This is a genomic window from Phycicoccus sp., from assembly GCF_035325325.1.
Lineage (GTDB): Bacteria > Actinomycetota > Actinomycetes > Actinomycetales > Dermatophilaceae > Phycicoccus.
Genome location: NZ_DAOLAC010000036.1, coordinates 1 through 42,332 on the forward strand (window position 1 = coordinate 1; position 42,332 = coordinate 42,332).

50 protein-coding genes, 1 tRNA gene and 1 pseudogene are annotated in these 42,332 nt (G+C 72.1%); 19 read left to right on the top strand and 33 right to left on the bottom strand.

Features of this window, described 5'->3' with window-relative positions; translation table 11 throughout:
* The 4 genes from PKA89_RS16750 to PKA89_RS16765 form a co-directional block, all read left to right on the top strand.
* Positions 1–469 (top strand): sugar ABC transporter permease (locus tag PKA89_RS16750; RefSeq protein WP_324421373.1); only part of this gene is annotated, 469 nt, incomplete at its 5' end.
* Entirely contained in the window at positions 466–1,290 is an 825-nt protein-coding gene (locus PKA89_RS16755) for a carbohydrate ABC transporter permease (RefSeq protein WP_324421376.1), read from the top strand. The genes PKA89_RS16750 and PKA89_RS16755, both read left to right, overlap by 4 nt.
* Positions 1,287–2,276 (top strand): Gfo/Idh/MocA family oxidoreductase, encoded by a 990-nt coding sequence (locus PKA89_RS16760; RefSeq protein ID WP_324421378.1) that lies wholly within the window; start codon positions 1,287–1,289, stop codon positions 2,274–2,276. Before PKA89_RS16755 ends, PKA89_RS16760 begins: the two co-directional genes overlap by 4 nt.
* On the top strand, positions 2,273–3,295 hold the full coding sequence (locus PKA89_RS16765; protein ID WP_324421380.1) for a Gfo/Idh/MocA family oxidoreductase: 1,023 nt from the start codon (positions 2,273–2,275) through the stop codon (positions 3,293–3,295). Before PKA89_RS16760 ends, PKA89_RS16765 begins: the two co-directional genes overlap by 4 nt.
* Positions 3,296–3,311: 16 nt before the next feature.
* Here the strand turns inward: PKA89_RS16765 and PKA89_RS16770 are convergent, their stop codons facing one another.
* The 4 genes from PKA89_RS16770 to PKA89_RS16785 form a co-directional block, all read right to left on the bottom strand.
* On the bottom strand, positions 3,312–4,184 hold the full coding sequence (locus PKA89_RS16770) for an amino acid ABC transporter permease (protein WP_324421382.1): 873 nt from the start codon (positions 4,182–4,184) through the stop codon (positions 3,312–3,314).
* Positions 4,181–4,846: an amino acid ABC transporter permease gene (locus PKA89_RS16775; RefSeq protein ID WP_324421384.1), complete on the bottom strand. Its 666-nt coding sequence runs from the start codon at positions 4,844–4,846 to the stop codon at positions 4,181–4,183. The genes PKA89_RS16770 and PKA89_RS16775 overlap by 4 nt, the downstream gene beginning before the upstream one ends.
* A gap of 87 nt (positions 4,847–4,933) precedes the next feature.
* Complete coding sequence (locus PKA89_RS16780; RefSeq protein ID WP_324421386.1) at positions 4,934–5,773, bottom strand: glutamate ABC transporter substrate-binding protein; 840 nt, start codon at positions 5,771–5,773, stop codon at positions 4,934–4,936.
* 68 nt (positions 5,774–5,841) lie between these two features.
* Positions 5,842–6,570 (bottom strand): amino acid ABC transporter ATP-binding protein, encoded by a 729-nt coding sequence (locus PKA89_RS16785; RefSeq protein ID WP_324421444.1) that lies wholly within the window; start codon positions 6,568–6,570, stop codon positions 5,842–5,844.
* Positions 6,571–6,834: 264 nt separating this feature from the next.
* Between PKA89_RS16785 and PKA89_RS16790 the strand changes: the two genes are divergently transcribed.
* The gene (locus tag PKA89_RS16790) at positions 6,835–8,241 is read left to right on the top strand and encodes an FAD-dependent oxidoreductase (protein WP_324421388.1); all 1,407 of its coding nucleotides are present in this window, start codon (positions 6,835–6,837) and stop codon (positions 8,239–8,241) included.
* Positions 8,242–8,267: 26 nt separating this feature from the next.
* Here the strand turns inward: PKA89_RS16790 and PKA89_RS16795 are convergent, their stop codons facing one another.
* Positions 8,268–8,633 carry a hypothetical protein gene (locus tag PKA89_RS16795; protein ID WP_324421390.1) on the bottom strand — a complete coding sequence of 122 codons (366 nt, stop codon included), beginning with the start codon at positions 8,631–8,633 and terminating at the stop codon, positions 8,268–8,270.
* Positions 8,634–8,881: 248 nt separating this feature from the next.
* Here PKA89_RS16795 and PKA89_RS16800 point away from each other — a divergent pair, with 248 nt between their 5' ends.
* Together PKA89_RS16800 and PKA89_RS16805 are read left to right on the top strand one after the other, a co-directional pair.
* A complete protein-coding gene (locus PKA89_RS16800; protein WP_324421392.1) occupies positions 8,882–10,945 on the top strand; it encodes a transglycosylase domain-containing protein in 2,064 nt (687 codons plus the stop codon).
* A 38-nt stretch (positions 10,946–10,983) separates the two neighbouring features.
* Positions 10,984–11,406: a hypothetical protein gene (locus PKA89_RS16805; RefSeq protein ID WP_324421393.1), complete on the top strand. Its 423-nt coding sequence runs from the start codon at positions 10,984–10,986 to the stop codon at positions 11,404–11,406.
* A 27-nt stretch (positions 11,407–11,433) separates the two neighbouring features.
* Here PKA89_RS16805 and PKA89_RS16810 read toward each other — a convergent pair whose 3' ends face one another.
* The 4 genes from PKA89_RS16810 to PKA89_RS16825 all read right to left on the bottom strand — a co-directional run bounded on the left by PKA89_RS16810 (position 11,434) and on the right by PKA89_RS16825 (position 15,496).
* The gene (locus tag PKA89_RS16810; RefSeq protein ID WP_324421446.1) at positions 11,434–12,222 is read right to left on the bottom strand and encodes a sigma-70 family RNA polymerase sigma factor; all 789 of its coding nucleotides are present in this window, start codon (positions 12,220–12,222) and stop codon (positions 11,434–11,436) included.
* 149 nt (positions 12,223–12,371) lie between these two features.
* The gene (locus tag PKA89_RS16815) at positions 12,372–13,286 is read right to left on the bottom strand and encodes an ABC transporter permease (protein WP_324421394.1); all 915 of its coding nucleotides are present in this window, start codon (positions 13,284–13,286) and stop codon (positions 12,372–12,374) included.
* A gap of 367 nt (positions 13,287–13,653) precedes the next feature.
* A complete protein-coding gene (locus PKA89_RS16820) occupies positions 13,654–14,415 on the bottom strand; it encodes an ATP-binding cassette domain-containing protein (RefSeq protein ID WP_324421395.1) in 762 nt (253 codons plus the stop codon).
* A 1-nt stretch (position 14,416) separates the two neighbouring features.
* Positions 14,417–15,496: a substrate-binding domain-containing protein gene (locus PKA89_RS16825; RefSeq protein ID WP_324421396.1), complete on the bottom strand. Its 1,080-nt coding sequence runs from the start codon at positions 15,494–15,496 to the stop codon at positions 14,417–14,419.
* 838 nt (positions 15,497–16,334) lie between these two features.
* On the opposite strand from PKA89_RS16825, the gene PKA89_RS16830 reads away from it, so the two are divergent.
* The 3 genes from PKA89_RS16830 (at position 16,335) to PKA89_RS16840 (ending at position 17,752) form a co-directional block, all read left to right on the top strand.
* Positions 16,335–16,826: a hypothetical protein gene (locus PKA89_RS16830; RefSeq protein ID WP_324421397.1), complete on the top strand. Its 492-nt coding sequence runs from the start codon at positions 16,335–16,337 to the stop codon at positions 16,824–16,826.
* A 90-nt stretch (positions 16,827–16,916) separates the two neighbouring features.
* The gene (locus tag PKA89_RS16835) at positions 16,917–17,252 is read left to right on the top strand and encodes a hypothetical protein (RefSeq protein ID WP_324421398.1); all 336 of its coding nucleotides are present in this window, start codon (positions 16,917–16,919) and stop codon (positions 17,250–17,252) included.
* Entirely contained in the window at positions 17,249–17,752 is a 504-nt protein-coding gene (locus tag PKA89_RS16840; protein ID WP_324421399.1) for a hypothetical protein, read from the top strand. The genes PKA89_RS16835 and PKA89_RS16840 overlap by 4 nt, the downstream gene beginning before the upstream one ends.
* Here the strand turns inward: PKA89_RS16840 and PKA89_RS16845 are convergent.
* The 7 genes from PKA89_RS16845 to PKA89_RS16875 form a co-directional block, all read right to left on the bottom strand.
* Positions 17,706–18,335 carry an HIRAN domain-containing protein gene (locus PKA89_RS16845; protein ID WP_324421400.1) on the bottom strand — a complete coding sequence of 210 codons (630 nt, stop codon included), beginning with the start codon at positions 18,333–18,335 and terminating at the stop codon, positions 17,706–17,708. The two genes, PKA89_RS16840 and PKA89_RS16845, sit on opposite strands and share 47 nt — an antisense overlap.
* Positions 18,336–18,368: 33 nt before the next feature.
* Positions 18,369–19,061 carry a hypothetical protein gene (locus PKA89_RS16850; protein ID WP_324421401.1) on the bottom strand — a complete coding sequence of 231 codons (693 nt, stop codon included), beginning with the start codon at positions 19,059–19,061 and terminating at the stop codon, positions 18,369–18,371.
* A gap of 61 nt (positions 19,062–19,122) precedes the next feature.
* Positions 19,123–21,981, bottom strand: coding sequence for a phage tail tape measure protein (locus PKA89_RS16855; RefSeq protein ID WP_324421402.1), 2,859 nt, complete (start codon positions 21,979–21,981; stop codon positions 19,123–19,125).
* Complete coding sequence (locus PKA89_RS16860; protein ID WP_324421403.1) at positions 21,978–22,229, bottom strand: hypothetical protein; 252 nt, start codon at positions 22,227–22,229, stop codon at positions 21,978–21,980. Before PKA89_RS16860 ends, PKA89_RS16855 begins: the two co-directional genes overlap by 4 nt.
* A gap of 165 nt (positions 22,230–22,394) precedes the next feature.
* Positions 22,395–23,318, bottom strand: coding sequence for a hypothetical protein (locus PKA89_RS16865; protein WP_324421404.1), 924 nt, complete (start codon positions 23,316–23,318; stop codon positions 22,395–22,397).
* Complete coding sequence (locus tag PKA89_RS16870) at positions 23,315–23,956, bottom strand: hypothetical protein (RefSeq protein WP_324421405.1); 642 nt, start codon at positions 23,954–23,956, stop codon at positions 23,315–23,317. Before PKA89_RS16870 ends, PKA89_RS16865 begins: the two co-directional genes overlap by 4 nt.
* Positions 23,953–24,420: a hypothetical protein gene (locus tag PKA89_RS16875; protein WP_324421406.1), complete on the bottom strand. Its 468-nt coding sequence runs from the start codon at positions 24,418–24,420 to the stop codon at positions 23,953–23,955. The genes PKA89_RS16870 and PKA89_RS16875 overlap by 4 nt, the downstream gene beginning before the upstream one ends.
* 68 nt (positions 24,421–24,488) lie before the next feature.
* Here PKA89_RS16875 and PKA89_RS16880 point away from each other — a divergent pair, with 68 nt between their 5' ends.
* Positions 24,489–24,680: a hypothetical protein gene (locus tag PKA89_RS16880; RefSeq protein WP_324421407.1), complete on the top strand. Its 192-nt coding sequence runs from the start codon at positions 24,489–24,491 to the stop codon at positions 24,678–24,680.
* Positions 24,681–24,776: 96 nt separating this feature from the next.
* Complete coding sequence (locus PKA89_RS16885) at positions 24,777–25,142, top strand: hypothetical protein (protein WP_324421408.1); 366 nt, start codon at positions 24,777–24,779, stop codon at positions 25,140–25,142.
* A 260-nt stretch (positions 25,143–25,402) separates the two neighbouring features.
* Here the strand turns inward: PKA89_RS16885 and PKA89_RS16890 are convergent, their stop codons facing one another.
* Positions 25,403–25,708, bottom strand: coding sequence for a hypothetical protein (locus PKA89_RS16890; RefSeq protein ID WP_324421409.1), 306 nt, complete (start codon positions 25,706–25,708; stop codon positions 25,403–25,405).
* A 54-nt stretch (positions 25,709–25,762) separates the two neighbouring features.
* On the opposite strand from PKA89_RS16890, the gene PKA89_RS16895 reads away from it, so the two are divergent.
* The gene (locus tag PKA89_RS16895) at positions 25,763–26,032 is read left to right on the top strand and encodes a hypothetical protein (RefSeq protein ID WP_324421410.1); all 270 of its coding nucleotides are present in this window, start codon (positions 25,763–25,765) and stop codon (positions 26,030–26,032) included.
* 118 nt (positions 26,033–26,150) lie between these two features.
* Here PKA89_RS16895 and PKA89_RS16900 read toward each other — a convergent pair whose 3' ends face one another.
* Entirely contained in the window at positions 26,151–26,624 is a 474-nt protein-coding gene (locus tag PKA89_RS16900) for a hypothetical protein (protein WP_324421411.1), read from the bottom strand.
* Positions 26,625–26,788: 164 nt separating this feature from the next.
* Complete coding sequence (locus tag PKA89_RS16905; RefSeq protein WP_324421412.1) at positions 26,789–28,219, bottom strand: AAA family ATPase; 1,431 nt, start codon at positions 28,217–28,219, stop codon at positions 26,789–26,791.
* 326 nt (positions 28,220–28,545) lie between these two features.
* On the opposite strand from PKA89_RS16905, the gene PKA89_RS16910 reads away from it, so the two are divergent.
* Entirely contained in the window at positions 28,546–28,836 is a 291-nt protein-coding gene (locus PKA89_RS16910; protein WP_324421413.1) for a hypothetical protein, read from the top strand.
* A gap of 14 nt (positions 28,837–28,850) precedes the next feature.
* Here PKA89_RS16910 and PKA89_RS16915 read toward each other — a convergent pair whose 3' ends face one another.
* The 4 genes from PKA89_RS16915 to PKA89_RS16930 all read right to left on the bottom strand — a co-directional run bounded on the left by PKA89_RS16915 (position 28,851) and on the right by PKA89_RS16930 (position 30,240).
* Positions 28,851–29,234 (bottom strand): hypothetical protein, encoded by a 384-nt coding sequence (locus PKA89_RS16915; protein ID WP_324421414.1) that lies wholly within the window; start codon positions 29,232–29,234, stop codon positions 28,851–28,853.
* Positions 29,231–29,449 carry a hypothetical protein gene (locus tag PKA89_RS16920; RefSeq protein WP_324421415.1) on the bottom strand — a complete coding sequence of 73 codons (219 nt, stop codon included), beginning with the start codon at positions 29,447–29,449 and terminating at the stop codon, positions 29,231–29,233. Before PKA89_RS16920 ends, PKA89_RS16915 begins: the two co-directional genes overlap by 4 nt.
* Positions 29,446–29,769, bottom strand: coding sequence for a hypothetical protein (locus tag PKA89_RS16925; protein ID WP_324421416.1), 324 nt, complete (start codon positions 29,767–29,769; stop codon positions 29,446–29,448). The genes PKA89_RS16920 and PKA89_RS16925 overlap by 4 nt, the downstream gene beginning before the upstream one ends.
* Before the next feature lie 279 nt (positions 29,770–30,048).
* Positions 30,049–30,240, bottom strand: coding sequence for a helix-turn-helix domain-containing protein (locus PKA89_RS16930; protein WP_324421417.1), 192 nt, complete (start codon positions 30,238–30,240; stop codon positions 30,049–30,051).
* 107 nt (positions 30,241–30,347) lie between these two features.
* Between PKA89_RS16930 and PKA89_RS16935 the strand changes: the two genes are divergently transcribed.
* The 3 genes from PKA89_RS16935 to PKA89_RS16945 are packed head-to-tail and all read left to right on the top strand — an operon-like array spanning position 30,348 to position 32,523.
* Positions 30,348–30,863 (top strand): helix-turn-helix transcriptional regulator, encoded by a 516-nt coding sequence (locus PKA89_RS16935; RefSeq protein WP_324421418.1) that lies wholly within the window; start codon positions 30,348–30,350, stop codon positions 30,861–30,863.
* Complete coding sequence (locus tag PKA89_RS16940) at positions 30,860–32,002, top strand: site-specific integrase (RefSeq protein ID WP_324421420.1); 1,143 nt, start codon at positions 30,860–30,862, stop codon at positions 32,000–32,002. Before PKA89_RS16935 ends, PKA89_RS16940 begins: the two co-directional genes overlap by 4 nt.
* Positions 31,999–32,523, top strand: coding sequence for a hypothetical protein (locus PKA89_RS16945; protein ID WP_324421422.1), 525 nt, complete (start codon positions 31,999–32,001; stop codon positions 32,521–32,523). Before PKA89_RS16940 ends, PKA89_RS16945 begins: the two co-directional genes overlap by 4 nt.
* Positions 32,524–32,615: 92 nt before the next feature.
* On the opposite strand, the gene PKA89_RS16950 is transcribed toward PKA89_RS16945, so the two are convergent.
* Positions 32,616–32,689 (bottom strand) — tRNA-Ile (locus PKA89_RS16950).
* A gap of 133 nt (positions 32,690–32,822) precedes the next feature.
* On the opposite strand from PKA89_RS16950, the gene PKA89_RS16955 reads away from it, so the two are divergent.
* Together PKA89_RS16955 and PKA89_RS16960 are read left to right on the top strand one after the other, a co-directional pair.
* Positions 32,823–33,329 (top strand): hypothetical protein, encoded by a 507-nt coding sequence (locus PKA89_RS16955; RefSeq protein WP_324421424.1) that lies wholly within the window; start codon positions 32,823–32,825, stop codon positions 33,327–33,329.
* Between the two features lie 182 nt (positions 33,330–33,511).
* Complete coding sequence (locus PKA89_RS16960; RefSeq protein WP_324421426.1) at positions 33,512–34,027, top strand: DUF3145 domain-containing protein; 516 nt, start codon at positions 33,512–33,514, stop codon at positions 34,025–34,027.
* A 51-nt stretch (positions 34,028–34,078) separates the two neighbouring features.
* Here the strand turns inward: PKA89_RS16960 and PKA89_RS16965 are convergent, their stop codons facing one another.
* The 9 genes and pseudogenes from PKA89_RS16965 to PKA89_RS17005 form a co-directional block, all read right to left on the bottom strand.
* The gene (locus tag PKA89_RS16965) at positions 34,079–34,678 is read right to left on the bottom strand and encodes a hypothetical protein (protein WP_324421427.1); all 600 of its coding nucleotides are present in this window, start codon (positions 34,676–34,678) and stop codon (positions 34,079–34,081) included.
* Between the two features lie 51 nt (positions 34,679–34,729).
* The gene (gene fabF / locus PKA89_RS16970; protein ID WP_324421429.1) at positions 34,730–35,971 is read right to left on the bottom strand and encodes a beta-ketoacyl-ACP synthase II; all 1,242 of its coding nucleotides are present in this window, start codon (positions 35,969–35,971) and stop codon (positions 34,730–34,732) included.
* Positions 35,972–36,042: 71 nt separating this feature from the next.
* Positions 36,043–36,288, bottom strand: coding sequence for an acyl carrier protein (locus PKA89_RS16975; RefSeq protein ID WP_166120800.1), 246 nt, complete (start codon positions 36,286–36,288; stop codon positions 36,043–36,045).
* 68 nt (positions 36,289–36,356) lie between these two features.
* Entirely contained in the window at positions 36,357–37,373 is a 1,017-nt protein-coding gene (locus PKA89_RS16980) for a beta-ketoacyl-ACP synthase III (protein WP_324421434.1), read from the bottom strand.
* Positions 37,370–38,284 carry an ACP S-malonyltransferase gene (locus PKA89_RS16985; protein WP_324421436.1) on the bottom strand — a complete coding sequence of 305 codons (915 nt, stop codon included), beginning with the start codon at positions 38,282–38,284 and terminating at the stop codon, positions 37,370–37,372. Before PKA89_RS16985 ends, PKA89_RS16980 begins: the two co-directional genes overlap by 4 nt.
* A 96-nt stretch (positions 38,285–38,380) precedes the next feature.
* The gene (locus PKA89_RS16990; protein WP_324421438.1) at positions 38,381–39,559 is read right to left on the bottom strand and encodes a helix-turn-helix domain-containing protein; all 1,179 of its coding nucleotides are present in this window, start codon (positions 39,557–39,559) and stop codon (positions 38,381–38,383) included.
* 45 nt (positions 39,560–39,604) lie between these two features.
* The gene (argG, locus tag PKA89_RS16995) at positions 39,605–41,032 is read right to left on the bottom strand and encodes an argininosuccinate synthase (protein WP_324421440.1); all 1,428 of its coding nucleotides are present in this window, start codon (positions 41,030–41,032) and stop codon (positions 39,605–39,607) included.
* 65 nt (positions 41,033–41,097) lie between these two features.
* Positions 41,098–41,397 carry a thiamine-binding protein gene (locus PKA89_RS17000; protein ID WP_324421442.1) on the bottom strand — a complete coding sequence of 100 codons (300 nt, stop codon included), beginning with the start codon at positions 41,395–41,397 and terminating at the stop codon, positions 41,098–41,100.
* 19 nt (positions 41,398–41,416) lie between these two features.
* Positions 41,417–42,332: pseudogene (locus PKA89_RS17005) on the bottom strand (pyruvate dehydrogenase (acetyl-transferring), homodimeric type); the annotation flags it as partial.

The following is a 42,332-nucleotide window of genomic DNA, read 5'->3' on the forward strand; positions in this document are numbered from 1 at the left end:
GATCCTGCGAGCCGTGGGGCTCGGCGGGGTCACCCAGGCGTGGCTCGGCAGCTTCACCCTCGCGCTGCCGGCGGTCGGGCTCATCGGGTCGTGGGCCCTCACCGGGCTCTGCCTCGTGCTCTTCCTCAGCGGGATGCAGAAGATCGACGGCACCCTGTACGAGGCGGCCCGCCTCGACGGCGCGGGTGCGGTGCGCGAGTTCTTCGCGGTCACCCTCCCGGCGCTGCGCGGCGAGGTCGCCGTCGCGCTCACCATCACCGTCGTCGCGGCCCTGGCCAGCTTCGACATCGTCTTCGTGACCACGAACGGGTCGCCGGGCGACACGACGACCGTGCCGGGCCTGCTCGTCTACCGGCTCGCGTTCACCAACGGCCAGGTGGGCCTCGCTTCCGCCCTCGCCGTGACGCTCACCGTGCTGATCGTCGGCGCGGTCGGTGTCATCCAGCGCCTCATGCGGGAGCCGGAGTGAGCGGCGGCCGGCGGGTCGAGGCGACGACCACCTACGCGATCCTCGCGGTGATGTCGGTCGTCACCCTGCTGCCGTTCGTCAGCATCGTCCTCGCCTCGCTCAACCCGCCGGGCACCCTCGTGTCGGGGATGGCGGTCCCGACCCACCTCAGCCTCGAGAGCTTCCGGGAGGCGTGGACGACGGCCTCCTTCGGGCGCCTGCTGTGGTCGAGCACGAAGATCTGCCTCGCCGTCGTCCCGATCTCGGTCGTCTGCGCGACCCTCGCCGGCTACGCGCTCGGCACCCTGCGGGTCCCCGGCGCCGGCTGGATCTTCGGGGGTTTCCTCCTCGGGCTCACCCTCCCGGTCGAGCTCATCGTCATCCCGCTCTACTTCGACCTGCGCGCGGTGGGGCTGACCAACTCGGCGTGGGGCGTCATCCTCGCCGAGGCCGGGCTCTTCATGCCGTTCGGGATCTTCTGGATGCGCACCCACTTCCGCTCGATGCCGCGCGAGCTCGTCGAGGCGGCCCAGATCGACGGCGCGAGCTCGTTCGCCGTGCTGCGCCGCGTGCTGCTGCCCGTCTCGGTGCCGGCGCTGTCGACGATGGCCGTGCTCTTCTTCATGTGGTCGTGGAACCAGTTCCTCCTCGTGCTCATCCTCATCCAGGACCCGTCCGCCCGCACCGCCCCGGCGGGTCTCGGGTTCTTCGTCGGCCAGTACTCCAGCGACGTCCCGGTGCTCGCCGCCGGCACCCTCGTCGTCATCCTCCCGATCCTGGTGGTGTACCTCGTGTTCCAGCGCAAGTTCATCAGCGGCATGCTGCAGGGGGCGGTCAAGTGACGCCCGAGCCCTGGCCGCGTCCGACGGTCGGCGTCGTCGGCGCCGGGGGCATCGCCGCGCCGCACCTCGAGGCGTGGCGGCACCTGGGCGCCCGGTTGCTCGTCCACTCGCAGGACGGCGCGGAGGCGGCGGCGGCGCGCGTCGGTGCCGAGGTCGTGCCCTCCCTCGACGCACTGCTCGAGGCGTGCGACCTCGTCGACGTCTGTACCCCAACCCACACCCACCAGGACATCGTCCTGCGCGCCGCGGCGGCCGGGCGGGACGTCGTCTGCGAGAAGCCGCTCAGCCACCGGTACGAGGAGGCGGTGGCGATGATCGACGCGTGCGAGGCGGCCGGCGTGCAGCTGCACCCCGGCCAGGTGGTGCGCTACTTCCCGGAGTACGCGACGGCCCGCGAGCTCGTGGCGTCCGGCCGGATCGGGGCGCCCGCGGTCCTCCGGCTGACCCGTCGCGGTGCCCGCCCCGAGCGGTCGTGGTTCGCCGACGACGCGCGCTCGGGCGGCATCCTCGTCGACCAGATGATCCACGACTTCGACTTCGCCCGGTGGGTGGCCGGCGAGGTGGTCCAGGTCTTCGCCGCCGTCGCCGGTGCCGAGCCCGGCCCGACCGTCGCGACCGCCGTCCTCACCCACGCCGATGGTGCTCTCACCCACGTCCTCGGCGGCTGGGGCCATCCGCACGAGCGGTTCCGGACGACGTTCTCCGTCGCCGGGGCGACCGGCTTGCTGCGGCACGCGAGCGAGGGGACCGAGGGCCTGCGGCTCGACCTCCCCGAGGCCGGTGCGGGCGGCGAGCTGCTCCCGGGGGGCAGCGGGGCGAGCGTGCCGTTCGTCGCCGAGCTCGCCGAGTTCGCCGCCGCCCGGGCGGGCGGTCCGGCGCCCCGGGTGAGTGCCGCCGACAGCCTCGCCGCGCTGGAGATCGCGCTCGCCGCCCGCCGCTCGGCCGAGGTCGGTGAGCCGGTGCGGCTCGCGGGGGTCCCGGCATGAGGCCGCTGCGGGTCGGGCTGGCCTCCTTCGCCCACGTCCACGCCGCCGGGTACGCGCGGCTGCTGGCGGCCCGCCCCGACGTCGAGCTCGTGGCCGCCGACCCCGACGGCCGCACGCCGGGCGAGGACCAGGCGCGGGGGGCCGAGCTCGCGGCCGCCCTCGGGGTCCGGCACGTCGACGGCTACGACGAGCTCTTCGCCGAGGGGCTCGACGCGGTCGTCGTGTGCACCGAGAACGCGCGGCACCGGCCGGTCGTCGAGCAGGCTGCCGCCGCGGGCGTGCACGTGCTCTGCGAGAAGCCGCTCGCGACGACCCTCGAGGACGCCGTGGCGATGCAGGAGGCGTGCGAGCGGGCCGGCGTCCACCTCGTGACGGCCTACCCGGTGCGCTTCCACCCGGGCTTCCGCGAGCTGCGCGAGCGGGTCCGGCGCGGCGACGTCGGTCGCGTGCTCGCCGTCACCGGCACGAACAACGGTCAGGCGCCGATCGCGTCCCGGCGCTGGTTCGTCGACGCGGAGCTGGCCGGCGGTGGAGCCCTCATGGACCACACCGTCCACCTCGCCGACCTCCTCGACGACCTGTTCGACGACCGGCCGGACAGCGTCTACGCCCAGGTCAACCGGGTCGTCCACGCCGACGAGGTCGACGTCGAGACCGGTGGGCTGGTGGCCCTCACCTACCCCGACGGCCTCGTCGCCACCATCGACTGCAGCTGGAGCGCGCCGGCCAGCTACCCCGGCTGGGGCGGGCTGACCCTGGCCGTCGAGGGGGAGCGCGGCAGCATCGCGCTCGACGCCTTCTCCGAGCGGGTCGAGGTGTACGACGACCGGGTCGGCGGGCTGCGCTGGGAGCCGGTCGGGGTCGACCTCGACGCCCTGATGCTCGAGGACTTCCTCGCCACGGTCCGGGACGAGGGCGCCCCCCGGCGCGACGGCGGCGTCGGCCGGCGCACGTTGGAGGGCGTCCGCGCGGCCTATGCGTCGGCCGCGACCGGCCGGGCCGTCCCGCTGGGGGACTGACCCGCCCGCCTCGGCGTCAGCCCTCGGCGGCGGCGGTGACGGGCAGCGGCGCCGCCCCGCCGCCCCCGCGCTGACGACGCTTGACCCGGCCCTCGACGAAGCCGGCGACCTTGGTCAGGGTGTAGTTGATGAGGATGTAGACCAGGGCGACGACGAGGTAGGCCTGCACGGTGTTGGCGTACCCGGAGCCGAGGGTCTTGGCCGCCGTGAGCAGCTCGGGGTAGAGGACGATCGTGCCGAGCGCGGTGTCCTTGAGGATGACGACGAGCTGGCCGATGAGGGCCGGCAGCATCGCCCGCAACGCCTGGGGCAGCTGGATCGAGCGCATGGTCTGACCGGGGGAGAGCCCGATCGACAGGCCCGCCTCCGCCTGACCCGCGGGCAGCGAGTGCACCCCGGAGCGGACGAGCTCGGCGATGACCGAGCCGTTGTAGAGGGTGAGGCCGAGGACGACGGCGGCGAGGGGGGCGTACTGGTTCGGCAGCCAGGTCGCGGTGGCGAACCAGCCGAAGAAGAAGAACACCATCATGAGCAGCACCGGCACCGAGCGGAAGAACTCGACGACGACGCCGCTCACCCACCGCACCCACGTGAGGTGCGAGAGCCGGCCCATCCCGAAGACGAGGCCGTAGGCACCGGCGAGGACCATCGAGATCAGGGCCGCCTTGATCGTCTCCCAGAGGCCGGGCAGGAGGTAGTCGCTCCACACCGCGGAGTCGGTGACGAACGGGCTCCACTGGTAGCCCTGCAGCTGGTTGCGCTCGGACATCTTGCTGTAGACGAGCCAGAGCCCACCGAGCAGGAGGAGGACACCGACACCGGTGAGGACGTTGTGCCGCAACCGGGCCCGTGGTCCCGGGGCGTCGAAGAGGACGTTCTCGGTGCTCATCGCTTCACCGCCAGCCGCCGGGACAGGCTCGTGATGCCGACGCCGAGGGGGAGGGTGAGGATGACGAAGCCGAGCGCGAAGATGAAGAAGGTCGGCAGGCTCGCCCCCTCGTTCTCGGTGATCTGGGCGAGGAGCCCGGCCGACTCGGCGGTGCCGAGGATGACCGCGGCGACCGTCGTGTTCTTGATGAGCGCGATGAGCGTCGACCCGAGGGGGGCCACCGCTCCACGGAAGGCCTGGGGCAGCAGCACCTCCCGCAGTGACTGCCCGAAGGTGAGCCCGATGGAGCGGGCGGCCTCCGCCTGGCCCGCGGGGATGGTGTTGACGCCGCTGCGCAGGGCCTCGCACACGAACGCGGCGTGGTAGACGGCGAGCATCACCACCGCCCACCAGTACGCGTTGCGGCTCGCCTCCTGGGAGAACGGGATCTGGAGGATGTAGGTGATGCCGAGGATGCTGAAGAGCATGAGCAGGGTGAGCGGCGTGTTGCGCACGGTGTTCACGTAGAACGACCCGAGGAACCGCAGGACGCCGACGGGTGAGACCCGGAAGACGGCGAGGACGGTGCCGAGGACGAGCGCACCGACGGCGGAGAGCACCGACAGCTGGATCGTCACCCAGAAGGCACCGAGGATGTCGTAGTTGCTGAGGATGTCGCCCATCGGGGCACCTTTCGGCCGGGGCGGGGCCCGTCCCCGGTGATGCCGCCCACCCGAGGGGCGGACGGCATCACCGGGTCCGGGGCGCGGTCAGGAGCAGGCGTCCGGGGTGGGCGGGTTGCCCGCCGGCGGCTTGTAGCCGGCCGGCCCGAGGTTCGCGTCGACGATCTTCTGCCACTCGCCGTCGTCGATCATCTTCTTGATCGCGTCGGTCACCTTCTGGCAGAGGGCCGTGTCGCCCTTCTTGAGGCCTATGCCGTAGCGCTCCTCGGAGAACGGCTGGCCGACGACCTTGAGCTTGCCCTTGTACTGGTCCTGGGCGGCGTAGCCGGCGAGGATCGTGTCGTCGGTGGTCAGGGCGTCGACGCCGTTGGAGACCAGCGCGGCGACGCACTCGGAGTAGGTGCCGAACTCCTGGAGGTTGACCCCGGGCACCTTGTCCTTGACCTTCTGCGCGGACGTCGACCCGGTGACCGAGCACAGCTTCTTGCCGTCGAGGGTGTCCGGGCCGGTGATCGAGGAGTCGTCGGCCCGGACGAGCAGGTCCTGGCCGGCGACGAAGTACGGCCCGGCGAAGGAGACCTTCTCCTTGCGCGAGTCGGTGATCGAGTACGTCGCGACGACGAGGTCGACCTGGCCGGTGGAGATGAGGGTCTCGCGCTGGGCGCTGGGCGCCTGGACCCACTGGATGTCGCCCGCCTCGTGCCCGAGCTGCTTGGCGACGTACGTCGCGACGTCGACGTCCATCCCGGTGTAGTCGTTGCCCTTCTTGAGGCCGAGACCGGGCTGGTCGAACTTGATGCCGATCTTGATGCCGTTGCTGCCGCCGCCGCTCCCGCTGCCGCCGCCGTCGTCGCTGCTGCCACAGGCGCCGAGTCCGAGCGCGAGCGCCGCCGTGGCCGCGACCGCACCCCATCGTCGTGTCGTCATGTGCTGGTTCCTCCCTGTCGTGCCGGAGCCCTCGTGACCGGGCGCCGGCGTGGTGGGTCCCTCGTGGGTCAGTGGGTGAGGATCTTCCCGAGGAAGTCCTTGGCGCGGTCGCTCCGCGGGTTCGTGAAGAACTCCTCGGGCGTGCCCTCCTCGACGACCTGGCCGTCCGAGAGGAACACGACGCGGTTGGCCGCCTTGCGGGCGAAGCCCATCTCGTGGGTGACGACGATCATCGTCATCCCGCTCTTCGCGAGCTCGACCATGACGTCGAGCACCTCGTTGATCATCTCCGGGTCGAGCGCCGAGGTCGGCTCGTCGAAGAGCATCACCTTGGGGTCCATCGCGAGCGAGCGGGCGATGGCGACGCGCTGCTGCTGGCCGCCGGAGAGCTGCGCCGGGTACTTCTCGGCCTGGTGAGCCACCCCGACCCGCTCGAGGAGCTCGAGGGCGCGCTTCTCGGCCTCGGCCTTCTTCATGCCGCGGACCTTGATCGGCCCGAGGGTGACGTTCTCGAGGATCGTCTTGTGCGCGAAGAGGTTGAAGGACTGGAAGACCATCCCGACGTCGGCGCGCAGCGCGGCGAGCTCCTTGCCCTCCATGGGCAGCTCCTTGCCGTCGATGGTGATCGAGCCGGTCTCGAAGGTCTCGAGCCGGTTGATCGTGCGGCACAGGGTCGACTTCCCCGAGCCGGAGGGCCCGATGAGGATGACGACCTCACCCCGGCCGACCGAGAGGTTGATGTCCTTGAGCACGTGGAGGTCACCGAAGTGCTTGTTGACGTCGGTCATCACGACCAGGGGCTCGCTCATGCATCAGCAACCTAGCGACACAGGTGGCTCTCAGGGAAACGACGGCCCGGGAATCGCACCGGATCGTGACCGAACGGCAACCTCGGCGAGGTCGGCGACGCGGCGCGTGGCCATCCCCGTCGGCCGGCAGCCACGGATCGCGGCGGCAGGAGGACTGGTGACCTTCGGATTCAGGGGGCTTGGGGGAGTGTGGCCGCGAGAACCGTGGACGGACCCTCGCGCCGAAGGACCGGCCTGCGGCAGGATGCGGTCATGCCCGTGTCCCCGTCCGCCGTCCGCGCCTCGCTCGCCGACGCCGTCCCCGACGTCTACTGGACCGACCGGCCCGACCTGCGCCCGGCCGCTCGGCCGCCGCTCACCGGGCACGGCCACCGCGCCGACCTCGTCGTCGTCGGTGGCGGGTTCACCGGGCTGTGGGCCGCCGTGCAGGCCAAGGAGGACGACCCGTCCTGCGACGTCGTCCTCGTCGAGCGCGGGCGGCTCGGCATCGCCGCGTCCGGGCGCAACGGCGGGTTCGTCTCGCCCTCGCTGACCCACGGGTTGGCCCAGGGCGTCGCGTGCTGGCCGGACGAGGTCGAGACCCTCGAGCGGCTGGGGGCCGAGAACATGGCCGGCCTCGCCGCGGCGGTCGAGCGGTACGGCATCGACTGCGACCTGCACGTCCCCGGTGAGATGACCCTCGCGCTCGACGAGCGGCAGGTCGGCACGGTCCGCGAGGCGTACGCGCTGCACCGCGCCCACGGTGTGCCGGTCGAGCTCCTTTCGGGCGAGGAGGCGCGCGCCCGGGTCGACTCCCCGAGCTACCTCGCCGGGATGCACGACCCGACCGTCGGCCTCGTCGACCCCGCCCGGCTGGTCTGGGGCCTCGCCGCGGCCGCCGAGCGGCTCGGGGTGCGGGTGCACGAGGACACCGCCGTCACCTCGCTCGACGCCGACGGCGACGGGGTGCGGGTCGCGACGGAGTGGGGGAGCGTGCACGGCCGGCGGGTCGTCGTCGGCACCGGAGCGTTCCGCGGAGTGCTCAAGCGGCTCGCGCTCTACACGCTGCCGGTCTACGACCACGTCCTCATGACCGAGCCGCTGACCGCCGCGCAGCTCGCGGCGGTCGGCTGGGAGGGCCGCGAGGGGCTGACCGACGCCGGCAACCAGTTCCACTACTACCGGCGCACCCTCGACGACCGGGTCCTCTTCGGGGGCTACGACGCGAACTACCACTTCCCCGGCCGCATCGACCCGCGCCTGGAGCAGTCGGCCTCGCACGACCTGCTCGCCGAGCACTTCCTCGGCATCTTCCCGCAGCTCGAGGGCGTCCGGTTCACCCACCGCTGGGCGGGCGTCATCGACACGACGTCGCGCTTCACGCCCGTCTTCGGCACGGCGCTCGGTGGCCGGCTGGCCTACGCCGTCGGCTACACCGGGCTGGGGGTGGCCTCGACCCGCTTCGGGGCCCGGGTCGCGCTCGACCTCGTCCACGGTCACGACACCGAGGCCACCCGGCTCGGGATGGTCCGTCGCAAGCCGCTCCCGTTCCCGCCCGAGCCGTTGCGGGGGGTCGGCGTGCGGCTGACCCGGGCGAGCCTGGCCGCCGAGGACCGCACCGGCCGCCGCAACCTGTGGCTGCGCGCCATGGACGCCGTCGGCATCGGCTTCGACAGCTGACCTTCGGAGCGCCCGGCCCGCACGGCTCACGTGTAGAAGGTCGTGTCCTTCGACGTCGTCCGGAACGAGAGGTTCATCCAGTACAGGCGGTCCTCGGGGATGGAGAGGTTGCCGGTGCAGTTCGTCGACTTCTTGAAGCCCGCGTCGTTCGCGGTGGCGAAGGTGCCGCCACCCGAGGGGCCGATGCGGGCCGTGGCCATGACGCCCTTGACGTAGCTGCGCACGCAGAGGGTGTCGGTGAGGTCGTCGTACCAGGCCTTGGCGACGACGGTGCCGCTGCCGTTGCGGATCCTCAGGGTCGCGTCGTTGGCGGCGGCGGGGGCTGCCGTGGCGACGGCGATGCCGAGTCCGGCGAGGGTGGCGGCGACGGTCGTGGTCCGAGTGGGTCTCATCCGTCCACCCTGCGGGCCTCGGCTGCGCGGGCGCTGCGATCCCGCTGTGTCGGAGGGGTCGGTGTCGAGTCGGACGCAGGCGATGAGGTCACGACAGCGCCTGTCTCGGTCACAGGTGCCTCACATCCCGTGTCGAGCCGCCGTGCAGCGAGGGGGAGTTCGCTCGGGTCAGAAACGCACGACGGGCGCTCCGGTGTCCTCCGGCACCACGTTCCGTCCCGCCGAGCCGCCCGGAGGACGGAGGACCGATGCGCATCGCCCGAGGGCTCGCCGCACTGCTGGTCGGGTCGATGGCGGTGGGCGTCCTGGCAGCCGCCGCGCTCGCGCCCGGTGCGCTCGCCGCCTCCGTGGCCACCGAGGGGGCCGTCGGTGGCTTCGAAGGGATGCCCGCCACCCTGCCCGCCGACGGGCTCGTCGGCCCGTCGCGCATCCTCGACGCATCGGGGCACCTCATCGCGACCCCCTACTCCGAGGACCGGGTCGTGGTGCCCCTCGACCGGATCGCGCCCATCATGCGCCGAGCCCAGGTGGCCATCGAGGACAGCCGGTTCTACGACCACGGGGCGCTCGACCTGCGCTCCCTCGGGCGGGCACTCGTGGCGACGGCCGACGGCACCATCGAGGGCGCCTCGACGATCACCATGCAGTACGTCAAGCTCGTGCTCGAGTCGGGCGCTCGGGCCGAGGGCGACCCCGCGGCCGAACGGGCCGCCGTCACCCAGCAGGGCATGGCTGGGGTCGCCCGCAAGGTCGACGAGCTGCGGTACGCGATCCGGCTGGAGCGCACCGAGACCAAGGACCAGATCCTCGCCGGCTACCTCAACCTCGCCTACTACGGCGACCACGCGTACGGCGTGCAGGCGGCCGCGGAACGGTACTTCTCGGTGCCGGCGAGCCGCCTCGACTACGTCCAGGCCGCGCTGCTCGCCGGGGGCGTCCGGGCTCCGTCGGCCACCGACCCGCTGGTCCACCCGCAGGCGGCACGCGAACGTCGAGACGTCGTCCTCGAGCGGATGGCGCAGCTCGGCGTCATCACCCCGGAGCAGGCGCGTCGTGGTGAGGCCGTGAGCATCGCCTCGATGCTCCACCCGAGCCGACCGCAGGGCACCTGCGCCGGCTCGCCCGAGCCGTACGAGTGCACCTACGCCCTCGCGTGGCTCGAGCAGGACCCGGCGCTGGGCGGGTCGCCGGCCGCCCGCCTGGCCGCGGTCGACCGCGGCGGCCTGACCATCAGGACCACCTTCCGGCCGGGGCTCTCGGCGTCGGTCCGGTCCGTGCTCGACTCCCGCGTCCCGGTGGGTGACCCGTCAGGGGTGGGCTCGGCGGCGGCAGTGGTGGAGCCTGGGACCGGTCACGTGCTCGCGATCGGGCAGACCAGCCGCTTCTCCGGACCCGGTGCCACCCAGGTGGACTGGGCCGTCGACCGGGCCGACGGCGGGGCGACCTACGGCTTCCAGAGCGGCTCGACCGCGAAGCTCTTCGTCCTCGCCCCGGCGTTCGCCCCGGGAGTCCCCGAGACCGCCACGGTGGACGCCCCCGCCGCCGGGCCGTCGTTCGCCGCGACCGTCACGCCGGCCGAGAACACCGACTCCTGCCGCGGGTGGCCGGACTGGCGGGTCTACAACGACGAGGTGTGGCGCGGCGGCCCGATCTCGCTGTGGCAGGCCACCGCCCAGTCGGTCAACACCGCGTTCGCCGCCCTGACGACGAGGGTGGGACTGTGCCACGTCCTCTCGACGATGCGGGCGCTCGGCGTCCACCAGGGCGACGGCACACCGGTCCCTCCCTACCCGACGGTCGCCCTCGGCGCCGCCAGCGTCTCACCCGTCACGCTGGCCGCCGCGTACGCCGCGGTGGCGTCCGGCGGCACGTGGTGCCGGCCGGTGCCGGTGACCTCGGTGGTCGACGCGACGGGGCGGGCGATCCCCGTTCCCGGTGCCGACTGCCACCGCGCCCTGCGCCCCGCGGTCGCCGCCCAGGTCGCGGACGTGCTCCAGGCGCCGCTGGTCGACCCGCGGGGAACGGCCAGCGGGCTGGGACTGCCCGGCCGGCCTGCGGCGGGCAAGACCGGGACGACCGACAGCCACGCGCAGACGTGGTTCGTCGGCTTCACCCCCCAGCTCTCCACGGCGGTGTGGGTGGGAACGCCGGCCCGGCCCTTCGGCATGACGGACGTGACGATCGGCGGCCGCTTCTACCCCGGCGTCTACGGCTCGAGCATCGCCGCCCCGGACTGGCACGACATCATGACGGCCGCCTCGTCCGGGATGCCGGTGGAGCCGCTGCCGACCGCGGGCGGGGCCCGACGATGACCGGCCGTACCGGCCGTCCGGACAGGGAGGTGAGGAGGATGCGCTCCGTCACGACGAGGACCGCACGGTTCACCACGGTGGTGCTTCTGGGCGCCGGCGGGCTCAGCGCCTGCGGGCTCGCGAACGAGGGCACGGTGTCGGCCGGACGCACCGGCACGGCCGACGCGCAGGTGGTCGTCGACGTGACGACGTCCCCGTCGACCTGCCAGGTCTCGACGGGCTCCTTCGCGCTGCAGCGTGGTGCGGTCGCCTTCGTGGTCCGCAACACGGGCCGGGCCGATGCCTCCTTCTCGTTCCTCGCCGACGGCAACGACTCGATCGGCGAGGTGCCCTCGCTCGCTCCGGGCAGCACTCGCACCCTGCTCGTCGAGGACGTCGTCCCCGGGCCGTACACGGTCGCCTGCAGCACGGACCGCGGGACCGTGCGCCACGACCTCCAGGTCACCGGGGTGGCCGGCTGACCCCGGGTCGTCCCACCGGGGCGGGGGTCAGGCGACCCGCTGCCCCAGGCCCTCGCGCAGCTCGGTGAGCATCCGCCGCAGCATCCTCGAGACCTGCACCTGGCCCATCCCGGTCGCGGCCGCGATCTCGCGCTGGGTGAGCTCCTCGACGAACCGCAGCTCGAGGACCCGCCGCTCGAGGGTGGTCCGCCGGCGGACGAGCTCGACGAGGACCAGGTGCGTCTCGAGGTCGGTGTAGTCGTCACCCTCGACCGGGACCGCGTCGCCGATGGTGCCACCGTCGTGGGCCGGGGACTCGAGGGACACCGGGTGCAGGCCGCTCGAGCAGGAGCGAGCAGCACGGACCTCGTCGATCCCGCAGCCGAGGGCTCGGGCCAGGTCGCCGAGGCTCACGGTGCCGGCGAGGCGCTGCTGGAGGGCCGGCTCGACGGTCCACAGCCGGATCCGCCGCTCCTGCACCGGTCGTGGCGGACGCACCACCCAGGCCTGGTCGCGGTAGTAGTGCAGCAGCTCACCGGTGATGGTCGGGACGGCGAAGGCGACGAACCCGTGCCCACGTCCGACGCGGTAGCGGTCGACGGCCGCGACGAGCGCGGTCCGGGCCACTTGCTGCAGGTCCTCCTCGTCGAGCCCCCCCCGCCAGTACCGGTGCGCGACGGCGTCGGCCACGCCGAGCATCCGCTCGACGATCTCGGCGCGCAGCCGTCGTCGTTCGGACTCCTCCGTGCTGCGGCCGAGCTCCGCGAACAGGCGCTCGACCTGCTCGTCGTTCGAGGTGGTCAACGGTGGTCCGGGGTTGTGTCGGGTCGTCTGCATGGCCACCTGTCGTGTCGTCGGAAGCGGTTGTGGTGCAACAGGATCGGTTGGTATAGACACGTTCTGGATCCTGTGGCCAACGCTAACGAGGCACGCTGGGAGGGCTCTGGACGTTGCCCGCGAACTTCACGCGAGCGGGCTGTGCGCGGTCAGTCCGTTCGGCCCCGCCGGGCGACGGCGTCGATCGTCACGGCCACGAGGAGCACGACCGCCGTGACGACGTACTTCGCGGCGGCGCTGAAGCCGAGCAGGCCCATCCCGTTGTCGATGGCCGCGATGACGAGGCCGCCGAGCACGCCGTGCAGCATCTTCCCGCGACCGCCGAAGAGGCTCGTCCCACCGATGACGGCCCCCGCGACGGCGTAGAGGACGAGCGTGCCCCCGTCGAGGGACGTCGAGATGGAACGCAGCCGGGAGGCGTAGACGACCCCGGCGATCCCGGCCGTGAGGGAGCAGAGGAGGAAGGAGAGCGTGCGGATGCGCGCGAGGCCGATGCCCGCGCGGCGGGCCGCCTCGGCGTTGCCCCCGACCGCGTAGACGTAGAGGCCGAAACGACGCCGCCCGAGCAGCCAGGACCACAGGACGAGCACGGCGAGGACGACGAGGACGACGACGGGCAGGCCGAACACCGGGGCGAGGATGCCGCGGTCCGCGTTGGCGACGAGGACGAGCGCGACGGCCCCGACGAGGGCGCCGCCGATCTTCGCCGCAGTGAGGACGGCCGGGGGAGCGGCCACGCCGGAGGACCGGCGGCGGGCGTCCCGACGCCAGGTGAGGACCCCGTAGACGACGACGCCGGCGAGCGCGACGACCCAGCCCGCGAGCCGTGGGAGGGTGCTGCTGGAGATGCCGTTGACCACGTCGTCCTGGACGAGGATGGAGCCTCCGTTGCCGAGGACGAAGAGCATGACGCCGTTCCAGAACAGCAGCCCGGCGAGCGTGACGACGAACGAGGGCAACCCGATCCGGGTGATGAGGGTGCCCTGGAGGGCACCGATCGCGGCCGTGGCGGCGAGCGCGGCGAGGACGGCTGCCCACCACGGCCAGCCGACCTGTGGCTGCACCAGGGGGCGACGACGACGGCGCCGACCCCGGCGACGAAGCCGACTGACAGGTCGATCTCGCCGAGCAGGAGGACGAAGACCTCGGCCATCGAGAGGAGCGCGTAGACGGCGGCCTGGACGAGGAGGTTGACGAGGTTGCCGGTCGTGAGGAAGTGGCGGTCGAGGCTCTCGAAGATCACCGAGACGAGCAGCAACCCGCCGACGACGGGCAGGACGCCGGTCTCGCCGCCCTTGATCCGTCGCCACCCCAGGGCGACGTACTCGCGGGCCGTCACTGCCTCGGTGGGCCCCGCCAGGACCGTGGCGGTGGGTCCGTCCGGCGGGGTCGGGGTGGCGGCTCGCCGTCCGGTCGCGGTGTCGTGGTCGGTCATCGGGCCACCTCCCGGTCGCTCTGCCCGGTGGTCATGAGGTCGACCACGATGCGCTGGTCGATCTCACCGATCGGGCGCACGTCGACCATGCGGCCCTGGCGCATCACGGCCACCCGGTCGGCCACCTGGAACACGTCGGTCATGTTGTGCGAGATGAGCAGGACGGCGTGGCCTCGGTCGACGAGGGTGCGCACGAGGTCGAGGACCATCCGGGTCTGGGCCACTCCCAGGGCGGCTGTCGGCTCGTCCATGATGACGAGCTTCGACTCCCAGAGAACGGCCTTCGCGATCGCGACCGACTGCCGCTGGCCACCGGACAGGGACGCCACGTGCTGGCGGACCGAGCGCACGGTGGTCACCGCCAGGTCGCGCAGGGTGTCGGTGGCGGCCTGCTCCATCGACAGGTCGTCCAGCTGCCTGCGGCGGAGCCGCTCGCGACCCAGGAACATGTTCTGGACGATGTCGAGGTTGTCGCAGAGGGCGAGGTCCTGGTACACGGTCTGGATGCCGAGGGCGGCCGCGGCGGCGGGGCCGTCGAGCCGGACCGGGCTCCCCTCCCAGATGATCTCGCCGGCGTCCGGGGCGTAGATGCCGGCGATGCACTTGATGAGGGTCGACTTGCCGGCGCCGTTGTCCCCGGCGAGTGCGGTGACCGCACCGCCGGGGACGTCGAGGTCGACGCCCGCGAGCGCCTCCACCGCACCGAAGGTCTTGGTCACCCCGCGCAGCCGGAGGAGCGGCTCGTCGGACGTGCTCACGTCAGCCGATCCCGGCCGCGGTGCAGGCGGCCTTGACCGCCCCGGCGCAGAGCTTGGCCACCGTGACGGTGCCGTCCTTGACGACGGTGTCCTTCATGTTCGCGGGGGTGACCCAGATCGGGGTCGTGTACACGGACTTCACCTCCTGCGAGGTCTTGCTGTCCTTGGTCGTCGAGTTGACGAGCGACGACGGCGGGGTCGCCCCGGCCCGCAGGTAGATCGCCAGGGCGGCGGCCGCCTGCGCCTCGAGGTAGATCGGCTTGTAGACGGTGCCGCACTGGTAGCCGGTCAGCACGTTCTGCAGGCCGGGAAGGGACGCGTCCTGGCCGGTCGTCGGGAAGGTCTTCGGCTTGACGCCGTTGCCCTTGAGGATGGAGATGACCGCGTTGGCGTTGTCGTCGTTCGGGGTGATCGCGGCATTGATGCCGGGGTGGGCCGTCAGCTGCTGCTGGAAGGTCGTCGCGGCCTGCTGGGGGACCCAGGTGCCCGCGGGCTCCCCGGCCTTGGTCCACGCTCCGGAGCTGAACTTGGAGCTGAGCACCCCGTTGTAGCCCTGGGCGAAGAGGGTCGCGTTGTTGTCGGTCGGGTCGCCGTCCATGACGAGGACGTTCGGCTTCGCGACCTTCCAGTCCTGGACGCACTGGACGAGGCCCTGGCCCATGAGCTGGCCGACCTTGACGTTGTCGAAGCTCACGTAGTACCGGTCGTTGGGACCGCCGGTGACGAGCCGGTCGTAGTCGATGACGGCGAGACCGGCGGCCTTGGCCTTGGCCTCGATCGCCGCGCCGCTGCCGGGGTCGAGCGGGTCGACGAGCAGGACGGAGGCACCGGCGTTGATGTCGGCCTCGGCCTGGGTCTGCATCGTCGAGGCGCTGCCGTTGGCGTTGTCGATCTTGAACTGCGCCGAGGTGAGACCGGCCGCCTCGAAGGCCTTCTTGAGGTAGGGGGCGTCGTACTGGACGTAGCGCGTCGACGTCGTGGTGTCGGGCAGGAGGACGCCGACCATCCCCTTGCCCTGCTTCGCGAGGCCGGCGAGCTCCTTCATCATCGAGAAGTCGGCCGTGAAGGCGGAGGCGTCCACCTGTGGCACGGCAGCGGAGGTCGACGTGCTGGGGGACGAACCGGATCCGGTCGCGGCGGAGCCGCACCCGGCGAGGACCGTTCCCGCCGTCGCCGCCACTGCCACGATCGTCACTGCTCGACGCGTCGTCACCATGATGTGTGTCCTTCCCTGGGCTCGAGGCCCGTGCGCCGCGTGCGCCGGGCCTGCTCCGCCACTACCCCAGGGGGCATGGTTGAGACAGGGTGGTCCCGGTCGCGCAGGGCGCGGTTCGACCCTGCTGGTCGAGGCAGCCGCGGGGGCACACGACGAGGCTTCGTGGTCGTTGATCCAGGAGTTGCGTGGGGTCCGTTGCGGGTCATCTCCGGGACGTGGGCGCCGACCTCGATGCGGACGGACCCGTACCTGCGCTCCCGCAGGCGACGTCATCCACGGTTCGAGTGGGGCGTGTCGGGCTTGAACCGACGACCGACGGATTATGAGTCGCTACTCACGCATCCTGACCTGTCGCGCCCGGTATCGATTCGTGCTCAGGAGAGGCCTTCCCGACGTTGGTCGTCCTGGCCTGTTGGGGACCACCCTGCGGGGTGGCGTAGCAGACCGTTAGCAGAAGGAGCGTCATGACGAAGCCCAAGGAGCCACCCCGCTACGAGACCCCGGAGGAGTGGGCGCAACGCGTGCTCGCCGAGCAACGGCCCGCCGCCCCAGCAACTCGTCGACCACATCCGGCGGCTCCGTCGCGAGACCGCCCGGAAGACCGCTGAGGGTACCGAGACCCACAGCTGAATAGCGGCCCCGGCAGGTGCGCCAACACCTTCCGGGGCCTTGGACCGATCACCTGAGATAGAGGAGAACGACCGTGAGGAACAGCATGACGCATGGCACCGAGGCGCCGTTCCGTGTGGGCGACAAGGTGAGCGTTCGGACGGCGAAGACCGCCTGGACGGTGGAGTGGATCAGCCCTTCTGGCGAGTGGCTGAGAGCCAAGTCGCCCGCAGGCATGACGCGCAGCTGGGACTGCGCGCAGCTGCGGCTGGTCGAGCGCGGAGAGGCCGAGTGGACGCACGAGCCCGATGGGAGAGTCACCACGCCGGACGGCAAGGTCATTCGCAGGAGCGACCAGAACTTTGCCGTGGTCACCGAGTGGAGCACGCCCGTGCTCGGCTTCTGGTCCGGGGAGCCTTCCTCGGTGACCGTCGAGCTGGCACGGGACCACGAGATGCAGCGGTTCCTGTTCATCGCTCTGGCCGGTGGCGTCGGCGACGACGACAGGGACCGCAGGGTGGCGCTGGGCAAGCGGGCCGTGCTCGAGCTCGCGGCAACGCTGGCCCTGCTAGCCAACGCGATGTGACTTAGCCGCAGTCCTGCTCGATGTCGACGAGCCGACGGTGCGAACGCGCCTTCGATACCGTGTCGGCACCGAGGGGAAGGAGGCGGCGAGGTGACCGAGGAAGAGCCGAGCATCACCAAGATCGCCACCGAGGCGCTCTATGAAGCCCACTACCGGGAGGACTGGTCCGTCCGACTCGCTGACCTGCGGGACACGGTTCCCGTCGTCCTCGAGGGGATCTTCCTCGCCTGGTTCATCTTCATCGTGGGCGGCGTCGTCCTGGTCGCGTTCTGGGTACTCGGCGCCGGGCTCACAGGGAGCGGATTCCTGATCGGCGCTCTCATGGTCGCCCTTCTCGCGACCGGGTACGTCAGCGCCACCCGGCACCGTCAGGTGCGTCAGCTCACCGAGGCGCTCGAGGCGATCGAGCGCGCCGACAGAGCGTGAGCGACGAAGAGCGGTTCGTTCACTTCGCTGCCACCGCGGCAGTGTCGGCGATCGACCGCTACGTAAACGCCGAAGATGAGGACCGCCTCGATGACGCGGCCGCGGCCGTGTCCGAGGTGCTCTTCTGGTGGGGGATCCTTGCCGAGGCGCCCCCCGCCGACGAGAGCTCAGGTGAGCATGAAGCGGCGCTTCGGTTCGCGCGGAACTGTGCCGCCCATCGTCGCCTGACCACCCGCACTCACGAGGGGCTCCACTGGCCTCGGCAGTGGCCCCTCCGGTGGAACAAGCGGTTGGTCTGGGCCCCCACTACGACAGTCGAGGAGGGGGCGCGGGACCTCCACGCGCCTCGCGTACAGGCTCAACGCGCCGCCTACGAAGCGCATCTCGCGGGAATGGAGGTGCTGTCGGAGTTACTCCGGCTGCGGGAGCACGTCGCAGCCTCCCTGGCCTCTTCTAGCGGCCGTGCACCGGCCGCGGAAGGCCCCGAGGTCGAGGACTGAGCAGGTGCGCCAGGACGGCAGGTGTCGCCGCAACCACCGCGACGGACTCGGTCGGCGTCCCCGGGCCCTCGCCTCTCACGCTGACGGCGTCGAGCTGAAGGCCGGCATCCAGGAGCTTCGCGAGGCGCTTCGCGTGACCCTTGCTGATATAGCCGAGGGTCTCGCCGGCCGGGCTGCGAACCGCCACGGCGTTGGGGTCGTGCTTGTTCTCGGGCTCGCGGACCAGCTGCACTGGGCGGCCGGGGCGCAGGTCTGCGCGGCGGCAGGCGGCGCGGTGGTAGCTCTCTCCGCGCACGTTGTAGGAGTAGACGCCGGCGCGGAAGAGCCGGCGATCGGTCGGACCAACGAGGAGACCGGTCGAGTCCTCGCAGAGTCGAAGGTTCCGCGCGCCGCCGCTGTCGCGGTAGTCGATCAGATGCAGGGGAGGGAAGCCGTCAGGGCCGGGCAGGAAGCGGTCGGGGTCACCGTCGCTGGGGACGTACCAGCTGGGCTGCCGAGATGCTGAGGGGTGCGCCTGCGTGCTCGTCACGGCCGCGACACCCGTCCGGGCATCCCTCTTCTTGAACCTGTCGAGCCACCCCATCGCTCGACGGTAGCCGACCGCCGCCGTTGCGGCTCAGAAGTAGGTCTCGATGATCACGCGGCCCCCTGCGCCGGCCCCGCCCGCGCCTCCCGCGGTCGCGGCGAACGCGCCGGAGCCGCCGCCGCCGTAGCCGGTGGCGTTTGCCCCCGGCGCCTGGGAGGTGCTGACGGCCCCGGGCGGGGACCACGCCGACGACCCGCCCGCGTTCGCGAGGGTGGAGGTGCCGCCGAGGATCCGCCCGGCCGCGCCGCTGCCACCGTTGGCGATGATCGTGCCGCCGGAGCCGGTACCACCTGCGCCGCCCGCGGCTGCCGCCGAGCCGGTCGTCGACGCCCCGCTCCACGACCCGCCCGTGCCGCCGCCGGCCGAGAGCGTCGAGAACGCCGACGCCCCACCGGAGCCGCCCGGGGCGGTGCTGTTGCCGCCCGCGCCGCCCGCGCCGACGGTGACCGTCTCGCTGGACCCGAGGTCTGACGCGGCGAAGATGTGCTCCACGTAGGCACCGCCGCCTCCGCCGCCGCCGGCTGCTTGGCCGGACCCGCTCGAGGCCGAACCACCGCCAGCTCCGCCGCCGACCAGGCGCACTCGGACCCACTTCGCGCCCGCGGGCTTGGTCCAGGTGCCGCTGCTCGTGAACGACTGCACGTCGGGCGGGTCGGACCACGCGAAGGCGTTGTTCAGGCCGGCCCTGCTCGGGGCGGATCCAGATGAGAGGCCACCAGACATCATGTCTCCTTGGTGAGAGAGGTTGTGTTGCAGGAATTGGCTGGCTGGGGGGTGACGGGCATCAGCGGGACCCCCTTCCAGAAGCGATCGCGCGGGCCTGGCCGCTGATACCGGATGCGGTGCCGGAGTGCGCGCCGGCCCGGACCGCGTCGGCGATGGCCACGCCGTTGGAGCGGACCGCGGCGGCGATGGCTGCGACGTCGTCCGGGTGCAGGCGCGTCAGTGGGGCAGGGCCGGCGTAGTGGGAGGCGCCGAAGGAGCGTGCGCCCGACCCGACCTCGCCGCCGCCCGCGAATCGGGGAACGCTTCCGGCCCGGACGGCGGCCCGGAGGGCGTACATCTCGGACTGGCCGCCGAGCTTGGCGACCTCGGCCGCGGTCCAGACGTGCTCGCCGTTGGAGAGCATCGCGGGGATGGAGTCGGACGTGCCGGTGCCGGGCCCGACGATGGCCCCGCCCGTGGCACGTCCGTCGCCGAACTGGCCGGCGTTGACCTTGGTGTTGCCGACCTGGACGGTGCCGACCGTGAGCGTGACGTGCTTGTCCCGGATGTTGTGCAGGTAGTCCTGCGCCTGCTGCAGCCCCGACAGGCCGACCGTCTTGAACGTCGCGACCGTTTGCTTCGACGGCGGGATGGCCAGCACCTGCTCCACGTAGAGCCGTGCCGCCTCCTCGGTCAGGCCCATCCGGCGCGCCGTCTGGTACAGCTCCTCACGCGAGGTCCGCAGCTGGCTGTCGAGCTCCTGCTGGCCGGCTCCGGCCGCCTGCATGGCACCCAGCTGCGCGTTGAGGGCGCTGGCCACGTCGTCCAGGGCGGCCTCGTTCCGCAGACCAGCCTCGGTGTTGGTGTCGAAGCCAGTCTTGTTGTCGTTGAGGGCCTTCCCGTTCTCCTTGAGCGCCTCGGAGATGGCGGCGATGGACTCCTTCACCTTGCGGTTCGCGGCGCGCACGTCGAGCTGCGGCTGGTTGAGGTCGTTGAGGGTCTTGATGAAGTCCTCGGTGGACTGCTTCGCCTGGTCGGTCTCGGTGGTGACCTCGGACATCGAGCTGGCCAGGTCGCTGCCGCTGCCCGCGGCGAGCGTCTGGCCGTTGTTGATCGCGGCCAGCGCCTCCTGGTACTGGGGGAACTTCGCCTTCAGCTCATCGACCGAGATGCCCTGAGCCTCAGCGGCCTTGGCAAACTGGGCGAAGAGTGCCGCGGCCTGATCGGTGTTGCCACCCGAGGCGAGCTGCCCCAGCGCACCATCGAGCTCCTCGAGCCGGCGGGAGGCGTACTCGGTGCTGGACTCGACGTCGACCATGCCGAGCGTGACCGTGGTTAGCAGGGTGTCCATGCCGCTGTTGATGTCGTCGACACGGGTGGGATTGAACGCCCGACTCAGGATCTCCCCGGTGGAGTCCAGCTCGCCCGAAACCAGTGCCGAGCTGTCGGCCGCTTGCTTCAGCATGTCGTCGAAGGCCGACACCGCGTCGGTGGACGCCAGGAGGTCCTTAGTCAGCTGCTCGACGCCGAAGTCTCCGGCCTTGCTGCTGTTGAGCGCGGCCCCCGCGGCGGCCACCGCGGCCAGCGCCACGACTGCCTTGCCGAGGAGCTTGCCGGACTTCTCCGACGACACCCCGAGGGCTTCGATCGTCCGGCGGGCGGCCTGCACCCCTCGGACGGTCTTGATGGCGGCCCCGCTGAAGAGCAGGATGCCCGTCGTCACCGTCGCGATCCTGACGACGGTGGACTGCGTGCTCGGGGACAGGTCGTTGAAGCTGTTCGCGAGGTCGCCGGCCGCCTCCGCGGCAGACGCCACGGTCGGGGCAAGCGCCCCGCCCATCGTGATGGCCGCGTCGTTCGCCTTGTTCTTCGCGATCTCGATGCGGGAGGCCGCGGTCTGGTACCGCTTCTCGGCCTCGGTCGTCAGGGCGTTGTTCTGCTCCCACGCCTGGTTGCCCAGCTGCAGGGAGTTGGAGAGCAGGTCGCCGGCGCCGGCCATCTTCAGCAGCGCGGCGGAGGTCCGGACGTCGGACTGGCCGAGCTCGTCGAGCGTGGTGAAGACGTCGCCGCCGGACTCCTTGATCCGGTTCAGGCCGTTGGTGAAGAGCACCATCGCCTGGGCCGGCGACTCGGTGAACTTCTTCGCGAACTCGTCGGCGCTGACCCCGGCCACGGAGGCGAAGCCCGTGAGGTCCTTCCCGCCCTGCTTGACGGCCTTGCTCATGTCGATGAGGACCTTCGACACGGCCGTGCCGCCGGCCTCGGCCTCGATGCCCACCGACGCCAGGGCATTGGAGATGGCCAGCAGCTCGGGCTCGGTCAGACCGACGATCTTGCCCGCGCCGGCGATGCGGGAGGCCATCTGGACGATGTCCCGCTCGGTCGAGGCGCCGTTGTTGCCGAGCGCGACGAGGGTCGACCCGAACTTTCGGACGCCCGCGGCGCCCTCGCGCTCGAGCAGGCCGGTGACGTTGCCGATCTGCGCGATCGCGGTGGCGGCCTCGTCGGACGAGAGGTTCGTCGACTCCGAGAGGTCGACCATCGTCTTGGTGAAGCCGAGGATGTCCTTCTGCTTCACCCCGAGCTGGCCGGCCGCCTCCGCGACGCCTGCGATCTCCTCGGCCGACGCCGGCAGCTGCTTGGACAGGCCCCGCAGGCCCTGCTCGAGCTGCGCCATCTGCTCGGGCGTGCCGTCGACGGTCTTGGTGACGCCCGTCCAGGCGGTCTCCCAGTCGATGGCGGCCTTGGTGACCAGGCCGAGCCCTGCGGCGCCGACGAGCCCGGCGCGGGTAAGAGTGGTGCCGACCTTGTCGAGCTCTTGCCCCGCCTTGACGACCTTCTTCGCGGAGGTCTCGACGTCGTCGCCGAGGCCCTTCATGTCGCGTCGGGCCTGCGCGATCGCGACCTCTACCCTGACGCGCACGGAACGGTCGCTCACAGCGCCCGCCGCCCCTCGCCGCGAAGGAGGTTGTCCGACGCGGCCATCTTGACCACGTCGGCGAGCCCCCTCAGGACCTCGCGCGCCTCGACCGGCGTGTCAGCGTCGTCAGCAAGGGCGTCGTCGAGCCACCGCGAGACGGCGGCCGCGTCGCTCGCTGGGAGCTGCGCGGCCGCCGCGCCGAGGCGGACGAGCGCTCGCCGAGACAGGAACGGCAGCCGCTCGAAGCGCTTCGTCTCGTCAGCCACGGCCCCTCCCGGTGGTGTGAGGGGTGGCGGTGGGCGCAGGACCGTCGTCGGCACCCGCCGCGGCGGGCAAGGAGTGCGCCGGAGGAAGCGCCACCTCGGGACCTTCGCTCCGGCGGGACCTCGTTGCCCCGCCGGTGGCGTTGACGCCCGTACCGCCACCCCGGCTCATCCGACTGACACCCCCGCCTTGGCCGCGTCGGCGACCAACCGGGAGCGGATCTGCCGCAGCCCACCTGGGGTGTTCGTGACCGCGTGGTAGTCCTTGGCCATGGCGGCGGAGCGTTCGGTGCGGTCCTGGCTGCGCAGGCGCCGCTCGAGGTCAGCGGCGCGCTCGTCGGCCGCCTCGATCTCGGCGTCCAGCGCCTCGAGCTCGGCCTGCCAGTCCCGCTGCGCCGGCGGTGCGAGCCACAGCCCCTCGATCAGGACCACCCCGTCACGAACCACCGACGGCAGGTCGTCCCACTCGATGGCGCGCAGGGCATCGACGGGTGAGACCTCAGCCTTCAGCTCCTGGATCGACCGGTCTCCGGCGACGACGTCGGCCAACCCGAGCGCGAGGTCACGTCGCGCCTTGGACCCGGCCACGGCGTCGACGAGGGACCACCGGGGCGGTGTCTCGAACTCCACCCTCTGGACCTGACCTGTGTCGAACCTCTCCCGGGCCGCGACGTCAGGGCTGACCAGGTTCACCTCGCACTTGGTGTGCTGCTGCAGCTGCTTCACGAAACGGTCCGTCTTCGCGTCGAAGTCGGCCAGCGCCTTCTCCGCCTCCGCGATCTGCGGCCCCACGAGGTCCGCCTCAGCGCGCAGCGCCGCCACCTCCACCCGGCGAGCGCGAGAGCGAGCCTCCGTGGCGGCCCGGTCCTGCAGCTCCACCGACGCCCGCAGCTGGCTCAGGCGCGCCGCGAGCCGCTCCCCAGCGTCAGGGTCGTCCGTGTCGAGCAGGTCCGCGCCGGCGGTCGCCTCGAGCTGCCCGGCCTCCAGCCGGTGCGCGTCCCGCGTGGCCTCCGCGCGCACCGCGCGCTCCCGCATCGCCTCGAGCTCGCTCACGAGCTGAGCGAGCTCGATCGTCCCGCCCGCCGCGGTCATCGCCCCGCCTCCCGGATCGTGCGGCGCTTGGACTCGGCAAGCGCCTGCCGGGCCTCGCGCGCCCGCTGCGCTTCGCCGCGAGCCTGCGCGTCGAGGGCCTCCACGATCTGGTCCGTGGACCAGCCGTTCCGGGCCGCCGACTCCAGGCGCACCTTCACGGCCGCCTCCGCGTAGATCTCCGAGGCCCTCGGGGATGACTTGGGCCACGCGGCCCGGTGCGCCTCCACCAGCCGGCTGCGGGCCTCCTCAACCCGGCTGGCTCCTGCCTCGCCCCCGGCCTCCTCGACAGCCGCCGGCGCGACCGTGGCATGTCCGTGACTCGCCAGGACCTCCAGGCCACGCTCAGTCACGAGCGAAGCCACCCGACCGGCCTGCACCTGCGAGTCGAAGGTCGGGGCGACCGCCCGCTCCGGCGCCCACCCCATGGCCAGGTTCTCCATGACGTACCGGGCGCCGCTCTCGGAGTAGCCGGCCGCAACCAGGTCGGCCTCCAGCGACGGCGCCGCCGGCTCGCTGGCTCGCGAACCGAATGCCTCGGCGACCACGCGATCCAGCTCCGGCTGGTCCGTTGCCGACCGGCCGCGGCCGAACGCCATCGCGACGGCGTCCTCGGCGTCCCGAGCCCATTCCCCGCTCACGATGCGCTCCGGATCCGGCGCCGACGCTCCGCCTCCGTGAGGACCGACCCGCGATCCACCCACAGGGTCCTCCCCACCCGGCGACCGCGCAGCGGGCCAGCCTTCACCATCTGACCCACACGCTGGGCCGTCAATCCGAGCATCGCGCCCGCCTCCTTCGAGGAGATCTCGTCCGAACCCGCCGAGCGTCCCTCCTCAACAGGCGCTTTCGCTTGACCGCTTTCGATAGCGAAAGCGGCATCCAGAACCGAAGGCGCACCGGTGGCGTCCTCCCAGGCCCGCGCCGCCCTCTTCAGCTGCGCCTGCCCCATCACCAGCTGGTCCGCCAGGTCCGGCCGCCCCTGCCCCCGCCACAGCAGCTCCGCCTCGCGCAGCCGCCGCAGAAGGTCCGGCGCCTGCGCCAGGACCACCCGCGCCGCGAACGGCGGCACCGACGCCTGCGGCAGCTCGTGCCAGCCCGTCACGACGTGCCCCGGTGTCGGTGGTCTCTGGTGGACTCCGAACCACCAGCCCAACCAGGAAGGGGGCCCCCGTGGCCACCAACATCGCAGCCCGCATCCGCGGCGTCCTCGGCAGTCCGGCCAGCGGCCTGGTCTCCGTCCCCGAGATCGAGCGTGACAGCACGCCCGACGCCATCCGCAAGCTCCAGATCCAGATCTTCGAGCTGAGCGACGAGCTGGTGCGGGTGCACCAGAAGCTCGACAGCCTCCAGCGCGGACGCTGAGGCGGGCTCATGGACGCCGTCCCCCCAGACCTCTGGACGACCCGAGACAAGCCCGTCTTGACGGTTGCCGTCAGGCTCAAGGACGCATTCGCGCCCATGGTCACCCCCGCCGACATCAGCGAGGAGCTCGGCCTCCCGCTTGAGGAGGTGCAGCGCGCGTTCCTGTCGCTTCGACGCCAGGGCCTCGTTCGGCTCGACGGGCTCACCCACGAGGACCCCGCCGGCGTGATCATGGACGTTTCCGGTGACGCCTACCTCCGCGTCGGGCTCTATCCCGATGGCGACGACGCCGTCAGCCGGCTCGTCAAGGCCCTCACGCAGGCCGCCGACCACGTCGACGACCCCGAGGAGAAGAGCCGCCTGCGCCGGCTCGCCGACAACGCCGGCACCGTCTCCCGCGACGTCCTCGCCGCCGTGCTCGCCACCGTCATCAGCGGGGGCATCGGCACCATCGGCAACTGACGCTCGCCTCTGGCCGCGGCCAGGCGGCGGCGTCCCGCCCCACACCCCTGCCCGCTCATCGGCGGCCACCGCGTACGCCAGGCACTCCTGCAGCACCGGACACCACTCCTGGCATCGGGCCACCGCCTCATCGACCGTCGCCGTGTCCCACCAGAGCTCCGCCGGCGCCTCCCGGCACGGCACCCGACCGCCGGAGCCCTCGACGGCGACCTGCAGGGCGCGCCACGCGCTCTCCGCCGGACCCGACAGCTCGAGGCCGCTCACGCCGCACCATCCCCGCCGGGCGGCTCGGGCACGCGGAACCCAGGCCGATCGCGCCGGATCGGCCGGAGCACTGACGGCTCGTCCGGCTCGCCGTCGAGCGCTGACGCCTCCAGCTGCAACCACGCACCCAGCACCTGGCCGGCGAAGAACCTGCCCTGGTCGCCGCCGTGGTCCCGCAGCCACTTCGCATGCGCGGCCGCCGACGCCTTCGTGACCGTCCGGCCACTCGCCATCTCGGTCAGTAGCCACCGCGCCGGATACGGCGGGATCACCGCGTAGCGCTGCTCCCCGGGCTGCCTCACGTGCCGACTCCGCTCGGTTCGCCGCGAACGAGCTGGCGGGGCAGGATGCCACGGGTGAGTGACTTTGAGACGTGGTCCAAGGCCGAGAGCGTGGACGATCTGCTGAGCATGCCCAACGGGCTTCCCACTGGGCGCTGGGATTCCAGCCGGGGGATCCAGGCACAGACGGCCGCCATCGTGGTGGCCACGCGCCAGCTCGAGGAGACGGTCCGGAAGATCGATGCCGCCTCAAGGGGGATGGCGCGTGCCTCAATCATGCTGGCCATCGCTGCCGTCGTCCTGGCAGGGGCCCAGGTGGCGATCCCGCTGTGGCGCGCGATGTAGCAGCCCGTTAGCAGCGAGCGCCTGACCTGCGGCGATGAGGGGTCAAACGGATGAGTGATCCGACGGCTTGGGCGGTTTGTGCGGTGGCCAACATGCGCGCGTGCGCCCCAGTGAAACGTCACGACACGACCTCCCCGCGCACCGCGGCGGAGCCGATCGCGCGTAGCTCCTCCGGCACCACCGTCGGCACCAGCGCTCGTTGAGCCTCCGACAGGTCCAGCCGGGCGAACACTCGGCGCAGCACCTCGGCCACCAGGGCGCCCTGCTGCTCGGACATCCGGACGCGCCGCTCCTCGAAGCCTGACTTCGCCAGGGCATCGAGCATCCGCGCCGTGCGGTCCAGGGCGCGCTCGTACAGCGCGACCTCGGCCCGCAGCTGCTCCGTGCCCGCACCCGACGCCTTGTAGCGGATCTGGCCGGCCAGGTCGTTGACCCGCGCCCCCAGCGCCTCCTTGAACGCGATTGACTCGTCAGCGAGCCGGGCCAACGCTTCGAGCGGATCGCGCACCCCCTCGAAGGAGGTGAACGCCAGGAGACCGCGCACCTCCTCCTCGACCTCGGCCGCCTCCCGCCGACGCTTCGCCGCGGCCACGACCTGCGGCGCGCGACCGCCGTGGACCGGGCAGACCGTCCCGCCACGGATCGCGGCGCGCCGGCAGCGCTCGCCGGTGGCCTTGGCCCGGGCGTGGCACTGGACGCCCGTCGCACCATGAGGTGCCATGCGGCCGGCGGGCTCCGTGGGGTGAGTCGCGCCAGTCACGAGGCCTCCTGGGTGTTCTGCTCGCAGGTGTTGCAGGCGTCGGGTCGGGGGTTGTCGGGGTGCAGTGGGCACCCTGACTTGCTCGCGTCCACGGGTCCTGTCCACGCCACCCCGGTCTTATAGACCGGGGGCGGGGTGTGGACTGGTGTGGAATCCGGGCGTGGAATGCCGTGGACTGCCGTGGAATCGTGCTCAGGCTCTGCGTGGACAGGTGTGGAAGGGGGGGTGTGGAATGCCGTGGAATCGGGGGTCGGATTCCACGGCGATTCCACGGGGGTGCCAGGCAGGTAGAGGTACTGCGTGGCGCCCTGCTTGCGGGGGACGAGCTGGCCGCTCTCGAGGAGCCGGCCGCGGCTCTTGTAGGCCGTCGACTTGGGCAGTCCGGTGACCTCGATGAGCTGCGTGATGCTCGCGCCGGTCTGCGCGAAGGTCTCGCGCATGGCCGTCATCAGCTGGTCGTCGCTGTCGTAGTTCTCGACGGCGAGGAAGCCGGCGCCCTGGCCGGTGCGGGAGTACTTCGAGACCACGAGGGAGTCGAGGACGGGGCTCATGGTGAGCTCGATGCGTTCGCTGTCGGGCCCGTCCTTCATCTTGGCGTTGACCAGGTCGAGGGCGAGGGGCGGGCCGTCGGTGGGGCGCTTCGCGTGCCAGACGATGTCGGCGTCGTCCTCGATACCGGAGAAGCCGCGGGTGTCGGCGTCGTCCTTCGCCGTGTGCGCCAGGGCCAGGACGGTGCCGCCGTCGGCGGCCTCGCGGATGCGCGAGAGGTTGTCGATGACGGTGCCCATCTCGGGGCCGTTGCCGTCGGCTCGGCCGGAGACGCGGCGGAGGGTGTCGACGACGATGAGGCCGTAGCGGCCGTCCTGGACGCGGTGGAGGAGCTCGTCGAGGGCCGGGCCGCCGATGTGGAGGTCGAGCGCAGCGGTGCGCACGGTCCACTGGCCGCGAGGGATGGCGGTCTTCCACGCGGCCTGCCAGGCCTGCTTGCGGGCGTGCAGGCCGTAGGCGCCTTCGCCGGCGATGTAGAGGGTGCGGGCCTGCTGGACCTGGCGGCCCTGCCAGGGCTTGCCGGTCGCGATGCAGAGCGACCAGTCGAGCGCGACGAAGCTCTTGAAGACGCCGTCGCGGCCGCGAAGGACCGCGTAGGAGTGCCGGTTGAGGACGCGGTCGATGAGCGGGTCCGGGACGGGGAGCCGGTCGAGCTCGTCGGCGTCGAGGTAGAGGTCCGCGTAGTCGGTCGGAGGGTGGCGCTCGAGCTCGAAGAGCCGGCGTGCGTCCTCCCGGATGCGGAGGCGCTCGATCTCGTCTCCGACACGCCGTCGGTAGGCGAGCGCCTCCTCGTACTCGTCGTCGAGCGCATCGTCGTCCGGCCACGGGGGCGCGGGCTCGAGGTCGTCGGGGGCGGGACCCTGAGGGTGGGCGGTCATGCGGGCCGACCTCCAGGGGTGCGAAGGCCGGCGATGCGGGCAGCGGTCCGGGCGCGACCTTCTCGCCGGCGAGCGAGCTCGTCGTCACTGAGTGCGGGGACCTCGGCCAAGCGGCGCACGATGCGGCCGGCGGCGGCCAACCGGCGCTCCTGCTCGATGAGTGCGCGTTCGGCCACGCGGCCGTGCATCACGCCGAGGTCGTAGCCGGCGCTCCAGGCGAAGCTGATGCCCTCGAGGTGCTCGAGAGCATCGGTGTGGGGGCGGGTGGTGTCGGTGGGTCCTGCGACAGTCGAGGTCTCCAGTCCTCCGACCGAAGGGAGCCCTTCGTGGCCCTCAACGTCTTCCTCCACCTCAACGGCGTCGACTACCGGCTGCTCTGGACCGTGGAGCACGAGTCCGACCCGCAGGTCGCCTCCCTGACACGTCAGCTCGTGGGTGCGGGGGGCTCGCTTCAGCGAGTCGATGTCGAGGTCGATGGCCGGCGGCTGTCCCTGCTCGTGCACCCGGACCGGCTCTGGGCGGCCGGGGTCTCCGTGGCGCCGGAGACGGCCCCCGTCGCCGAGCCCCTCATCGCCAGGGGCCACGGCACCGGAGAGGGTGCGACCGGCGGCTTCTGACCGTCCACCTGCAGTCACGAGGGGATCTCCCGTCGGTAGCACCCGGGGCAGAGGCCGAAGGCGACGACGACGCCCTGCTCGAGGATGGCGACGGAGCGCGTGTCGCGGTCACACGTCGCGCAGCGGTCGCACGTCAGGTCGCTGGCCGCGGCGGTCTTCAGGATCTCGGGCGCACACGACCGGCACACCATCACCTCGGGCATCCAGAGGGCGACGACGAGGAGGGTGTCGGGCGTGGGGGCGAAGACCTCGCGGCAGCCGAGCATCTGCCCGGCGGCCCATCGGGTGTGCAGGTCGACGAGCCGGCCACGGAGCCAGAAAGATGGCTCGTGGTTGGGGATGGCGGTCACGCCTGGGTTGTCGGCGAGGACGGCCATGAAGCGGAGTGCGTTGCTCACGAGGTCTTCGCCACCGCCTCGAGCGGGACGTACTCGAACCGGGTCCAATAGGTCACCCTGACGCTGTGTCGGGCGCTACGGGCGTGGCTCGCGGCGGTGCCGGTGCTGCTGAAGCGGCGACCGCACTCGCAGAGGCCGTCCACGTCGCGCTCGGTGACGTAGCGACGGACGTTGCCGGCGCGCAGGTCGCTCGGCTGGTCGGGGGAGAGGCTCACCGGTGTGCCTCCGCGGCCGTGCGGTTCCCGCGCCAGGTGCGCAGTGCTCCGCCGTTGCGACTGGCCGTGCGGGACACGATGAACCCGACCGGGCGGATGATCCCCTGGGCGCGGGCCTTGGCGAAGAGTGCGCCCCAGTGGCTGGGGTGCGCCGGCTCCGGGATCGAGTAGGGGTCGGCCCGGAGGTCGTCGGCCGAGAAGATCGCACCGCCGGCTGCGAGGGTCTCGATGGCGCGGAGTGCCCCATCGGTCCAGAAGGGGTCCAGGTGTGTGTCGTCGAGGTGTTCGCGCTCAGACGGCGCGCAGGGCAGGATCGTCACGTCGGGGCTCCTTCACAGCCTCGTCGGTGGTGGCGGTCGGCTCGGGTGTGGCGCCCGGGCCGTCGCTCATGTCAGTGGTGGGGGCTCCGACGAGCTCGAGGAGCCGTGGGACGGGCACGACGAGCCTGCGTCCGAGTCGGAGGGTGGGAATCTCGCCGCGGGCGGCGGCCGCGTAGGCGGCGTCGCGGCCCAGAGATAGAGCACGACCAGCTACCGGGACCGAGACGGTTAGGCGACCGCGGAGGTCGCTCAGGGTGATGTCCGCCGGACCAGACAGGCTCATGCCGCGGGCCGCCCGTCCGCTGCCCGCCTCTGAAGCAGCCAGGTCTGCACGTCGGCCTCGGCGAAGACGACCCGCTTGCCGAGGCGGAACCCCTTCGGCCCCGTGCCGTTCTTCCGCCAGTACCTGACCGTGTGGACCGAGACTCGCGCGAGCGTCGCGACCTCTTCGGTCGTGAGGAGCTTGTCCACCTGTCACCTCGATCTCTCGGCTGTTGATGCATCAATGGTGGCTACAGATCGTTGACTTTGGTAGTCACATAGGTACATACTCATTTCATCTTGAGAACGGAGTGGGCATGCCGAGGACCACGCACCAGCGCGTCTCTCTCGTTGAGCAGCACGTGGCGCGACGAGTGCGAGAAGAGCGCGAGCGGCGAGACTGGACCTACGAGCGCCTGTCCACGCGCATGGGAGAGCAGGGGTGCCTGGTTCACCCTTCGGCGATCTACCGCATCGAGAAGGGCAACCCGCCACGTCGGATCACAGTCGACGAGTTGGTCGCACTCGCCTCAGCCTTCGACATCTCGGTGGCAAGCCTGCTCGGGGTGCGCGCGGAGGGCTGGCGGCCCGAGATGGGGATGAAGCTTGTCGAGCTGGAGCGTCTGTTCCGTCGGCACATGGAGATCGTCGAAGAGCGGTCGAGGATCCTAGACGGACTCAGGGAGCTCGTCCTGGCCGACCAGGTGGCGCGCGACGCTTTCCGGGAGGTCGTTGACGAGGACTGGGACGACTGGCCCGAGTTCTTGGACTGGTCGGGGGTCTCCCGACTGACCGGGTCAACGACCCGACGTAGGAAGGGCGGCTCACGATGAGCGGCATGAAGGACGGCATCATCCAGCGCGGGGCGACGTGGTCCTACGTCGTGCGCGAGCGTGACCCGCAGACCGGGAAGAGCAGACCACGCTGGGTCGGCGGGTTCCCCACGCGCAAGGCGGCCCGGGAGGCCCGCGACGCCGCGCGACACGCCACCCACCGAGGCACCTACGTGGCGCCGCGGAACCTCACGGTCGGGGAGTACCTCGACGAGTGGATCCGCTCGCACGAGGTCGAGCTCAAGCCGTCGACGGCGAAGAGCTACCGGGACAACATCGAGCGCTACCTCCGGCCGCGGCTCGGGCACGAACGCCTCCAGGCGCTCTCGCCCTCCCGGCTATCCGTGGTCTTCCGCGAGCTGTACGAGGCCGGCGGCCACGGCGGGAAGCCGCTCTCGCCGCGGACCGTGGAGTTCGCCCGCGCCGTGCTGCGCCGGGCCCTGCAGGACGCCGTGCTCGACCGTCACCTCGAGGTCAACCCCGTCGTCGGGACGAAGCGGCCGCGCACGGTGAAGCCGAAGCACACGACGTGGACGGGAGCGCAGCTCCGCACCTTCCTCGAGCAGCTCGACGACGACCGCTGGAGCCCGCTCTGGGAGCTGGCGGCCGGCACGGGGATGCGCCGCGGAGAGCTCCTCGCTCTCCGCTGGGGGGACGTTGACCTCGAGGGCGGGCTCGCCCGCGTCGAGCGCTCAGTGACCCAGGTCAGCCAGGACCGCATCTACGGCACCCCGAAGAACCACGAGCGCCGCGAGGTGACCCTCGACGCGCACCTCGTCGCGTCGCTCCGCGCCTGGCGCAAGGTCCAGCTGGCCGAGCGACTCGCGTGGGGCGAGGCCTACCGCGGTGACGAGGACCTCGTCTTCACCTGGGAGGACGGGCGGCCGGTGCTGCCGGACTACGTCACCCGCCTGTTCGCGAAGGCGAGCTCCGGCCTCGAGGTGCCACGCCTGAAGCTCCACGAGCTCCGGCACACTCACGCCACGCTCCTCCTTCGAGCCGGCGTCCCCGTGCACGTCGTGGCCAAGCGGCTGGGGCACAAGGACCCGTCGGTGACGCTCAACGTCTACGCCGACGCCATCCCGGACGACGACGGCCGCGCCGTCGACACCTTCACGAAGGCGGTGTGGGGCGCATGACCGAAGCCCTGGACCCGGCCCGTGTCGACGCCGCCCTGGCCGAGATCATCGACGCCGTCGACCAACGGCGGCCGTACGACCTCTCGTGGGCCACGGATGCTGAGGCCAGGGCGGCGTGGTCGCTGTACGTGGTCGACGCCGACCTGGCGACCGATGAGGCACGCCGCGCAGCCGAATGGCTTGCGCCCGGAGGCGACGACTTCGAGAGCCTCATCCGGGACCTGGCCGCCACGGACCTCCTCCATCGCGCCGCGGTGGCACGTGGCGAGGTCTCGGTGGTGGAGGCGAAGGTCTACGAGGCACGCATGGTCGAGGTGCTTCAGCACCTGGACCGGCTCCAGGGGGTCGGCCCGGACGCCACCTACTCGCAGTTCCGCAGAGCTTTCGAGCAGGGCCTCGGCTGTCGGGCCTTGTTCGAGATCCGCAACCGGATGAGCCCCAAGGACCCGCTACGGGAGGCGGCCAACGAGGACCTGCGGTCCGCCGGCTGCTACTCGCCTACGAGCCGGCGGAGCGACTGATGCCGCCGACCGTTAGCAGATCCGTAGCAGGGAGGGGTGGTGCGCGGGACCTGCAGTGGAGCCGGCGGTGCCGTGACCTGCACGGACGTGGGTGGGGCGTGTCGGGCTTGAACCGACGACCGACGGATTATGAGTCCGCTGCTCTGACCGACTGAGCTAACGCCCCGCGCCGCAGGCGGACCCGCGGCCCGGTGAGCCTATCGCCGGGTCACAGGAGCGCCCGACGGCGGCGACAGGTCCGGCACAGCGCCACACCGGAGCGTGGAGCCCAGATGGACCCCACGACGAAGGAGCACACCATGAACCGCCAGACCAGGACCCTCGCCATCGGCGGCGTCGGCATCGCCGCCGCGGTCGCCCTCGGACTCACCGGCGCGACGATCGCAGGCGCCGCCGGCACCCCCTCGACGACCCCTTCGGCCACCGCCTCCGCCGGCCCGGACAGCGGTGGCTCGAGTGGCACGATGCCCGACGGTCGCCACGGCGGGATGATGGACGCCGGTGGCACGCTGACCGCCGACGCCGCGAGCAAGGCCGTCGCCGCGGCCCAGCAGGCCGTCTCCGGCGGCACCGTCACCGGAGTCCGGGCGATGTCCGACGGCACCTACGAGGTGACCGTCGTCAAGGACTCCAGCCGCGTCGACGTCCTGCTCTCCTCCTCGTTCGCGGTCACCGGCACCGAGGACCACAGTGGTGGACCGGATGGCGACGGCCCGCCGGACCGGAGCGGCTCGGGCGCCGGGTCCGGCACCGGGTCCACCAGTCCGAGCGACGCCAACGGGACGACCACGACGAGCACCGTCTGACCCGCCCCGGCGACGCGCCCGCGCCGTGATCCGTGTGATCACTGGTGCGGGTGCGCCGCGTGGTGCACAATGTGCACGACAACGGCACGGCGACGTGCCCGCACACCGCACCGACCGGCACCACCGGCTCACGACTGCGACGGCGTTGGGGAAGACGTCCACCGCACGACAAGGAGACCGGGATGTCCGTCGCGATGCCGCGCACCGCCACGCGTGGAGTGGTCTACGTCCACTCCACGCCCAAGGCGCTCTGCCCGCACGTCGTCTGGGCGATCGAGGGAGTCCTCGGCGCCCGCGTCAGCGTGCACTGGACCGACCAGCCGGCCGCCCCCGGGATGGTCCGCGCCGAGCTGAGCTGGGCCGGCGAGGCCGGCACCGGCGCCCGCATCGCGTCCGCGCTGCGCGGCTGGGACCACCTGCGCTACGAGGTGACCGAGGAGCCGAGCCCCGGCAACGACGGCTCGCGCTGGTCGCACACGCCGCGGCTCGGCATCCACCACACGTGGACCTCCGCGAGCGGCGACGCCGTCGTCAACGAGGACCGGCTGCGCGAGGTCGTCGTGCTCGCCCAGGGCAGCCCCGAGGCGATGCAGGAGATGATCGAGGAGCTGCTCGGCCTCGAGTGGGACGAGGAGCTCGAGCCGTTCCGGTACGCCGGCGACGGCGCGCCCGTCCGCTGGCTGCACAAGGTCGGCTGAGCGCCGCCTCGATACCGTGCTACACCGCAGTAACTGTCGCGATCACGGCACTTACTGCGGCGTAGCCCGCGAAGCGCGCCGGTAGCGGGCGCCGAGGGCGTCACGGAGGACGGCCAGCGCTTCCTCGCCGAGCAGCTCGTCGGGGACGGCCCAGGCCCGGCTCCGGCCCGCCTGGTCGAGGAGCAGGACGCCGGGGGTGTGGCGAGCGGCGGTCACCGTCGCCAGGTCGAGGTGCACCTCGTGCCAGGGCAGGAGGAAGACCGCTGACGACTCCGTGTACCGGGCGCGCACCAGCGTCCCGGGCGGGCACGCGCGATGGGCCATCGACCGGACGGAGGCCCGCAGCCGGCGCCGCGCACCCACGACGTCGACGCCGGTGAGGACCACCATCGCGACGAGGACGGCGACACTCGTGCGCACCACCGGGCCCGGCTCGATGTGCTTGACCGACCCCAGCCACACGACGACCCCGACGAAGGCGACGGTGGCGAGGGCGTGCCGCACGGCGAGCGGCCGCCAGTGCCCCGGCGCCTGCTCGAGGTCGCGCGCGAGGACGGCCGTCTCCCGGGCGATGATCGCCTCGGTGCTCACGTACGACGCCTCGGCCGAGCGCACCGCGCCGTCGTCGGTCCCCGTGCCGTCCCCACCCACGGGCAGGACCCTAGGCGCGGGCGCGGTGTCCGCGCAGCCGAACGGGTTCGGTCAGACGCTCTTGACGACGAACGCGACGTTGTGGCCGCCGAACCCGAACGAGTTGTTGAGCGCCGCGATGTCGCCGTCCGGCAGCGTGCGGTGCTCGCCGCGGACGACGTCCAGGTCGATCTTCGGGTCGAGGTCGTCGACGTTGATCGCCGCCGGGGCGACCCGGTGGTGCACCGCGAGCGTCGTGAACAGCCCCTCGAGCGCGCCGGCGGCCCCGAGCAGGTGACCGGTCATCGACTTGGTGGCGCTGACCGCCATCCCGTCGGCGTCGGCCCCGAAGGCCCGGCGGATGGCGTTGGCCTCCGCGACGTCGCCGACCGGGGTCGAGGTGGCGTGCGCGTTGACGTGGACGATGTCCTTGGCCGTGAGGCCGGCGCGCTCGACGGCCTCGAGCATCGCGCGGCTGGCGCCGGCGCCCTCGGGCTCGGGCGCGGTGATGTGGTGGGCGTCGGCGGACATCCCGATCGCGGCGAACTCGGCGTAGATGCGGGCGCCGCGGGCCTTCGCGTGCTCGTACTCCTCGAGCACCATGACGCCGGCGCCCTCGCCCATGACGAAGCCGTCGCGGCCGGTGTCGTAGGGGCGCGAGGCGGCGGTCGGGTCGTCGTTGCGGGTCGAGAGCGCCTGCATCTGGGAGAACCCGGCGAAGCAGATGGGGTGCATCGCGGCCTCGGTGCCGCCGGCGACGACCATGTCGGCGCGGCCCTGGCGGATCATCTCGTAGCCCGTGCCCATCGACTCGGCGCCGGACGCGCAGGCCGAGACGGTGGTGTGCGCGCCGGCGCGGGCGCCGAGCAGCAGCGACACGTTGCCGGACGAGGTGTTCGGCATGAGCATGGGCACGGCGAGTGGGAAGACGCGACGGACACCCTTCTCGCGCAGCACGTCCCACTGGTCGAGCAGGGTCCACACGCCACCGATGCCGGTGCCGATCGCCACGCCCAGCCGCTCGGGGTCGAGCTCGGGGGAGCCGGCGTCGACCATCGCGGCCTGGGCGGCGATGACGGCGTACTGGGCGCTGGGGTCCATCCGCCGGATCTGGACCTTCTCGAGCACCTCGGACGGGTCCTGGGCGATGGTGCACGCGAAGTGCACGGGCAGCTCGTAGCGCTCGAGCATGTCCTCGGGCAGCGGCTTGGCTCCGGACCGGCCGGCGAGGATGCCCTCCCAGGTCTCGGCGATGGTGCCGCCGAGGGGGGTGGTGGCACCGAGCCCGGTGATGACGACGCGACGCTCGCTCATGGGTGCTGCTGCTCCTTGTGGGTGCGGGTGGGCCGGCGCGGCCTCCCGGTCGGGGAGGCCGCGCCCGGTGCTCAGCCCTGGTTGGACTGGATGAAGTTGACCGCGTCGCCGACCGTCGCGAGGTTCTTGACCTCGTCGTCGGGGATGCGGACGCCGAACTTCTCCTCGGCGTTGACGACGATGGTCATCATCGACAGCGAGTCGATGTCGAGGTCGTCGGTGAAGGACTTGTCCATCTGGACCTCGGCGGGGTCGAGCCCGGTCTCCTCGTTGACGATCTCGGCGAGGCCGCTGAGGATCTCCTGCTGGTCAGCCATGTGCGTGTCTCCTTCGGTGTGGTGAGGGTGCTGCTGGCCCGGGTGACCCGTGGGCCCACGGGAGTCGGTCAGGGGATGACGACGACCTGCGCGGCGTACGACAGGCCGGCGCCGAACCCGATCTGCAGGGCGAGCCCGCCGCTCGGGATCTCACCGTGCCGCACCATCCGCTCCATCGCGAGCGGGATGGACGCGGCGGAGGTGTTGCCGGTGTAGGCGATGTCGCGGGCGATCGGCAGGTCCGCCGGGAGCTTCAGCTGCTTGGCCATCGCGTCGACGATGCGCACGTTGGCCTGGTGCGGGATGAACGCGTCGAGCTGGTCGGCGGTGATGCCGGCGGCGTCGAGGGCCTTCTGGGCGACCGGGGCCATGCCCCAGACCGCCCAACGGAACACGGTCTGCCCGGCCATCCCGATGTGCGGCCAGCCGAGGTCCTTCTCGTGCACGTCGATCCAGCTGTCGGTCTGCGAGATGACGTCCCACTGCGCGCCGTCCGAACCCCAGACCGTGGGGCCGATGCCCGGCGTGTCGGAGGCGCTGACGACGGCGGCCCCGGCGCCGTCGGCGAAGATGAACGCGGTGCCGCGGTCGTCCTTGGACGTGAAGTCCGAGAGCCGCTCGACGCCGACGACGAGCACGTGCGCGGCCGAACCGGTGCGCACCATGTCCGAGGCGAGGTTGATGCCGTGGCAGTACCCGGCGCAGGCGGCCGAGATGTCGAAGGCGGCGCCCTTGGAGCCGAGGCGCTCGGCGACGAGGGGCGCCGCTGCGGGCGTCTGGTAGGGCCAGCTGACGGTGGCCACGATGACGGCGTCGACGTCGGCGCCGCTGATGCCGGCCATCTCCAGGGCGGGGGTGGCCGCGAACACGGACATGTCGATGACCGACTCGCCCTCGCCGGCCCAGCGCCGCTCGATGATGCCCGAGCGCTCGCGGATCCACTCGTCGGAGGAGTCGATGCGGTCGACGATCTCGGAGTTGGGCACGACCCGGCGCGGGCGGTAGCCGCCGATGCCCGAGATGCGCGAGTGCCCGGTCGTGGACGCGGTGAGGCGGTCGGCGAAGCCCTTGGACGTGGGGGTCATGCGGAGTGCTCCTCGATGAGGGTGCGGGCGGCGTCGAGGTCGTCGGGTCCCTTGACCGCGAGCAGCTCGACGCCCTTGAGGGCGCGCTTGGCGAGGCCGACGAGCGTGCCGGCGGGTGGCACCTCGATGACCGCGGTGACGCCGAGGGCGGTGAACCGCTCCATGCACAGGTCCCAGCGCACGGGGTTGGAGACCTGGCTGACGATCCGGTCGAGGGTCTCCCGGCCGGTGGTGACGACCTCGCCGTCGCGGTTCGAGACGAGGGTGACGCCGGGGTCCGAGACGTCGTGGTCGGCGGCGGCCGCCGCGAGGACCTCGACGGCCGGCTGCATGTACCGGGTGTGGAACGCGCCGGCCACCTTGAGCGGGATCACCCGGGCCCGGGCCGGCGGGTCGTCGGCCAGCGCGGCGAGGGCGGGCAGGGCGCCGGCGGCGACGACCTGGCCGGCGCCGTTGACGTTGGCCGGCGTGAGGTCGTGGCGCGCGATCGTCGCGAGGACGTCGTCGGGGTCGCCACCGAGGACCGCGCTCATCCCGGTGGGGGTCGCGGCGCTCGCCTCGGCCATCGCCCGACCCCGCAGTGCGACGAGGCGCATCGCGTCGTCCTCGGCGAGGACCCCGGCCGCGGACGCGGCGGTGATCTCGCCGACCGAGTGGCCGGCGAGGGCGCCGACGCCGGACACGCCACCGAGGGCGCGCAGGGCGAGCAGACCGGCGCCGACGAGCAGCGGCTGGGCGACCGCGGTGTCCTTGATCGTCTCCTCGTCCGAGGTCGTGCCGTGCGCGACGAGGTCGACCCCGGCGGCGTCGGAGAGCGCCGTGAGGTGCTCACGGGCGCCGGGAAGCTCGAGCCACGGAGCGAGGAAGCCGGGGGACTGCGACCCCTGGCCCGGGCAGACGATGACGATCACGCCTCCCAGCGTGCGGCCTGGGCCGTGACAGGATCGTGACGAGTGGGGACGAACCTCACCGCCACGAATTGTGGGGTTCCCACAATTCACGCGCCGTCACGGGCGGAGTGTGCTGCGCGTCACCGGGCCGAGCCGGTGGAAGGCGAGGGCGATCCGGACGGTCTGTGCGTCGTGCGGGTCGGTGAGGTCGTAGCCGGTGGCCTTCGCGATGCCGGCCAGTCGGTAGCGCACGGTGTTCGGGTGGACGATGAGCGAGCGCGCGGTGCCCTCGACGCCGAGGCCGCCGTCGAGCCACGCCTCCGCGGTCTCCATCAGCGAGCCGCCGCTGGCCTCCTCGAGCGGGCGGACGATGCGGGCCGCCAGGGCGTTGCGGGCCGGGAGGTCGCCGGTCAGCGCGCGCTCGGCGAGCAGGTCGTCGGCGTGGACCGGGCGGGGGGCGGCCGGCCAGGCGGGGGCGGCGGTGTGCCCGGAGATCGCGGCCCGGGCCGAGCGGCCGGCGGCGAAGAGGTGCGGGACGGTCGGGCCGACGACGAGCGGGCCGTCACCGAGGTGCGGGTCGAGGGTCTCGGCGAGGGCCATCGGGTCCTGGACCCCACCGCCGATGCAGACGATGCGGGGCCCGTGGATGGCGACGAGCAGCTCGGTGCCGGTGCGTCGCGCGGTGCGGTGCAGCTCGCCGAGCACCGGGCCGGTGGCGCCGGCCGGGGTCGAGCCGACGACGACGGCGACGCCGCTCACGGCGCCCCAGCCGAGGGCCGCCGCGCGGGACTGCATCGACTCGTCGGCCTCGCCACGGATGACGGCGTCGACGACGAGCGACTCGAGGCGCGCGTCCCACGCGCCGCGGGCCTCGGCGGCCTCGGCGTAGACCTCGGCCGCGGCGAACGCCACCTCACGGCTGTAGCGCAGCACCGCCTCGCGGGCGAGGTCACCCTCGCCGGGCGCGGCGAGCCCGGCGATCTCGCGCTCGACGACGCCGATGCTCGTCCGGATGAGGTCGAGGGTCTGGGCCAGGCTGATCGAGCGGGTCAGCTCGCGCGGGGCCGTGCCGAAGACGTCGGCGGTCGCGGGCGGCCTCTCCTGGTCGCCGCCGAACCAGCCGATGAAGCTCGTGATGCCGGCCTGCGCGACGAGCCCGACCCACGAGCGGTTCTCGGCCGACAGGGCACGGAACCACTCATGGTCGGTCTCCATCTGGCGGACCGCGGCCGCACCGAGGTCGCCGGCGGCGCGGGTGACCCGGGCCCGGGTCTCGTCGGAGGCGACGGTGGGCATGCGGCGCAGTCTATTTGTGCGTCCCGGACAAGGTGGCCCGGCGGGTCAGTCGGTGCCCGACTCCATCGCCGCGTGGTCTAGCGCCTCCTCCTCGGCGCTCGCCACGTCGGGGTTGTCGGTGATCCGGTCGTACCCGCCGGCCGGCAGCTCGCCGAAGAGGGTGCCGTTCTCGACGAGCAGCTGGCCCTGGTCGTTGGGCTGGTTCGCGTAGAGCTCGAGCTTGGCCCGGCTGTCGGCGATGTCGAGGTTGCGCATGGTCAGCTGGCCGATCCGGTCCTGGGGCCCGAAGGCCGCGTTCTCGACCCGCTCCATGGACAGCTTGTCCGGGTGGTAGCTGAAGTTCTCGCCCCGGGTGTCGACGATCGAGTAGTCCTCGCCGCGCCGCAGCCGCAGGGTGACCTGGCCGGTGACGACCGACGCGATCCAGCGCTGGATCGCCTCGCGGAGCATGAGGCTCTGCGGGTCGAGCCACCGGCCCTCGTAGAGGAGGCGGCCGAGCCGGCGGCCCTCCGCGTGGTAGTTGGCGATGGTGTCCTCGTTGTGCACGGCGTTGAGCAGGCGCTCGTAGGCGATGTGCAGCAGCGCCATCCCCGGTGCCTCGTAGATGCCACGCGACTTCGCCTCGATGATCCGGTTCTCGATCTGGTCCGACATCCCGAGCCCGTGCCGGCCGCCGATGGTGTTCGCCTCGTGGACGAGCGCGACCGGGTCGAGGGTGCGGCCGTTGACCGCGACCGGCCGGCCCTCGACGAAGGCGATCGTCACGTCCTCGGGCTCGATGGCGACGGCGGGGTCCCAGAACCGCACGCCCATGATCGGCTCGACGACCTCCATCGACTCGTCGAGGTGCTCGAGGGTCTTCGCCTCGTGCGTCGCCCCCCAGATGTTCGCGTCCGTCGAGTAGGCCTTCTCCTGGCTCGAGCGGTAGGGGAGCGAGCGCTCGGTGAGCCAGGCGCTCATCTCGTGGCGGCCGCCGAGCTCGGTGACGAACGCCGCGTCCAGCCACGGCTTGTAGACCCGCAGGTTCGGGTTGGCGAGCAGCCCGTAGCGGTAGAACCGCTCGATGTCGTTGCCCTTGAAGGTCGAGCCGTCGCCCCAGATCTCGACGTCGTCGGCCTGCATGGCGCGCACGAGCAGGGTGCCGGTGACGGCCCGGCCGAGCGGGGTGGTGTTGAAGTAGGTGCGTCCGCCGGTGCGGATGTGGAAGGCCCCGCAGGCGAGGGCGGACAGGCCCTCCTCGACGAGGGCGCTCCGGCAGTCGACGAGCCGGGCCACCTCGGCGCCGTACTGGCCGGCGCGGTCCGGGACGGTCCCGATCTCCGGCTCGTCGTACTGGCCGAGATCGGCGGTGTACGTGCAGGGCACGGCGCCCTTCTCGCGCATCCACGCGACCGCGACGGAGGTGTCGAGGCCTCCGGAGAAGGCGATGCCGACGCGCTCGCCGACGGGCAGGGAGGTGAGGACCTTGGACACGATGCAAGTATATGCAGAACCCGGAATACTTAGCGAATCGCGGGTGCGTCCGGCCGGACGGCGGCTCAGCCGTCGCCGAGCCGCTCCTCGACGCTGCGCACCTTGGACTCGAGCATCCCGGTGTGCCCGGGCCGGATGTCCGCCTTGACGACCAACGAGACCCGGGGCGAGTGGGCGGTCATGGCGTCGACGCACTGCTTGACGACGGCCATCACCTCGTCCCACTCGCCCTCGAGGTTGGTGAACATCGCGTTGGTCTCGGACGGCAGGCCGGAGTCGCGGACGATGCGGACGACCTCGGCGACGGACTCGGCGTACGAGCCGCTGTCGTCGGGGGTCCCGGCGATGCTGAAGGCGACGATCATCGGACGGCTCCTCGGGTGCTCAGCTGTCGCCACCCTCGTTGCCGGAGGCGCCGGCCGTCACGTCGTGCAGGCGGTAGCGCTTCGCGGCCTCGGTGGGCACCGACGCCTCGACCTCGCCCCGGGCGGCGAGCACCTGGAGGGCGCGCACCGCCATCGACGGGCCGTCGATGTGGAAGTAGCGACGCGCGGCCGGGCGGGTGTCGGAGAAGCCGAACCCGTCGGCGCCGAGCGACGCGAACTCACCGGGCACCCACTGCGCGATCTGGTCCTGGACCGCCCGCATGTAGTCGGACACGGCGATGACCGGGCCCTTGCGCTCGGCCAGCTGCGAGGTGACCCACGGGGTGGGCGCCTCCTGCTCGGGGTGCAGGAACCTCGCCTCGTCGCACCGCAACCCGTCGCGGCGCAGCTCGTTCCACGAGGTGACCGACCAGACGTCGGCCACGACGTGCCAGTCGTTGCGCAGCAGCTCCTGGGCCTCGAGCGCCCACGGCATCCCGACCCCGGACGCCAGCAGCTGCACGCGCGGGGCGTCCTCGCCGATGCCCTCGGTCGAGCCCTCCGAGTAGAGGTACATGCCCTTGAGCAGCCCCTCGCGGTCGAGGTTCTCCGGCTCGGCCGGCTGGGCCATCGGCTCGTTGTAGACCGTGAGGTAGTAGATGACGTTGCGCTCGTCGTCGGTCAGCGAGTCGTCGGTGCCGTACATCCGGTGCAGGCCGTCCTGGACGATGTGCGCGATCTCGTAGGCGAAGGCCGGGTCGTAGTGGACGACCGCGGGGTTGGTCGACGCGAGCAGCGGGCTGTGGCCGTCGGCGTGCTGCAGCCCCTCGCCGGTGAGGGTCGTGCGCCCGGCCGTGGCCCCGATGAGGAAGCCGCGGCTCATCTGGTCGGCGGCCGCCCAGATGGAGTCGCCGGTGCGCTGGAAGCCGAACATC

What these genes read in the sequence shown, in the direction of transcription:
- PKA89_RS16850 (WP_324421401.1), bottom strand. Translation starts at nt 19,061, where the DNA reads ATGTCTGGTGGCCTCTCATCTGGATCCGCCCCGAGCAGGGCCGGCCTG.
- PKA89_RS16945 (WP_324421422.1), top strand. Translation starts at nt 31,999, where the DNA reads ATGACCGAAGCCCTGGACCCGGCCCGTGTCGACGCCGCCCTGGCCGAG.
- PKA89_RS16810 (WP_324421446.1), bottom strand. Translation starts at nt 12,222, where the DNA reads ATGCAGACGACCCGACACAACCCCGGACCACCGTTGACCACCTCGAAC.
- PKA89_RS16885 (WP_324421408.1), top strand. Translation starts at nt 24,777, where the DNA reads ATGGTCACCCCCGCCGACATCAGCGAGGAGCTCGGCCTCCCGCTTGAG.
- PKA89_RS16980 (WP_324421434.1), bottom strand. Translation starts at nt 37,373, where the DNA reads ATGACCCCCACGTCCAAGGGCTTCGCCGACCGCCTCACCGCGTCCACG.
- PKA89_RS16935 (WP_324421418.1), top strand. Translation starts at nt 30,348, where the DNA reads ATGCCGAGGACCACGCACCAGCGCGTCTCTCTCGTTGAGCAGCACGTG.
- PKA89_RS16990 (WP_324421438.1), bottom strand. Translation starts at nt 39,559, where the DNA reads ATGCCCACCGTCGCCTCCGACGAGACCCGGGCCCGGGTCACCCGCGCC.
- PKA89_RS16865 (WP_324421404.1), bottom strand. Translation starts at nt 23,318, where the DNA reads ATGACCGCGGCGGGCGGGACGATCGAGCTCGCTCAGCTCGTGAGCGAG.
- PKA89_RS16940 (WP_324421420.1), top strand. Translation starts at nt 30,860, where the DNA reads ATGAGCGGCATGAAGGACGGCATCATCCAGCGCGGGGCGACGTGGTCC.
- PKA89_RS16765 (WP_324421380.1), top strand. Translation starts at nt 2,273, where the DNA reads ATGAGGCCGCTGCGGGTCGGGCTGGCCTCCTTCGCCCACGTCCACGCC.
- PKA89_RS16770 (WP_324421382.1), bottom strand. Translation starts at nt 4,184, where the DNA reads ATGAGCACCGAGAACGTCCTCTTCGACGCCCCGGGACCACGGGCCCGG.
- PKA89_RS16905 (WP_324421412.1), bottom strand. Translation starts at nt 28,219, where the DNA reads ATGACCGCCCACCCTCAGGGTCCCGCCCCCGACGACCTCGAGCCCGCG.
- PKA89_RS16845 (WP_324421400.1), bottom strand. Translation starts at nt 18,335, where the DNA reads ATGGGGTGGCTCGACAGGTTCAAGAAGAGGGATGCCCGGACGGGTGTC.
- fabF (WP_324421429.1), bottom strand. Translation starts at nt 35,971, where the DNA reads ATGAGCGAGCGTCGCGTCGTCATCACCGGGCTCGGTGCCACCACCCCC.
- PKA89_RS16960 (WP_324421426.1), top strand. Translation starts at nt 33,512, where the DNA reads ATGTCCGTCGCGATGCCGCGCACCGCCACGCGTGGAGTGGTCTACGTC.
- PKA89_RS16775 (WP_324421384.1), bottom strand. Translation starts at nt 4,846, where the DNA reads ATGGGCGACATCCTCAGCAACTACGACATCCTCGGTGCCTTCTGGGTG.
- PKA89_RS16795 (WP_324421390.1), bottom strand. Translation starts at nt 8,633, where the DNA reads ATGAGACCCACTCGGACCACGACCGTCGCCGCCACCCTCGCCGGACTC.
- PKA89_RS16805 (WP_324421393.1), top strand. Translation starts at nt 10,984, where the DNA reads ATGCGCTCCGTCACGACGAGGACCGCACGGTTCACCACGGTGGTGCTT.
- PKA89_RS16975 (WP_166120800.1), bottom strand. Translation starts at nt 36,288, where the DNA reads ATGGCTGACCAGCAGGAGATCCTCAGCGGCCTCGCCGAGATCGTCAAC.
- PKA89_RS16955 (WP_324421424.1), top strand. Translation starts at nt 32,823, where the DNA reads ATGAACCGCCAGACCAGGACCCTCGCCATCGGCGGCGTCGGCATCGCC.
- PKA89_RS16800 (WP_324421392.1), top strand. Translation starts at nt 8,882, where the DNA reads ATGCGCATCGCCCGAGGGCTCGCCGCACTGCTGGTCGGGTCGATGGCG.
- PKA89_RS16790 (WP_324421388.1), top strand. Translation starts at nt 6,835, where the DNA reads ATGCCCGTGTCCCCGTCCGCCGTCCGCGCCTCGCTCGCCGACGCCGTC.
- PKA89_RS16780 (WP_324421386.1), bottom strand. Translation starts at nt 5,773, where the DNA reads ATGACGACACGACGATGGGGTGCGGTCGCGGCCACGGCGGCGCTCGCG.
- PKA89_RS17000 (WP_324421442.1), bottom strand. Translation starts at nt 41,397, where the DNA reads ATGATCGTCGCCTTCAGCATCGCCGGGACCCCCGACGACAGCGGCTCG.